Genomic DNA, 57,671 nt, shown 5'->3' with positions numbered 1-57,671 from the left:
CGCGCGTCGCACGCGACGCACGCAGCGAAGATCGCCCGCCGAGTCGGCACCGTGCCCGAAATCGTTCCGCTCTGACCGCCATGATTGTCCACCGCAAAGACGCATTGACGAATCCGTCCGGCATCGTGCTCGCGGCCGACATGCCGCGCCTATCCGGATCGGGCTCCCGGGCGCAATGCCTGACGAGGTGCCGCCCTGCGATCAAAGGTAGGCCACCGCCTGCCCGGCGACAACTGTGCAAGAAGACGCCGCGCGCGCACGATCGTTTGATGCCTTCATACCTAGGTATAGCCGGCCCCCGGAGAAGCAAGTGCAGTAGCGGCGTATGTGCCGTACCCCTCGTGCGGTACGCCTCGCGCGTCCTATAATGACTGCCGATTCCCGCGTTGCGGCGGCGCCTCGTGCGCCTCGTGCGCACCGGGTTCACGGGGGCCGCATGGTATCCGCTCAGCATTCGACATTGACCAAGACAGGCGACGATTCCCCCATCGTCTATGTAGTCGACGACGACGAAGGGATGCGCAACGCGTTACGCAATCTATTGCGTTCGGTAGGATTTGCGGTCGAGACGTTCGGGTCGGTACGCGATTTCCTCGACTTCAAAAGAAAGGCCGTGCCGAGTTGTCTCATTCTCGACGTCAGATTGCCCGGTGAGAGCGGTCTCGCGTTTCAGCAGGATATGAGCCGCACCGGCTTGCACATGCCTGTTCTGTTCATGTCGGGCCATGGCGACATCGAAATGTCCGTCAAGGCGATGAAGGCCGGCGCGCTCAATTTCTTCCCGAAGCCGTTTCGCGAGCAGGATCTGCTCGATGCAGTCAACGAAGCACTAGCGCGCGACGGCGAACGGCTGGCCGCGGAACGCTCGCTCGCATCGCTCGGCGCGGCTTACGAATCGCTGACGCCGCGGGAACGCGAGGTCATGGCGTTCGTGATCGCTGGCCTGATGAACAAGCAGATTGCCGCTCGAATGAATCTGAGCGAGATCACCGTGAAGATTCACCGTGGGCAGATGATGAAGAAGATGGAAGCGCGTTCGTTGCCGGATCTCGTGCGAAAGGCGCAGGCGCTGGGGGTGGAACCGCGGCGTTGAGACGCATGCGGGCCGCGCCCGATCGTGGTGAACAGAGCCCTTAAACGCGCTTGCCCACGGCGCGTGCCAGACATCGCTGCAACTCCTGCGTGTCGATCGGCTTTTTCAGGAGCGCCAGCGCACCGTTTGCCGCTACGCGTGCGCGCAGCGCTTCGGTCGTGAACGCCGTGACGAAGATGGTGGGCGGCGCATCGCCCGAGGCCAGCAGTTGCTCATGTAGTTCGACGCCGCTCATGCCCGGCATCCTGACGTCCGAAATCAGGCATCCGAGTTCGTCGGCGTCCGCCAGCGACCGGCGCGACAAATACGCCTCGGCGGAATCGAACAGCAGCGTCTGCCAGCCGAGCGAGCGCACCAGATTCGCGATCGCGAGGCGCGACGCTTCGTTGTCATCGACGATAGAGACGGTACCGAAAAAGGGCATGAATGAGCTCGTATCGGCGAGCGGCGGTAATCCATGCCGCACGCCATCGTTTATCAGTACCGAGGGTAGTCCGTAACCCGTCGAACCGACATCATACGGAGGTATGCCGTCCGATCGCCGCGGTGGTAGGATGGACTCACCGTTGTCTCGAAAGCGGTACAGGAAGCAGCGAGACAGCGTTGAACGCGGCGCGGCCTGCCGGCGCCCGTTCGGCGTGCCGCAGCGGAGGTGGACGAAATGGCACAGGAGACCCCCAACGCGCCGGCGGACGCCGGCGACCGCGCCGCGGCGCCCGATGCCGACGGGCGTGGAGCGCAGGCAGGTATCGATCGGCCGCTGCGCGAGAGCGAGGCGCACTGGCGTGAGGTGTTCGAGCACAATCCCGTCATGTACTTCATGGTCGATGCCGACGGCGTCGTTCAATCGGTGAACGGATTTGGCGCCGCGCAGCTCGGCTATCGTGTCGACGAACTGGTCGGCCAATCCGTTCTCGCGGTGTTCCGTGAAGAGGATCGGCCCTTCGTCATCGAGCAGATGAGTATTTGTCTGGGCGATCCCGGTCTTTCGCACAGTTGGGAAGTCCGCAAGATCAGGAAAGACGGCTCGTTGCTCTGGGTGCGCGAGAACGCGAAAGCGGTGCGGCGCCCGGACGGCTTTCTGGTTCTCGTGGCCTGCGAGGACATCACCGAGCGCAGGCGAACAGAAGACGCGCTCCGGCAAAGCGAGATGTATCTGGCCGAAGCGCAGCGCATCAGCCATACCGGCAGCTTCGGCTGGCGGATCCCGAGCGGCGAACTGATCTGGTCTGCGGAAACGTACCGTATTTTCGAATGCGATCCGTCCGTCGAGCCCACCGTCGAACTCGCGCTCCAGCGCACACATCCCGACGATCGCGAGTTCGTGCGGCAACTGCTGGAGCGCGTGATGCTCGAGCAGACGGACTGGGACGTGGAGCATCGGCTGCTCATGAGCGACGGGCGGGTCAAGGACGTTCGCGCAGTGGCCCACGCCGTGCGTGACGGTGCGGGCAACCGCGAGTTCATCGGTGTCGTGATGGATGTGACGGCGTCGCGCCAGGCGGCTCAGGAGTTGAGCCGCGCGCGCGCCGAGCTTGCGCATGTGATGCGCGTGACGACGCTCGGCGAGTTGGCCGCCGCGATCGCGCATGAGGTCAATCAGCCTATCGCGGCGATGGTCACTGATGCACAGGCATCGTTGAATTGGCTGGGCCGCGAGCCTGCCGATCTCGGCGAAGTCGATCAGGCGCTGCACCGTATCGTCGAGAACGGCAATCGCGCGGCCGATGTCATCGGCCGCATCCGCGAACTGGTCAAGAAGGCGCCGCCCCGCATGGGGATGGTCGACCTGAACCTGGCCGTGAAGGAAATGATCGCACTGACGCGCGCGGAGATTGCGGGCTCGGGCGTGGCGCTGGAAACCGCGCTCGAGCACGATCTACCTTCGGTGCACGGCGATCGCGTCCAACTGCAGCAGGTACTGCTGAATCTGATCGTGAATGCGCTCCAGGCGATGAGCGCAGTGCCGCCCGGGCAAAGAAAATTGCGCATTTGCACCGCGCGCATCGAGCTCGACCGCGTGCGCGTGTCCGTGCAGGATTCGGGACCTGGTTTGTCGGCGGCGCTCGTCGATCGCATCTTCGCGCCTTTTTATTCGACGAAGCCCGATGGACTCGGGATGGGATTATCGATCTGCCGTTCGATCGTAGAGGCGCATGACGGACGTTTATGGGCAAGCTCGGACGAGCCCGGCGCGACGTTCCATTTCACGATACCGGTCGACGCTGCCCGGTAATGGTCGGAAAAAGCCGCATCAAGCGGTCATGCCGTGTCGCTCGTGCCATTTCCGCCATGCGGCACGCACGATCGCGCGGTCCCGCGGGCGTTCGAGAAACCACAGTGCATCTTCGTAAGTGGCGAGGATCAGGGCCTGCGTTTCCCAACCCGCGTCCCGCACACTGCCGCCGATGCGATCCCCTTCGAAGAACCGGGTATCGTTGCTCGTCGGCGCCCTGAGTTCGGGCGGCGTCGGATCGTATTCGAGGCCGAAATCGCCGACGACACTACGCAGCCGCGCGCGCATCCCGGTCTCCTCGAACAATTCACGCAGGGCGGTAACGGGAAGCAGTTCGCCATCGTCGGCGCCGCCTTGCGGCAATGTGACGCGGCCGCCGTACCCGTTGCTCGGCACGACCAGCCATAGCCTTGGCACGGGCCATCCTTCGAAAATCACGACGCCGGCGGTGGGGCGGCCATTCGATGCGAAACCGAACGGATAGGGCGTGTCTATCGCGATATCTTCCTTGGAATCGGCAAGCCAGGCGCGCGCATCGGCGGGTGGCGTGGCGCTGCGCATCGGAATGCCGTTGAGCGCGGCTGGCGCGGGCGCACCGGGTACGAAGGTCAGCGAGATGTCCTTGCGCGGCCACAACGCCGGGGGCGAAGGCGTGGTGGGCACGTGAATCGCGAACTCGCCTTCGGGCAAAGCGGGGTGCCATGCGTGCAGAGGGCGATCCGTTTCGGGGAGCGCGGCAATCAACGAGGCCAGGGGCGGCTGGCGACGCATGATGTGGTTCGTGATGTTGGCGGCGATCTGCGTTGCATCGATGAGCGGACGGATCGAGGCGCCAGGGCCAGGCAGGACGTTGGTGAGCCAGTTTATTCCCTCGGTGGCCATGCCAACGACGTCGATGGTCGTGACGGGATTGCCGGAGCCGTCGACGACATGGCGTCGAGAATCGATCTCGATCCCGCCCGCGGCGAACTCGCCGTTTCGGTAGCGCTGAATCAGCCCGCTTTCAAGCAGATTGGCATACAGCGAATCCGCTTGCGGTTGATCCGTAATATCGCCGAGCTGCGCATGGATCAGCACGTCGGCCTCCATGCCGTGCGCAACGCCGAGCGAGTTCGATCGCAGGACGAAACGCGCGGCAGCTTCATCGAGTTCGATATCGCTGCCCGGGCCCGGTCCGGCGACGACCACGCCGGCGTCGATCAATGCCAGAAGCTCCTTGTTGCGTCGATCGGGCACGGCGCCGGCAGTGCGGTCCATTCGGGCAGCCAACTCGAGAAAGCGACGGTGGCTGTCGGGCGTGAGTCCACCGAAATCGACGGCGTAGCGCAATACATCGCGGATTTCGCGCAGCACGTGAGCCGCGGCGTTGAACGGATGGTTGACATTGCCTTGATGTGCGCGAGACACGCCGTCCGCCAGGCGCTCCCTGAAGGCGTGCGCGTAGCTCTGATAGTCAGCGAATGCGGGCGGCTCCGGGGCCGTCAGCAGCGAGCGCGCCGCACCCAGCTCCTGCTCGGAGGGCTCGAATCGCGATGGGTCGACCGACGATGCACCTTCGCTGCTGCAATGAATCGCGTACGCGAGCTCCTGCTCCAGACGTGGCAGCACATCGGTTTCGAGGTCGAGCTGCATGCTTCCGGTGCGCGCCATGGCATCCGCGCGAAGCGCGTCGATGACGGTGCGGGTGAGAAAGTGCGGTTCGAACGCTTCATCGTGACCTTTGTGATCGATTGGGCGCGTATCGAGTGCGAAGCCGCTGCGCGAGTAAAGCACGATCCGCGGCTCGCGTCCGCTCGCCCGATAGCTCAGTTGGCCGGCGGCCGAACCGACGAAACGGCCGCCCCGTCCGACGGTCAGCTCCGCTATCACATCGTGGCAGCTGCGGCCCATTCCACGCACCGCCACGACCGCCCCCGGCGCAATGTCCTGCAGCGCCTCGAGCGGGTGAGGCCGGGGAACGAACCGGAGTTGCGCGTTGCGCTCGCGGCAACGCGCCACACGTTCGAGCAATTCGGAGTCTTCCGCGGTGAGCGAGCCCTCGGGAGGCGCTGTCAACACCACATGATCGACGATCAACGGCAGCCCTTGTTCGAGCACGATCTTGACGCGGCTCGGGTGGGCTTGCGTGCCGTCCTCGGACAGATCGGACGGACGCAGTCGCAAATCGACCGCACGCAACGGGTGATGAATCAACCGTAGCCGGGAATCCTCGTCGACAAGTTTTTCCAGCGTTCGATACACGTCGTCGAGGTACCTGCCGAGCAATGCGCGGGGCAGATAATCGTCGTCCCGTACCGCGCGTCCCGCGCGAGTGTTGTTCACGAACTGGCCGTCGACGAACCGATAGCCATGCGCGTTGGCCCACTCCTTCAGGGATGGGCCGACGGCATATTCCTGATCGGCACGGTCCCACATCGTGACGGCCCCGGCACCCGTGTTGAGCAACTGGTGCGATGCTGCATCGGGCGAGTGAACGCCGTGCCCCGGCTCGCCCGGCTCGATCAGATGAATATTGATGCGAGAGTTCAGGCCGATATGAAGCAGGTGCTCTTCGGACAGCATCGCTTGAATGCGCTCGAGCACGCTCAGTCCGCGCGGGCCGGCACCGATGATCGCCACATGAAAGATCGGCGGGCGCTGATGCTTGGACCCCGCCACATGGACGGCCGGCGCGATGGATTCGATGCGGTGATGCGGGGTCGAAGCATGGGCCTTCGCGAGGGAAGCCGCGCCGTTTTCGGTCGCCATTCCGGACTCGCCGGGCTGCCGTTTCGGTCTGGCTCGAAGTGGGTCGAAGATCGATGACACCGGTGGTTTCGTCGCAGCCGGTGGCGCCGATGATTGGGTCGAACCGGTCGCGCCTCGGTTCTGCGCAGCGCGGTGCGCGGGATCGGATGCGGAGATATGCGTCATGCGTAATTGATCTCAAAGCGACTGTCGGCCGCTTCATATGTCTCGTCGAAAGTGCGTCGGATCGACCCGCGCACCGCGACGAAGACGAACTGATCGGCACGGAGGCGGGATTGTCGCGGATCGGCCGATTCATCGCGAGACGCTTCCGAAGCGCGTGCGGTCGTCGCGAAGCGTGGGCATGTTTTTTCTTCATGCGGGGCATATGTCGGAGTGGTTCGTCCTGCCTTTCCGGGCTTCGCGCCATAGCGCAGCGGAGGATCGGATTTCGCGTCAAATGTCGCGACATCGAAAACGGAGGAATCAAGTGTCATTGAAACTTGGAGCCCACGACGGGCGCACGCTGGCTGTTACCGATGCAGCAGTGTCCGGCACGATGACTGCGCCACCTCGCAGCATCTCGCCCACACGCCGCGGAACGACGGACCCGCGGTTCGAGCAGATCGGCCGCACGCCGCTGACTGACGACACGTCGGGGCGCCCGCCGAGCGTGGCTTCGTTCAGGGTATCGACACGATCGCCTTTGCATGTGGTCGTGCAAGGCCCCAGTGCACCGCGCGATACGCTCGAACGCCTGCAGGCTTGCCTGCGTCCCGGTGCGGCGACGGTTCGCTTGCCACCGGGCGCGCTGCACGGCGATGCTTTCCGTCTGCATGACGTATCGTACGATGCGGCCGACTATGCGCGTGCCGAGGAACTGGCGAGCGAGGCCTTGCTCGACATTTCACCGGTACCGGACGATCGTCATATCGACAAGCTGGCGCTCTTCGCAACGGATGTGGACAAAACGTTGATCGACGGTGATTTCCACGCGAAACTGGTTGAACTCAAGGGCGACCCCGAGGCCGATGCCCTGGCCTGGCGCGAAGATATCGTCGAATCGATGCGTGGCCGCGTGGCAACCCTCGCGGGCATCGGCATGGAAGATTTTCACGAGGTGGGCGACATGATGGCTCGTCGTCTCATGCCCGGCGCGCGCGAGTTCATCGGTATGCTTTCGCCGCAGGCTCGCGTGCTGCTCATATCGTCCGGTTTCACCCAGTTCGTGGAAAAGCTGCGAGATGAGCTGGGTGCAAAGCACCTGCACGTGCACGCGCATGCCAACCGGCTCTTGACGACGCTTGCCGAAGCGCAAACGTCCATCGACGACGGGAGATTCGATGATGCTGCCTCGTCATTATCGAGCGAGGCGTCGCGCGTCATGTCGGAGTTGCTGACCGGCAAGATGGACGGTGAGTTCCTGGATGGCAACGTGAAGGAGCGACTGTTCCGCCAATACCACGCCGACCTGCCTGACGACGCGCATTCAGCCGCGATGGGCGATGGCGAAAACGACATTCCGATGTTGGCCGCGGCGGTGGAATTGGGCGGGGTAGGCGCCGCCTTCAGGCCGGGCTACGGCCGGCATCTCCTTCCGCCGGGCGTCGATGTCATCGAACATTCGGGGTATGACGCACTGGGCAATCTCTTCATGGGCATCGAGCACAGACGGCGCGATACCGGACAGTGAAGTGACGTGACGGCGCGCCGCGCGCGGCGCGCAATGCATCGCGCTCAACTCATCAGCAAGAGTCCGAGCCCCACCTGGGTAATCATGCCGGCGCCGATTACGATCTCGGGATCGATTCTGCGCAACAGCCCGCCGTCGGCGACGAGATGCGGCTGTGTGATATCGATGGGCGATGCTTCCGCGCCGCGCACCGGCGGTCTGATCGCAGCAATCGGCCCCCGCCGGACGATCGGGCCGCGACCATGATTCGCGCCATGGGCGTGTTGATGCGCGAGCTGGAATCCGCGCAGGAACACACCGTCGGCTGCAACCATACCCATTTGTACGGAGGCGGACGCAATGTCGCCCCTCATGATCGAATGCGCGGCACCCAATGCATTGGCCGCTGCGAATGGGACCGACGCGATCGTTGCGCCCAGCATCTGGAATTCGGGCAGCCTTTGAAAGAACGGCGGCTTGTAGAGCCGGCCCCCATCGGGCCGTTTTCTGCTGTAAACGAGGAGCTCGCCGAGCGCTTTTCGTACCCACAGCGGACGCTCGTCGTTGCCCGGCAGGAATCGACGCAGCTTGTCGCCGGCCGCCGGCACGGTCGGATCGAAATTGTGCTTGTTACCGATCACTTCGAGCGAGCGGGCGAGCCGTTGCCCCCCGTTGCCGCTCAGATGCACGGGAACGAACATCAGCGTAGCCAGGTTGGCGAGCCAGGTCGCCGTCCCTTCGATCGAATCGAAGCCTGTCAGCATGACTTGCGGTGCGAGCCAGATGCCGGCTGCGGCGATATCGCTCGGCGCATAGCTTGCGCCCCAGAAGACGCGGCGCGCGCGCTCGACGGGGCTTTCGGACGCGAAAAGCCCTTCGTTGGCGAGCGTATCGAGCCGACGGAAGGCATCGACGTCGTCCGGCGTGGTCCGCAATATTTCAGCGAACATCGCAAGCTCGTCGCGATCGTGGCGTCGATATCCGCGCACGAGGCCACGCACCCCCGTCGTCCGCCTTTCCAGCAGATCCAGCGCGGGCATGTCCGCAGGTTCCAGTGACGAGGAGACGCCCTCGACCTCGGCGCCAGCACCCGCGGCGCGTGTCAGCACGCGCTCGCGATCGGAAGCGAGTTCGTCGAGACGCTGCATGACGCGGATCTGGACGATGCGCTTGGCCGCATTGATGCCGGCGCGTGCTCCGAACATCGCGCGCCCCGTTTCGAGCATCGTTTCCATCGTGGTGTCGGCGGGCATGTGCAGGCCGTACCGCATGCCCACGTAGGCGCCGGTAGCCGTCGCGGCGATCTTGCCGAGTGCGAGCGCGCCCGCTCGACGAATCTTGCGCTGGGGCATGCCGGTCACCGGCGGTGCGCCATAGGGCTCGCCCGGCGCCATGCGATATTTCGCGAGCGTATTCGCAACGGTGATCTGGTACAACGTGCCGCCATCGTCGAGCACCATCGCGGCTCGCGCGACGAGTTCCGTCTCGATGCGCCGCTTTCTGAGGCTGGTCTGCAGCTCGCGCGGGGGCCCTTCGATGCGATAGATCGCCACGTCGGCGTCCGGGTTGGATTTGAGTATGCGAATGGCGTGCTCGCGTGCACTGTCGAGGCTCGCGAACGGACGCGTATGCACATCGAGCGTCAAGGCGCTGCCGTCGCTGCCGAGCACATCGACGGGCATCTGTTTCGTCGAAAGGACATAGTGGGCCGAATCCCGTCGCGGCCCGGCGATGAATCGATGACCTTCGCGCCGCTCCTCGGGCGTCAGCGCGCGAATACGCGTGCCGAGCGAGATATGGTCCGAGACATAGGGGGGCGGCGCTTGAAACGCGGCGAGGCCTTCGCGCTGCTTTTCCGTCATCTCGTGCGGCAGAGTGCCGATACCGGCGCGCGCCAGTCGCACTTGCTCGGGCAGCGCGCGCATCGCACTATCCGATTGCGGGCCGAGGTGCGACGTGAACGTGGCGGCAGGCAGCAGCTCGACGCCTTCGGCGCGTTCGTGGCTCGGATCGTCATGCTCGGGAATCTCCGGTGCGAGGACGGTGACGTTGTCGATACCGTCGGTCTCGGCGCCCGTGCTTGCGCTTACGCTTTGCCCATCATGTTCGTCCTCGAGCTTGGCCGCAAGGAGCTCGACTAGCGGAACGGGTAGCGGTTCGTTGAGCAACGCCCGGAAAAATTCGATGACACGTGGGTCGGTCCCGGGTGCCGCTTCGAACGCTTCGAACGGCACCTCGGCGTTCCACTGCAGTTTGTTGCCGGGCGGTTGTTCGAAATCGTTGGGCGGCATGTGGGCCGGCCGTTGTCCGAACCATTTCGCGAGCAGCGCGCGGATCGCAAGTCGTTCTTCGTCCGTGCATCGGCTCAGTATTTCGAGTGCGGCGGGTGTTTCGCGCAAGTGTCGCTGCTCGTACCATCCTGCTTCGATGGCCGATATCCGCATGGGCTCGCGGATATCGTCGCGGCCCGATTCCTTCGCCTTTTCGATGGCTTCGTCGAGCATTCGCGCACTTTCCGAATGACCGGGATGCACGGCGGCCTCCGAGCGCAGACTGAAGGCTACGGCCGGCTTCTCTTCAGCGATGATTCGCGCGATGAATTCGACGATACGCTCGCGGTTCCAATCGGCGATATGACTGTATCGAACGCTGCGTTCTGCGGGCGAGTTGTACGGACTGCGGTCCGGATAGCTGAGCACATGGATTTTCAAAAGAGCTGGATCGGGGCACAAATCGGCGAGAAAGCCGAACGATTGAGCGATGCGCGTCGCGCCGTATTGCTCCGAGTAGAGCGCCTCCTTTCCCGTTGCGGCGAACTTCGGCCGCTGAATGTCCGTTTCGCTCGTGAATGCCGTGCCGCCGTTCGATTGCGTGAGGTAGACGATATTGACCTTCACGCCCATTGCAAACAACGTGCTGATCGTTTTGACCATCATCGTTTCGTCGTCGGGGTGAGCAAGCACGATCAGCGCGCTGTCGAAGTTCCAGCCTGGCGCATGGCGATCGAGCAGCGCCCCCATCGCCGGATGGATCTCGTTGGCTCGCACGGTTTCGTCCGCGTCGGACGACACACTGCCGCCGACTGCATTGACGTCGGTGGGCTTGGACTGTGTATGCGCGTCGTCGCCGCAAGGCCTGGCCGCTTGCGCACTTGCATTGCGACGCGCGCGTTTGTCACCCGGCAAGCCGGCCAGCCGCATTGGCGCATCCGATCGTCGGAGCGGTCCGTCGTGCTGAGCCGAGGATCGACCTTCCGAAGGGCGGGACGCGTGCTCGTGCTCGGTGGCATGTGTTCGGGAAGTGCGCTTCAACACGGCAGGGCTCTCATCGAAGAAACGAAGTGACACGCGTGTACTGCACGTTTCGCGTCGTCACGGGGACGGGGAATAGGTTGGCGATTATTGTGCACAGCCACGACGCTCGTGGCGTGCCGTGCTTCGGCGCACGACGCAGGTCTTCGCGCCAGATCGTGCGCAGCGGTATCGATAGTCGTCGGATGAACAAGGAACGAAAACGACAAACGACCTGCGAACCCCGTGGCGAGCGTCTGCCCGTCGACAATGCGGCCCCAAATCGATGCTCTGTCACTAAAGTCGGAACGGCCTGCGCCGATATTCTCCTAAGAGCGCGCATAGCGACCACGCGCGCAGGCATGCGCGCGTTGCAGCGCAACAAATTGAATCCAGGTTGAAAGACGGCATGCGTGTCGCGATCTCTTGTCGGGCCAAGATGGCAGTTCACAGGTTAATCGGCATTGCGCGCTCCGCCGGCGAGTGGCTTCGCCGTATCGAAACGGGCTCCCGTGCGTTTCGTCCCATGGCACTCCTCCTCTTGAGCGTGGGGACGTTTGCGTGCGGTGCCGCATACACGCTCGCGTCGCACAAGCAGGCGCACGACGTGCGCACGCGAGCAATGCATGTCCGTACCAGCGTCGAAGCGCTGCAATCGCTGCTGCTGCAGGCCAATGCGGAATTTCTGCTGGGCCTGGGCAGTGCGCAGGCGACCGACTATGGTTGGCCGGTCGAACGCGTGGGAGAGGCTGCGCGTTGCTTCGAGCGTCTCGAAGAGCTACTGGCGAACGATCCCGCCAGTGTCCGTCTCGTCGCCGCGCTTCGGCAGGATACGGCGCGCTGGGCATCGCAGCTTGCCGATACGGCCGTTCATGCGAGCGCGAGCCAGCAACGGGCCACCATCGATAGCGACCGGCTGCTGTCGACCAACCGCAATCTGACCGGTATCGTGAGTCGGCTCGCGGTTCTGCGTGCGGTGCAGGTCGAGATTCTGCGTATCGACTCCGACAGGACGGCCAACCGGCTGTTCATCGAACGGACCGTGCTGGCTTCCACCGCGGCGATCGCATTCGGCCTGCTGCTTTATGCGTTCGCGGCACGGCATCGAGTCCAATTGGCCCGGCAACGCGTGCATGTCGTGGCGCAGGAAAGCCAGCGGCGCTTTCGCGAGTATTTCGATCACCATCCCTTGCCGATGTTGATCTTCGATGTGGGGACTCACGCCATACTCGCCGCGAACGATGCGGCGGCGCTGCAATACGGTCGCTCGAAAGAGGAGCTTTGCGCCTGCACGATGACATCGCTTTACGCGCCCGAGGACCTGCCGGCGTTTCGCGACGATTTGCGCCGGTTTCGGCAGGCCGAGGTGCTGAGCGGATCGGCGGGACTGTGCCGGCAGCTCGACAAGAGCGGAGCGCGTATCTTCGTCGAGCTGTCCTATCATTTTCTGGACTATGCGGGGCATGACGCCTGTTTCGTGACGGCAATCAACGTGACGAGGCGAAAGCACGCCGAGCTCGCGTTGCGTCTGCGCAGCAAGGCGCTCGATGCCATCGGCAACGGTGTGTTGATCATGCGGCCGACCGATGCGGGCAACGTCATCGAATACGCGAACCCTGCGTTCGAGAAGATCACGGGATTCGCGCGAGAGCATATCGTTGGATGCGACCTGAGCACCGTCGACAGCCGATTCGGTCATCACGCGGTCGTCGCGGCGATCGGTCGCAGCCTCGTGCAAAAGGCGGATCTCTCGACCCTTTTGCGCAACCGCCGGGAAGATGGCAAGACGTATTGGAATCAGCTGCATGTTTCGACGGTTCATCCCGAAGATGAACCCCATACGCATCACATCGCGGTCATCAACGATGTCAGCGAGCTCATCGAATCGCGCGACCTGCTGCTAAAACAGGCGCGATTCGATGCGCTGACCGCGCTTCCGAACCGTGTCATGCTCGCCGAGCTGCTGGATCAGGCCATTGCGCAAAGCGGCGCGTTTGCGTTGCTGTTCATCGATATCGATCACTTCAAGGACGTCAACGACAGCCTGGGTCACGGTGCGGGCGATGCGCTGCTGCGCGAAGCCGCAATCCGGCTGGCGAGTGCGATCGGCGCCGACGATGCCGTCGCGCGGTATGGCGGCGATGAGTTCGTTGTCCTGATCGATTGCACGAAGCGCGACGATGCGCTCCAAGCGGCACTCGAACGTGTGAAGCGGGCATTCGACGCACCGATCGCGATAGACGACGTCCAATTGCACGTGCAATCTAGCATCGGTGTGACCTGCTATCCGACGGATGGCGCCGATGCGGAATCCCTGCTTCGGAACGCGGATCTCGCGATGTATCGCGCGAAGGCGCTCGGCCGCAACAGCATTCAGCACTTCAGGGCAGAGCTCGCGCACGAGGCCAAGCGCCGGATCCTGCTGTCGCGCCGACTGCGCGAGGCCTTGGCGGCCGATGCGTTCGAGCTCGTCTACCAACCGCAGATCGACACCGGTTCGATGACCGTAACGGGCGTCGAGGCGCTGATCCGGTGGAACGACGAGGAGCTTGGCGCGGTCAGCCCCGCATCGTTCATTCCGCTCGCGGAAGAACTCGGTCTCATTGCATCGATCGACGAGTGGGTCCTCGATGCGGCCTGTGCTCAGGCCAAGCTTTGGGAAAACGTGCTGCCTGGGGTGCGCATGTCGATCAACGTTTCGCCGCGCCAGCTCGCACGGCGGGACTTTCACCATACGGTGCGTCAGGCGCTGGACAAGGCGCGGCTTTCGCCGGAGCGCCTGGAGATCGAAATCACCGAGCGCGCATTGGTTGCGCAAGGCGCGCTGCCGACACTGCGGGCGCTGAGCGAGATCGGCGTAGCGATCGCGATCGACGACTTCGGCTCCGGTTATTCGAGCCTGTCGTATTTGCGCAGCTTTCATGCGGACCGGCTCAAGATCGACATGTCTTTCGTGCACGGCATCGGCAAGAGCCGAGAGGACGAAGCAATCATCAAGGCAATCCTGGCGCTCGCGCACAGCCTGCATTTCGAAGTCGTCGCGGAAGGGGTGGAAACGGCCGATCAGCTGAATTTTTTGGTCGGCGTGCATTGCGATGCAATTCAGGGGTACATTTTTTCGCCTCCCGTTTCGGCAAAGGATGCACCGGAGCGGATCGCATGCCTTGGTTGCACCCCTTCTCGATTAGTGAATCTTGTCTAAATCCGTTTTTTTCGCTTACACCTATTCGCGTTTATTGCTTCACTTCATGTCGCTGGCGGGCGGCAGGCTCCGCGCGCTGCCTGACCCAAATCAGATCATTTCCGATGGACGAATCGGAGGGGGCGACATGACAGGACCGATCAAAAGGGCGGTGTTTTCCGGCGCCATAGTGCTTGCGTCGATCGTTGCGACGTGGCCGGCCGGTGTGGGCGCGGCGCGAGCGTCCCAGACGATCTCGGCGGCTGTGTCAACGGCGGCCACCGTTGCCACCGCTGGCGCGGCCGATTCCTATGCGGCAACGCGCTACCCCATCGTGCTCGTGCACGGTCTCACCGGGACGGACCGGTACGCGAATGTGCTCGACTATTGGTACGGCATTCCGCGCGATCTGCAATCGCATGGCGCGGCGGTTTATGTGGCGAATCTTTCGGGTTTCCAGAGTGACCTCGGTCCCAATGGGCGCGGCGAGCAGTTGCTCGGCTTCGTCAAAGAGGTGCTCGTGGCGACGGGCGCGCAAAAGGTCAACTTGATCGGGCATAGCCAGGGTGGCCTCAGTGCGCGCTACGTGGCGGCCGTGGCGCCGGAGCTCGTGGCGTCGGTGACGACGATCGGCACGCCGCATCACGGCTCAGAGTTCGCCGACTTCGTGCAAGACGCGATGCGCAAGGACCCGACGGGGCTCGCGCAACCGGCCATCGCGCAGCTCGCCAACGTCCTCGGTGTATTGCTGAGCAGCAATCGCAATACGAACCAAAATGCACTCGCGGCGTTGCATGAGCTGACGAGTGCCGGCGTCGCTTCCTTCAATGCGGCGGTGCCGAGCGCGGGCCTGGGCGCCCCCGGCAGTTGCACGACGGGCGCGGCCACCGAGACGGTGGGCGGCTACACGCATTACCTCTATTCGTGGGCAGGCACGGCCATCGAGCCGAAGGGGTCTCTCTTCGGGGTGCGCGGCGCGAAAGACACGAGCGTGTCCGGTGCGCTCGATCCCGCTCTGTTCGCGGATCCGGGCACGCTGGCGCTTTTCGGCACGGGCACGATCATGGCCAACCGCAACGCGGTGCCCAACGACGGACTCGTCTCGCTGTGCAGTGCGCTCTATGGCAACGTGCTCGGCACTCACTATCACTGGAACCATCTGGACGAAATCAATCAACTGTTCGGTCTGATTGGGAGCAACGCGGAAGACCCGGTCGCCGTGATTCGCACGCATGCGAACCGGTTGAAGCTGCAGGGACTGTAGCGCGTGGCCGGCGGTTCGCGCAGCAGCGCAGGCTCACGCTTGCGCTCGTTCCTGTCGTGCAGTGCTTTTCGAGCCGTTGCAGCAACGCTGAGCGCCCTTGCGGCGTTTGCGTTCGTGGTTTGGTGCGTGGATCTCTCCATGGCCGACGGTCTCGCCAATCACGCAACGAAACCTGTCGGACGTTCGACGCTGTCGCGGCACTCGAGCGCCGGCGAGCGCGAGGCAATTTCGCGGTCAGCCGGGCCAAGCGCGGCAACATCGGGCGCGGTCGAACCGCGGTCGCTGTCCGGATCGATGGCGCCGCGCTTGCCGCTCGATGTCCGGGGACATTTGGCCGTCACGCGCGCCGCGCGAGACTTCTTCGACTATTTCCTGACGGCTCGTCACGAAGTGACGCCCGAAGTGCTCGATGCCATGGTCAGGCGAGCGATTGCGGCGCAGCTCGAGGGCAGCATTGCCCAATCGGAAGCGCTCGATCTCTGGCAGCGCTACCGTAGCTACCTCTCCGGGCTGGCCGATCTCGCGCCGCTGCAGGTTCCTGCTATCGAGCGCGTCGCCAGCGCAAATGCGGACGCATTGCAGGCGGCGTTCGATGCGCGGGCGTCGCTCGCGAGCCGCACGATGGGTGCTGCGTGGAGCGAAGCCTTCTTTGGCGAGCAGTGGCGAACGACGGCTTATGCGCTCGCGCGCTTGCGAATCGCCAGCGATCCGACGTTGACGGACGAGCAAAGGGCCGCACGACTCGACGCATGGAGGCAATCGTTACCGGCCGAAGAGCGCGCGTCGCTCGAGCGCGAGGCTAAAGCGCAAGCGAGCGTGGACACGATCGCCGAATTGGCCCGGCAGCAGGGCTCGGCCGACGAATTGCGCGCGCAAGCCACTCAGGCGTTGGGTGCTCAGGTGGCCGAGCGGATCGTGCAAATGCGCAGGCATGACGACGAATGGCGTGCACGATATGCCGATTACTCGGCGCAGCGGGCGCAGATCGATGCGATGGGGCTCTCGGCCGAGGCCTACGAGGGGCGCGTGACACAACTGCGCGAGCGGATGTTTCCGATTGCGGGCGAGCGCGTGCGTGCGGCAGCGCTCGATGCGGGGGCTGCGCGGTAGCGGATTCATCAACGTGTGCGGGGCTACGCGACGAGAGCGCGGTGCAGGCGAGCGCGAGCTCATGCGACCCGCTCGGTGCGGCGCTTGCCGAGCTGGCTTTCAATCGCGCGTGCCAGCGTATCGAAAGTCGGCGCCATTTTATCGTTCGGTACGCAGGCATAGCCGAGCAGCAGGCCGCGCCGCGCAGCGTGTTCGGCGCTGTAGTAGGCCGAGAGCGGCCGCACGATCACGCCGGCTTCGAACGCCGCGGTGGTCACCGCGCGATCGTCGGCCGAGTCGGGCAGCCCCAGCACGAGGTGAAGGCCGGCTTCATCGCCCATCACGGGTAGCGCGTCGCCGAAGCGCGACGCGATCGCATCGATGAGCAATTGACGGCGCTCGCCGTAAAGTGTGCGCATGCGGCGTACATGCGACGTAAGGTATCCATCCATGATGAACTCGGCGAGCACGGCCTGGTGCATGAGCTGGCCTTCCCGATACAGTTCGGCTACGCCGGTACGAAACGTATCGACGAGATCTTCAGGCGCCACCATGTAGCCGATTCGCAGCCCCGGGTACAGAATCTTGCCCAGGCTGCCGACGTAGATGACCCGTCCGGCCTCGTCGAGCCCCTGCAACGACGCGATCGGCCGGCTGCCGTAGCGGAACTCGCTGTCGTAATCGTCCTCGACGATCCACATTCGATGCTGACGCGCGTATTCGAGCAGCGTGCGGCGCCGCGCGAGGCTCATGACCATGCCGAGCGGATATTGATGGGAGGGCGTGACGACGGCGAGCCGCGGCGGTTCTTTCAACGAGGGTTCGCGCGGGTTGAGTCCTTCGTCGTCGACGGGCACAGGCGTGAGCGCGAGCCCGGACGACTGCAACACGCTGCGCGCGCCCCAATAGCAAGGTTCCTCCACCCAGGCGCGATCGCCGACATCGGTCAGAAGCCGCACGGCGAGATCCATGGACTGATGGATGCCCGTCGTGATGATGATCTGATCGGGAGAGCACTTTACGGAGCGCGCGACGCGCAGATAATCGGAGAGCGCTCGCCGCAGCGGCCGGTAGCCGCCGCCCGGCGCATAGGTGAGCAGCTCGGGGTTGGCCTCCTTCCAGAGCCGCGCTTGCAGGCGGCTCCACGTGCGAGCGGGAAATTCCTTGACATCGGGGACGCCCGGCATGAATGCGCCCCATTGCTTCGGCGCCACGCCGGCACGCGCGATCAGCTGCCGGCCGCGGTTCGAGAGGAGGGGTGCCGCGGCGTTGCTCAGGGTTTTCCCTGCGGCGGAGCCGGGAGCCGTGCCTGTTTGCACGTTCGGCGTATTCGCCGCACCGGCGCCCTGATCCGTTCGGGCCGCGGGTTTGACGCGCACGGCTGCCGCGTCCGGGCGGGTATCGGCAACATAAGTGCCGCTGCCCGTGGTGGAAAGCACGTAGCCTTCGGCGGTCAGTTGGTCGTAGACACGGAGCACCGTATTGCGCGCAATATCGAGGTCTTCGGCCAGCGTTCGTGAGCTCGGCAGCTTGGTGCCGGGCGCGAGTTGCCCAGTGAGAATGGCCTGTTGGACCAGCCGCAGCACCTGGCGGTACATCGGTTCGGTCGTACCGCGCTCGAGCCGCGCGCCGAGCCAGTCGGACAAGATGATCGTGTCCAAAGTGGTTCCTCTCGGAATAATGAAATGGCTCCGTTGAGTGGAACCGTAACAGATTATATTGGATCGCACAGGAAGCGCGGTGCGCAACTGTCGATGGAGCCATTCGGGAGGAGACGATGAAATCGGAACAAGTGATCGTTAGCTTTCGCGGCGTACGCAAGACGTACGACGGCGAGACGCTCGTCGTCAAGGGGCTCGACCTCGACATCTACCAGGGCGAATTCCTGACGCTGCTCGGGCCGTCCGGTTCCGGCAAGACCACTTGCCTGATGATGCTTGCCGGCTTCGAGTTTCCGACCGGCGGCGAGATCCGGCTGGACGGACAACTGCTCAACACCGTACCGCCGCATAAGCGCAATATCGGCATGGTGTTCCAGAACTATGCGCTTTTCCCTCATTTGACCGTTGCCCAGAACGTCGAATATCCGCTGACCGTGCGCAAGCTCGGCGCGTCCGAGCGCGCGGCGCGCGTGCATGACGCGCTCAAGATGGTGCGCATGGAAGCGTTCGCGAAACGCTATCCGGCCCAGCTGTCGGGCGGGCAGCAGCAGCGCATTGCGCTTGCGCGCGCGCTCGTATTCGAGCCGCGCCTCGTGCTGATGGACGAGCCGCTCGGTGCGCTCGACAAGCAACTGCGCGAGCACATGCAGCTCGAGCTGAAGGCGCTTCACGAGAAGCTTGGCGTCACGTTCGTCTACGTGACGCACGACCAGGGCGAAGCGCTGACGATGTCGGACCGCGTAGCCGTCTTCGACAAAGGGATCGTCCAGCAGCTCGATACGGTCGACCGGCTCTACGAATCGCCCTGCAACGAGTTCGTCGCGAACTTCATCGGCGACAGCAATACGCTGCACGGCACGATCGCCGGCGTGGACGGCGAATTCTGCCAACTGCGTTTGCGCGACGGCACGCACGTCGTTGGCCGCAATGTCGCCAACGCGATTGCCGGCGCGCCGGCCATTGCCTGCATCCGTCCCGAGCGCTTGCGGCTTGCGCAGGGGGGCAACGGCGCCACGAGCGGCGGCCGCAACGGTCACAATGCGCTGGCGAGCGAAGTGCGCGGCCTGATCTATTTCGGCGACCACGTGCGCATGCGCTGCGCCGTGCCGCAACAGGACGAGTGCTTCGTCAAGGTGCCGCTCGGTACCGAGGCGATCGATGCGTTCGAGCCGGGGGCGCCGATCGCGCTCGAGTTTGCTCCTGAACACCTGCGCGTTTTTGCTTGACCCGCGCGAAGCCACGGTTTCGCGCGCGCTGCACATTACCCGTCGCCGTAGTGGCGGATCCGCCCACGAAGAGGAGAACCCAGATGAAGACCAACATGATTTCGCTGCACCGTAGCGCTGTGACGGTGGCCCTTGCCGCCGCCGCGACGCTTTCGTTCGCGGCGGTAACGCAGGCCGCCGAGCTGACCGTCGTCAACTTCGGCGGCGCGAATGCCGACGCACAGAAGGTGGCTTACTACCAGCCGTTCGAGAAGCAGACCGGCGACAAGGTCACGGCCGTCGAATACAACGGCGAGACCGCCAAGATCAAGGCGATGGTGGAAGCCAAGCACGTCAACTGGGATGTCGTGGAAGTGGAATCGGGCGACCTGGGCCGGGGCTGTGACGAAGGTCTGTACGAGAAGCTCGACTGGTCGAAGATCGCGAAAAAAGACCAGCTCATCCCCGAATCGCCGCGCACTTGCGGTGTCGGCTTTTTCGTTTGGTCGACAGCGCTGGCCTATAACGCCGACAAGCTGAAGACCGCGCCGACCGGCTGGGCCGATTTCTGGGATGTGAAGAAATTCCCGGGCAAACGGGCCCTGCGTAAAGGTGCCCGCGGCAATCTGGAGTTTGCGCTGATGGCCGACGGTGTCGCGCCGAAGGACGTCTACAAGGTGCTCGCCACGAAGGCAGGTCAGGATCGCGCGTTCAAGAAGCTCGACGAACTGAAGCCGAACATTCAGTGGTGGGAAGCCGGTGCGCAGCCGCCGCAGTTTCTCGTTGCGGGCGACGTCGTGATGTCTTCCGCCTTCAATGGCCGGATCAGCGCGGCGCAAAGCGAGGGTAAGAATCTCAAGGTCGTCTGGAACGGCAGCATTTACGATCTCGACTATTGGGTCATTCCGAAGGGCTCGCCCAACAAGGCGCTGGCCGAGAAGTTCATCGCCTACACCGTGTCCACCGATCCGCAGAAGGTCTACGCGCAGCACATCACTTACGGTCCCGCCAACCGCGGCGCGATCAAATCGCTCGACGCTAAAACGCTGGCCAATCTGCCGAATTCGCCGGCCAATGGCAAGAACGCCGTGCTGCAGGATGCGGCGTTCTGGACCGATTACGGCGACGAACTCGAGCAACGCTTCGCGGCGTGGGCCTCGAAGTAAGCGGCGAGACGATCTGAAGCGACACCGCGGCGCCGCCCGCTCGCAAGAGTGGGTGGCACGCAGCGCGAGAGGCACGGTGGGAGATGAGCGTGAACACGATGACGATCACGGGCGAGTTGAATGCGGCGGCGAGCGCTGCGCTCAAGCGTGAACTGAGGGCCGCACAGGCTCGTAAGCGGGCAGTGGCTTTGCTCATGATCGCGCCGCTCGCGGTGTTTTTGCTGCTGATTTTTGTCGTCCCGATCGGAGCGCTGCTTACGCGAGCCGTCGAGAATCCCGAGGTCGCGGGTGCGTTGCCCAAGACGGTTGCGCAACTGCGCCATTGGGATCGCAAGAGTGCTTTGCCCGACACGGCCTATGCCGCGCTGGCGGCCGATTTGACTACGCTCGAGGATGGCGAGTCGCTCGGCGGTCTCGCGCGGCGGCTGAACGTTGAAATCCCGGGGTACCGCTCGCTCGTTGCAAAGACTGCGCGGGCGATGCCGCTCAAGGACGATGCGGGTCAGTTGCTCCCGCCCGAGCAGATTCGCGCGAGGATGATCGAGATCGATGGGCGCTGGGATGACGCGCGTTACTGGCGTGCGATTGCGAAAAATGGGTCGCGTTACTCGCCGTTTTACCTGCTTGCCTCGCTCGACCATCGGCAAGACGCGTTTGGCCATATCGAGGCGACCGATCCCGATCAACGCATCTATCTGACGGTTTTCGGGCGGACGTTCGTCATCAGTGCCGTCGTAACGCTGGCCGCGCTGCTGCTCGGCTATCCGCTCGCGTACTGGATTTCGACGCTCGACGAGCGGCGTGCCAATCTGGCGATGATCCTGGTGCTCATTCCGTTCTGGACGTCGATTCTCGTGCGTGTGGCGGCCTGGATCGTGCTGCTGCAAAGCGAAGGGCTCGTCAATCGCACGTTGCAGTCGCTGGGATTGACTCATGCGCCGCTCGCGCTGTTGTTCAATCGGGCGGGCGTGTACATATCGATGACGCACATTCTGTTGCCTTTCATGATTTTGCCGCTCTATAGCGTCATGAAGGCGATTCCATCGACTTATCAACGTGCGGCCGTTTCGCTGGGCAGCCATCCGTTTGCCGCCTTTTGGCGCGTGTATGTGCCGCAGACTTATCCCGGCATCGGAGCGGGTGCGCTGCTCGTCTTCATTCTGTCGATCGGGTACTACATCACGCCTGCATTGCTGGGTGGGCCCGACGACCAGATGGTCAGTTATTACGTGGCCTACTTTACGAACGTGACGATCAACTGGGGGATGGCATGTGCGTTGGGCGGTCTGTTGCTTGCAGCCACGCTCGTGCTTTATGCGATCTATGGGCGCTTTACGCGTGCCCAGCCGAGCCTTTGATTTGGTTTCCCGTTGACGGGTAACGGGAACGGAGCTGAACATGAGATTCGCCAAACCGATGTTTGCGCCGCATACGTCGCTCATCGAGCGCATTTGGTACTTCGGGCTACGTGGCCTGGCCGCGCTTACATTGCTTTATCTGGTGTTGCCGGTGCTCGCCATCGTGCCGCTTTCATTTTCGTCGAGCACGTTTCTGGTCTATCCGATTCCGAGCTGGTCGATGCGCTGGTACGTCAATCTCGTGACGTCGGGCGAATGGCAGCAGGCGGCCAAGAACAGCTTTATCGTCGCGCCGTCGGCGACGCTCCTCGCAACGGTTCTTGGCACGCTCGCGGCGCTCGGTTTGGCCAAGGCGAATTTTCGCGGCAAGGCCGTGCTGATGGCGATTTTGATTTCGCCGATGATCGTGCCGGTGATCGTGGTCGGTGTCGGCATGTATTTGTTCTTTGCCCCGCTCGGGCTGGCGAACACCTATGCGGGGCTCATCATGGCGCATGCCGCGCTGGGCGTGCCGTTTGTCGTGACGACAGTCGGGGCGACGTTGCAGGGCTTCGACGGGAATCTCGTGCGGGCGAGCCTATCGCTGGGCGCCAATCCGACGCGGACCTTCTTTCGGATTACGCTGCCCGTGATTGCACCTGGGGTGATATCCGGTGCGCTGTTTGCGTTTGCGACTTCGTTCGATGAAGTCGTGGTGACGCTGTTTTTGGCCGGGGCGGATCAGACCACGCTGCCGCGGCAGATGTTTACTGGTATCCGCGAGAACATCACGCCGACGATAGCCGCGCTTGCCACGATTCTGATCGTGTTCTCGACGTGTCTGCTGCTCGTGCTCGAATGGTTGAGGGGGAGGAACGCGGCGCGGGCGGTGGCGTAACCGGAAGAGCATCGAGTCGCCCTATCGACGCGAGCCGCCGTACCTCGATCACGTCATTTCTGGCAGCATTGCGGGAACCTTGCGGCCAAACGAGGGCCTCAGAATCGATCCGATTGCGCCCGAACGGCGCCCGCCCATTCGAACGACATGATCCGCACACCCCGACAAAGACGTATTCCGCGCCGCGCGCCGCTCTGTGCCGCGTTGCTTTTCGCCTGCCTTCCGGCCGGCGCCTTCGCACAAGCCGCGCCCGCTGCGCCGGCCAGGTCGGCCATGCCCGCATCCGCTCCCGAGCAGGCACCCGTAGACCCGGCGGCCTTCGATAACTGGAAGGCGCAGTTCCGCAAGGATGCGATTGCGGCCGGCATTACAGAGCAAACGTTCGACCGTGCGTTCGCCGATGTCGCTCCAGATCCAGCGGTGATCGCACGGGATCAGGCGCAGCCCGAGTTCGTCACGCCCATCTGGGACTATTTGGACAACGTACTATCGGCTCCGCGAGTACAGCGCGGGCGCGACGCGTTGGCGGCCAATATTTCGACGCTGGCGGCAGTGTCTTCGCGTTATGCGCCGCCGCCACGAATTCTTACCGCAATCTGGGGAATCGAAAGCAACTACGGTCAGCAGATGGGAGATCTGCAAGTCATCAGATCGCTCGCCACGCTGGCGTACGACGGACGCCGGCGTGCCTTCGCTCAAACAGAATTGATCTCTGCGCTGAAAATTCTCCAGCACGGGGATGTGACGCCAGGCCAGATGTTGGGCTCGTGGGCTGGCGCAATGGGGCAGACGCAATTCATCCCGTCGACTTACAACCGCTACGCAGTCGATTTCGACGGCAACGGCAAGCGCGATATCTGGACGTCCAGCGGAGATGCATTGGCGTCAACGGCCAATCTCTTGCAATCGCTCGGCTGGCAAGCCGGCGAGCCCATCGCATTGGAAGTCACACTTGGCGACGGCTTCGATTATGCGCAGGCCGACCTCGGCATCAAAAAGACGGTAGGCGAGTGGACTCGTGCGGGCGTGCGCCCCATTGGCAGTTCACCGTCGTCGTTACGCGAAGACGAGCGAGCATCGGTGCTCTTGCCGGCAGGGTATAAAGGCCCGGCATTTCTCGTGTTCGACAGCTTCCGCGCGATTCTCGGCTACAACAACTCGACGTCCTACGCGCTCGCCGTGACGCTGCTTGCTCAGCGTTTCGACGGGCAGGGGCAGGTGCGCGGCACATGGCCGAAGGACGATCCGCCGCTTGACCGTCCCGGTCTGACGCTGCTTCAAACTTTGCTCGGGCAGCAAGGTTACGACGCGGGCACGGTGGACGGTATGCTGGGGCCGGCTACGCGTGCGGCCATTCGCGCCTTTCAGGCAAAGAACGGACTGCCCGCCGATGGGTATGCGAGTGCCTCGCTTCTCGAACGAGTGCGCGGTCATTGATTCGGCGCATGCGGCGCAGGTTTGCACGCGGTACCGAGGCGAAGTTTTGCGGATATGTAAACTTAGAGTTCATCTCGGTGCCCGCGTCAATAGTTTCCGTATGTTCAAAACTATTGACGCACGACCGCCGTCACCGGTGCGATTCGAGGAATCTTCTCAGGCGAGCAATCCCCGCGTCGATCCGCTCTACATCGCACGCGTAGCACCAGCGCACGAATCCTTCGCCTTCGGGCCCGAACGCGCTTCCCGGCGCGAGACCGAGCCCCGCCTCGCGTACCAGTGCTTTGCATAGTGCAAGGCTCTCCTTCGCGCCCGGCATGGAGAAAAAGACATACATGGCGCCGGGCGGCGACGCGGCATCGATACCGGGCAGAGCCCGCAGCGCCGCAACGAGATGATCGCGCGACGCGCGCAACGCGCGTACGAGCGTACGAGGGGTCTGCCCATCGTCGCCCAGGGCAGCGATCCCTGCCTGTTGCACGAACGCCGGCGCGCACGACGTGTTGTACTCGATGAGCTTCGCGAGGTCGTCCATCAGCGATGCCGGGGCGACGAGCCAGCCGAGGCGCCACCCGGTCATCAGATAAGCCTTCGAAAACGAGTTCACGCAGATGACCCGCTCGTCCCGCGACGCCAGATCGAGAAAAGACGGCGCACAGACGTCCTCACGAGCGTCGTCGTAATAGAGACGCTCATAGACTTCATCGGCGACGATCCAGATTCCGTGCCGCCGGCAGTGGTCGAGCACCGCTTGCTGCTGCTCGCGCGGCATCACCCAGCCCGAGGGGTTGTTGGGTGCATTGATGATGACGAGGCGCGTATCGGGCGTCAGTGCTCCGATGAGGCGATCGACGTCGAGCTGCCAACCGTTTGCGCCGTACTCGAGCGACACCGTCTCGACGCAAGCGCCCAGAATTTTCGGCATTTCGACGATGTTCGGCCACAGCGGCGTGACCGCGACGACCTTGTCGCCCGCGCCGACGACGAGTTGCGATGCGAGCATCAGCGCGTTGACGCCGGCGCTCGTGACCGCAACATGGCCAGCATCGGTCGGACCATGCCAGGCCGATACGTGGCGAGCTATTGCCTCGCGCAATGGCGCGATACCGAGGTTGTGCGTGTAAAAGGTATCGCCGGCAGCCAGCGCGGCGCACGCCGCATCGCGGATGAATCGTGGCGTGGCGCGATCCGACTCTCCGAACCAGAACGGCAAGACGTCCGGATTTCCGAAGCCTGCGTTGGCCACCTCGCGGATTTGCGAAGGTCGCAGCGCGCGAACCGCTTCGCGCGCATGGGGTACGCCGAAGAGCGGTGCGCTCGGTGATGAAAGTTTTGTCATGGACACATATCGCCGCGCCCGGACCGGGCGCGGCGCCTGCGGACAACGTTGCGAAGGTTACGCCGCCAGCAACGAGCGCAGCACGTACGGCAGAATCCCGCCGTGCTTGTAGTAGTCGACTTCGATCGGCGTATCGATGCGCAACAACACCGGCACGCGCTGCGTCTTGCCATCCTTGCCATGGATGACGAGCGTGACCTCCTGCTGCGGCTTGAAGTCGGCTCCGAGACCCTCGATATCGTACGTCTCTTCGCCCGTGATGCCGAGCGATTGCACGCTGTCCGATCCCTTGAACTGCAGCGGAAGCACACCCATGCCGACGAGATTCGAGCGATGAATCCGCTCGAAGCTGCGTGCAACGACAGCTTTCACCCCCAGCAGTTGGGTGCCCTTGGCGGCCCAGTCGCGCGACGAGCCCGTGCCGTACTCTTCGCCCGCAAAGACGATAGTCGGCGTGTCCTGGTCGATGTACTTCATCGCCGCATCGTAAATGGAGAGCTGCTCGCCGCTCGGCTGGTGAATCGTCAAGCCGCCTTCCACGCGCGTCCCGTCAGCCTTCGGCGGAATCATGAGGTTCTTGATCCGCACATTCGCGAACGTGCCGCGCATCATGACGTCATGATTGCCGCGGCGCGAGCCGTAGCTGTTGAAGTCGGCCTTTTGCACGCCATTCGCCTTCAGCCACTTGCCGGCCGGCGAGTCTTCCTTGATCGAGCCGGCAGGGCTGATGTGGTCGGTCGTCACCGAATCGCCGAAGACGCCGAGGGCGCGCGCGCCCGTGATGGCCGGAATCGAGTTCGCCGGCTGCATCGAGAACTCGCTGCCGAAGAAGGGCGGCTCCGCAATGTAGGTCGACTTCGGCCAATCGTAAACCTGGCCTTCCTCGCCTTCGATCTTGCTCCAGAGGTCGCCGTCCTTCGTCAATTGCGAGTAATTGGTGCGGAAGGCATCGGCGTCGAGCGCAAACTTGAGCAGCGCGTTGACTTCCTCGCTCGACGGCCAGATATCGCCGAGATAGATGTCCTTGCCGCCCGTGCCCTTGCCGACAGGCTCGGTCATCAGATCGCGCGTGATCGTGCCGGCGATCGCATAAGCGACCACGAGCGGCGGCGATGCCAGGAAGTTCGCGCGGATGTTCGGGTGAATGCGCGCCTCGAAGTTGCGGTTGCCCGACAACACGGCTGCCGCCACGACATCGTTCGTCGTAATCGCTTCGTTGAGCTCCGGCGTCAGATCGCCCGCATTACCAATACACGTTGTGCAGCCGTACGCGGCCAACTCGAAGCCGAGCTTCGACAGGTAGGGCAAGAGCCCGGTCTTCGTCAGATATTCGGTGACGATGCGCGAGCCCGGCGCGAGCGATGTCTTGATGTGCGGAGCAACGGTCAAGCCGGCTTCGACGGCCTTTTTCGCAAGCAGGCCGGCCGCCAGTAGCACGCTCGGGTTCGACGTATTCGTGCACGAGGTGATCGCCGCGATCAGCACGTCGCCGTTCTTCAACGCAATACCGTTCGACGTCTTGTACGCCGCGTCGAGGTCGGCGGGCTTCTTCGCAAAGCCGTTCTCGCCGACAGGCTTCGAGAACAGCTCGGCAAACGTCGATTTCACGTTGCCGATTTCAATGCGGTCCTGCGGACGCTTCGGACCGGCGAGCGACGGCGCAACGGTGGCGAGATCGAGCGTCACGACCTTCGTGTAATCGATCTGGCCAGCCTTTGGAATGCCGAAGAGCTGTTGGGCCTTGAAGTAGTTTTCGAATGCGGCGATTTCGGCCTCGGTGCGGCCCGTGCCCTTGAAATAGGCGATCGTCTTTTCGTCGACGGGGAAAAAGCCCATCGTCGCGCCATACTCCGGCGCCATATTGCCGATCGTCGCGCGATCCGGCAGCGTCAGTGAAGCGGTGCCGTCGCCAAAGAATTCGACGAACTTGCCGACGACCTTCTCCTTGCGCAGCAATTCGGTGATCGTGAGCACGAGGTCCGTGGCGGTCACGCCTTCGCGCAGCTTGCCCTTGAGTTCCACGCCGACAACGTCCGGCGTCAGGAAATACACGGGCTGCCCAAGCATGCCGGCTTCGGCCTCGATCCCGCCGACGCCCCAGCCCACCACGCCGATGCCGTTGATCATCGTGGTGTGGCTGTCCGTACCGACGAGCGTGTCGGGGTAATAGACGGTATCGCCGCCCTCGGCCTTCTTGTGAACGCCGCGCGCGAGATATTCGAGGTTGACCTGGTGCACGATGCCGACGCCCGGAGGCACGACCTTGAACGTATCGAACGCCTGCATGCCCCACTTCATGAACTGATAGCGCTCGTTATTGCGCTGGAATTCCAGTTTCATGTTCAGATCGAGCGCGTCCTTCTGACGGTAATAATCGATCTGAACGGAATGGTCGACGACGAGATCGACCGGCACGAGCGGCTCGATCGCCTTCGGGTCCTTGCCCGTGCGCTTGGCCACGCCACGCATCGCGGCGATATCGGCGAGCAGCGGCACGCCAGTGAAGTCCTGCAACACGACACGCGCGACAACGAACGGGATTTCGTCGACGCGCGCGGCGTTCGGCTTCCAATTGGCGAGTTGCGCGACGTGCTCCTCGGAAACTTTCTTGCCGTCGACATTGCGCAGCACCGATTCGAGCACGATACGGATCGATATCGGCAGACGATCGATCTCGACGTTCAGGGCGCGGCCGAGTTCCGGCAGCGAATAGAACTTGCCTTTGCCGCTTCCGCTATCGAATTCCTTGAGCGTGTTGTGGAGGTTATGGGCCATGGTTTTTCCTAGGTTTGGAGCGAGGAAATGACGTTATGACGTTTCTGAAACCTGATGTTGATACGTTGAAACCATTGCATGCCTGGCGCTAAATCACATAGAGGTCGACGTACTCGTGAACCGGCATGGCTTCGAGCCGTGCCTGATCGAGCGAGACGTCGAGAATCGCTTGCTGCTGTTTGCCGGGAAACCGCCGCGCGAGATTCGTCCTGAACTTCTCGACGAGCAGCGGGATGCCTTCGGCTCGGCGGCGTTTGTGTCCGATCGGGTATTCGACGACGACTTCGTCGAGCGCCGAACCGTCGTCGAAGACGATCGTCAACCCGTTGGGGATCGAACGTTGGTCGGGATCGTGATAATCCTTCGTGAACTGCGGGTCCTCGACGCATTCGATCTTCGCGCGCAACGCATCGATACGGGGATCGGCCGCGAGCGCGTCTTCGTAATCGGCCGCCGTCAGGCGCCCGAAAATGAGCGGTACGGCGACCATGTACTGAATGCAGTGATCGCGATCGGCCGGATTCGCGAGCGGACCTTTTTTGTCGATGATGCGAAGCGCCGCTTCATGTGTGCGGATCGTGATCCTGGCGATGTCGGCAACACGCTTGCCGCTCGAGCGCAGGCGCCCGTGTAACGTCATGGCCGCTTCGACGGCGGTCTGCGCATGGAATTCGGCCGGAAACGCGACCTTGAACAGCACGTTCTCCATCACGTACGAGCCGTACGGACGCTGAAACCGGAATGCGTTGCCTTTGAACAGGACGTCGTAAAAGCCCCAGGTCTTCGCGGTCAGTGCCGATGGGTAACCCATCTCGCCGGTCCTGGCGATGAGCGCGAGCCGCACGGCGCGCGAAGTGGCGTCGCCCGCGGCCCACGACTTGCGCGAGCCCGTATTCGGTGCGTGCCGATAGGTACGCAGCGCGTGACCGTCGACGAACACGAGCGAGACGGCGTTGATCAATTCGTCGCGCGTCAGGCCGAGCATCTGGCCCACCACGGCTGTCGATGCCAGTTTGACGAGCAGCACGTGATCGAGACCGACGCGGTTGAACGCGTTTTCGAGCGCGACGACGCCCTGGATCTCGTGGGCCTTCACCATGGCGACGAGCACGTCGCGCATGACGAGCGGGGCCCGCCCGGCGGCGACGGCGGTACGCGAGAGCCAATCGGCCACGGCCAGAATGCCGCCGAGATTATCGGAGGGATGGCCCCATTCCGCGGCGAGCCAGGTGTCGTTGAAATCCAGCCACCGGATCATCGCGCCGATGTTGAAGGCGGCCTGAACCGGGTCGAGCTGGAACTGCGTGCCGGGCACCTTCGCCCCGTTGGGTACGATCGTGCCCGGCACGATGGGCCCGAGCAATTTGGTGCAGGCCGGATAGGAAAGCGCCTCCAGTCCGCAGCCGAGCGTATCGAGCAGACAATTGCGCGCGGTATCGAGCGCAAGCGCGCTGTCGATCCCGGTGTTCAGGACATAGTCGACGATGTCGACCAGCACCTGATCGGGCTCTGGCCTGACGTTTTCGATCGCGGCGGACATGGAGGAAGGCTGGCGCCCTGGCGCTCAGTTCGACTTCTGGATGGCGGTGCTTTGCGTGGGCGCCGGCTCGCCTTGCGTCATCGACGCGGTCTTGCACTCGTCGGCGAGACGCGCGCTGTCCTTGTCGGAGAACAGCATGGCCTTCGTCGGGATCACGACGAGGTCCATGCCCGTCGCGGCATCGTGGAAGCGATCGGCACCCGTCGTCGTCGTTTCGCGCGGCAGCTTGTAGTTCTTGGTGCCCCAGTGCACGGTGACGATCTGGTCGCGCTTCATGTCGCCCTTGAGCTCGAAGTGCTGGCTTTCAGCGCACGACCATTCGACCGAGCCCTCTTCGATGGGATCGGCTTTCGCGGGCGTGGCGCCCGGCTTGCGTTTGACGATGCGGTGCTTCGGCGCCGGCTTCTTCACCGTGGCCGAATGGGTGCTCGTCTGGGCGGCCGCGTCGGCGCTGACCAGCAGCATCGTGGCGGACAGCGTGCCGATGAGGGAAGCAAGCAGCAATTTCTTCATGGGAATCGAGACCTTTCGAGTAACTTTGAGACGGAAACGGGCCCTGGGTCGATATTCACCGTCAATTGGGACGGGTGCTGACCCCAGGTGGCCGGGTCTTTTGAGACACGGCGGTCGCTATTTTCTCCTATTTGGCCGGCCCCGCGAAAAACGATGCTGTTTCTATTGGTAGCGTTTTGCCCGTCGCTTGCGCGCGGCGCAGTACCGACCAGTAGTAGCGGTAGCTCGCGCGGTCATGCAGCGTGTCGCCGTGACGCGTCGGTCCCCACTGCGCGGCCTGCGCTGCAAGCAGAATCTCGGCGGCGAGCGCGATGGCCTCGTCGCGCGGCGCGAACGCGGCGACGATGACCGGCACTTGCGCGGGATGGATACTCCACATGCGCGTGTAGCCGAATTCGTCGCGTGCCCGCTCCGCATCGGCTGAGACGATTCCCATATCGCGCACCTCGGTGCTCACGTTGTGCGAAGGCACGCGTCCGTGGGCATGGCACGCCGCTGCAATTTCGAGCTTGGCGCGCCGCACGAGCGGATGGTCGAACTGTCCCGGCGAGCGCATGGCCGTATCGGGAATGGCACCGTCATGCGCCGAGACGAAATCCATGAGGCCGAACGACAGCGCCTCGACGGTGGGCAGCGCGGCCAGCTGGAAGACATGCGCGAGTGCACCGTGCGTCTCGATCAGCAGTTGCGTCGGAATCGGCGACGCGATGCCGAGCTCGCGCCGCGTGGCCTCGATGAATGCGCACATCTCGGCCGCATCGGCGACATGGCGAATCTTCGGCAGCGTGATGTAGGCCGGCGCGCGTTTCGCGGCGCGCAGGATGAGCCGCACGTCGTCGCGCCAATGCGGATGATGGAAGTCGTGGATACGTACGCCGACGCGGCCGAACGCATCGTGCTCGCTGCCGATGAGCGACGCCACGAGTTCGGCATGCTCGGCCTCGCGGCCGACTTGCGCGCCATCCTCGCAATCGAGCGTGACATCGAAGACCGGCCCGAGCTCGGCCTGCAGCGCGAGCGATTTGAGCATCAGCTTTTCGCTGCCCGCATAGTGGTCGCAAACGGGCAGGACGCTCGGCGGAGCTTCGCCGTCAAACAACACTTCGGCGGGGGAGAGGGCGCGCATCTTCGGCGTCACAAAGCGTCAGTCGTCGTGAACAAGAGCGGATTCGGGCGGGCTCTGCGGGTACGTGCTCGAACGCAAGGATGAAAGCCAAAGCGCGCGCGAATCCACTGCGAAGTCTTGCGGGCGGCGGCGCGTCTGTCAAAGCATGCTGCCGGCGCGCCGCGCACTGCAAGAACTACCCAGGCACGGCGCACCGGTTTTTGCACGCCCGCTGCTGCGGGCCGGACCGGCGCGCCGGGCATCGACCGCGATCAGCCGAGCAGATGCTGAACGCCGTCGCGCTCTTCGAGCAGTTCGTTGAGCGTGAAGTCCATCTTTTCGCGCGAGAAAGCGTCGATTTCAAGGCCTTCGACGCGCTTGTACTCGCCGTTCTCGCAGGTGACGGGCACGCCGTACACGATGTCTTCGGGGATGCCGTAGGATCCGTCCGACGGGATGCCCATCGTGACCCATTTGCCGTTCGTACCGAGAATCCAGTCACGCACGTGGTCGATCGCCGCATTGGCCGCCGAGGCGGCCGACGACAGGCCGCGCGCCTCGATGATGGCCGCGCCGCGCTTGCCGACGGTCGGGATGAAGACGTTGCGGTTCCACTCGTCGTCGTTGATCAGCTTGGTGAGCGATTGGCCTTCGGCCGTCGCGAAGCGGAAATCGGGGTACATCGTCGGCGAGTGATTGCCCCACACGGCGAGCTTTTCGATCGATGCCACAGGCTTGCCCGACTTGGCGGCCAGTTGCGAGAGCGCACGGTTATGATCGAGGCGCAGCATGGCGGTGAAGTTCTTCTTCGGCAGATCGGGTGCCGACTTCATCGCGATATAGGCGTTGGTGTTGGCCGGGTTGCCGACCACGAGAACCTTCACGTCGCGGCTTGCCGCTTCGTTGAGTGCACGTCCCTGCACCGTGAAGATTTCGGCGTTCGCGGAAAGCAGGTCCTTGCGCTCCATACCCTTCGAGCGCGGGCGGGCGCCGACGAGCAGCGCGACGTCGGCATCCTTGAAGGCGACCTTCGGGTCGTCGGTCACGACCACGCCCGCGAGCAACGGAAACGCGCAGTCTTCCAGTTCCATTACGACGCCTTTGACGGCGGCTTGCGCTTGCGGCAGATCGAGCAGTTGCAGGATGACGGGCTGGTCCTTGCCGAGCAGATCGCCGTTGGCGATGCGAAAGAGCAGCGAGTAACCGATTTGACCTGCGGCGCCGGTGACGGCAACGCGCTTAGCGGACTTAGCCATTGAGAACTCTCCAGGACGATGCGTTGGTGCGTTTTGACTAGGAAAACGCCATTTTATGCGCGTTACGCGAAGCGTGTAGGCCGAGCGGCTCTGGGCGAGCGGTATGCCGATACGCGGCGCGCCTCGCGGTTCGCGCTGGAGTGTAGGAGCGCAGTGGAGCAAAGTCAACCTTATCTTATGTCTTATATAAGACACATGAATCGATACGAAGACCTGGACGCGCGAGCCGCGTTTATGTTGAAATGCGCGGCATGAATGCGAACCAGGCGAGCGCTGCGAATCAGAACGGCCAACCCGAAGACGGGCCGGCCGGGAACGCCACTTCGCCGACGTTCAGCCCGCTTTACCGGCAAATCAAGGCACTTATCACGCAGAGTCTCGAGTCCGGCGAATGGAAGCCCGGCGAGATCATCCCCAGCGAGGTCGAGCTGGCGGTGCGCTACAAGGTGAGCCAGGGGACGGTCCGCAAGGCCATCGACGAACTCGCGGCCGACAATCTGCTCGTGCGCCGTCAGGGCAAGGGCACGTTCGTTGCGACGCACAACGAAGAGCGCGCGCAGTTCCGCTTTCTGCGATTGCTGGCCGATGACGGCGCCGAGCACGCGCACGTGAGCCGGCTGCTCGAATGTCGGCGTTTGCGCGCGCCGGCCGAGATTGCGCGCCAACTCGAATTGAAGCCGTCCGATCCGGTCGTCCAGATCCGGCGCTTGCTCGAGTTCGACGGCGCGACGACGGTTTTCGATGAAATCTGGTTGCCCGGCGGCGTGTTTCGCGGCCTGACGTTCGAGCGGCTGAGCGAATACAAGGGGCCGCTTTACGCCATGTTCGAAGCGGAGTTCGGCACGCGGATGATCCGCGCGTCCGAGAAGATCCGCGCCGTGGCGGCCGAGGCTCCGGTTTCCGAACTGCTCGGCGTGCCGGCAGGATTTCCGTTGTTGTCCGTGGAACGCGTGTCCTATACGTACGGCGATCGCGCGGTCGAAGTGCGCCGCGGTTGGTATGTCACAACCGGGTACTACTATCAGAACGATCTGAGCTGAGGCGCTGCGGTGGCCATGCCAAGAGCGGCCAAGCGCTGCCAAACCCGCGCTGCGCGGGACATGTTCGGCTCGGCGCCGCATCCGCGCGGGCGGCCGCCGCAACAGGGTTCGAGGTTTTTCGCTGCGCCGCGGTATGAAAAGGCGCTAAAATCGCGGGTTAGTGTGACTACATAGTAGGGGTCTAGTATGGCAGAAGCCGTAAAAAAGCCGAGGCCGGAGTTCCGGAACATCGGCATCGGTCAGATATTGACGGCGTATCGTCTTCCTCTGGCGGGGCGTGTATCGATCCTGCACCGCGTGAGCGGTGCGCTATTGTTCGTATTCCTTCCGTTTCTGCTCTACCTGTTCGATCAAAGCCTCACCTCCGAACTGAGCTTCGAAGTCTTCAAGCTCTTTCTCTCCAACATCCTCGTCAAGCTCATCACACTCGTGCTCGCGTGGGCTTTTCTCTTTCATTTCTGCGCCGGTATCCGCCATTTGCTGATGGATACGAACCACGATGCGGTCTCGAAGGAGAGCGGCAAGCGCACTTCCATCGTTGTGTTCGCAGTCTCGTCGGTCCTCACGATCGCCTTCGCGCTCAAACTGTTCGGAGCATTCTGAGAAATGGCAGCCAATAATCGAATCGGCTCGAAGCGCCTTGTCGTAGGCGCGCATTACGGTTTGCGCGATTGGCTCGCGCAACGCATCACCGCCACGATCATGGCGATCTACACCGTCATCCTGCTCGTCTGGTTCTTCGGCGCGCGCGATTTCTCGTACGAGGGCTGGGCATCGATCTTCGCCACGCAGTGGATGAAGCTCGCGACCTTCGTCACGCTGCTCTCGCTCTTCTATCACGCCTGGGTCGGCGTGCGCGACATCTGGATGGATTACGTGAAGCCCACCGGTGTGCGTCTCACGCTGCAAGCGCTGACGATCGTTTGGCTGCTCGCGTGTGCGGGCTACGCTGCGCAGATTCTCTGGAGAGTGTAAAAGAATGGCTGCAATCAAGAATTCTCTGCCGCGTCGCCGCTTTGACGTGGTCATCGTGGGCGCGGGCGGTTCGGGAATGCGCGCTTCGCTGCAACTCGCGCGCGCGGGCCTGTCGGTCTGCGTGCTTTCGAAGGTGTTCCCCACGCGCTCGCATACGGTCGCCGCGCAAGGCGGCATCGGCGCATCGCTCGGTAACATGAGCGAAGACAACTGGCACTACCATTTCTACGACACGATCAAGGGCTCCGACTGGCTCGGCGACCAGGACGCGATCGAATTCATGTGTCGCGAAGCGCCGAATGCCGTCTACGAACTGGAGCACTTCGGCATGCCGTTCGACCGCAATGCGGACGGCACGATCTATCAGCGCCCGTTCGGCGGCCATACCGCGAACTACGGCGAAAAGCCCGTGCAGCGCGCTTGCGCGGCCGCCGACCGCACCGGTCACGCGCTGCTGCATACGCTCTATCAGCAAAACGTCGCCGCGAAGACGCAGTTCTTCGTCGAATGGATGGCGCTCGATCTGATCCGCGACGCCGATGGCGACGTGCTCGGCGTGACGGCGCTCGAGATGGAAACGGGCGACGTCTATATCCTCGAAGGCAAGTGCACGCTGTTCGCCACGGGCGGTGCGGGCCGTATTTTCGCGGCATCGACGAACGCGTTCATCAACACGGGCGACGGTCTCGGCATGGCGGCCCGCTCGGGCATCGCGCTGCAGGACATGGAGTTCTGGCAATTCCATCCTACCGGCGTGGCCGGCGCGGGCGTGCTGATCACGGAAGGCGTGCGCGGCGAAGGCGGTATCTTGCGCAACGCCAACGGCGAGCGCTTCATGGAGCGCTACGCGCCGACGCTCAAGGACCTTGCGCCGCGCGACTTCGTCTCGCGCTCGATGGACCAGGAGATCAAGGAAGGCCGCGGCGTGGGCCCGAACAAGGACTACGTGCTGCTCGATCTCTCGCACATCGGTGCGGAGACGATCATGAAGCGTCTGCCGTCGATCCGCGAGATCGCGCTGAAGTTCGCCAACGTCGATTGCATCAAAGAGCCGATTCCCGTCGTGCCGACCATCCACTATCAGATGGGCGGTATTCCGACGAACATCCACGGTCAGGTCGTCGGTACGTCGCGCGGCCACGAAGATCCGGTCAACGGCTTTTATGCCGTGGGCGAATGTTCGTGCGTCTCTGTCCATGGCGCGAACCGCCTGGGCACGAACTCGCTGCTCGATCTCGTGGTGTTCGGCCGTGCTGCCGGCAACCATATCGTCAAGCACGTCAAGGACATCAAGGAGCACAAGCCGCTGCCGCTCGACGCCGCCGACTTCGCGCTCGCCCGCCTCGACAAGCTCGACAAATCGAGCTCGGGCGAATATACGCAGGCGATTGCCGGCGACATCCGCACCTCGATGCAAACGCACGCGGGTGTGTTCCGCACCTCGAAGCTGCTGGCCGAAGGCGTCGAGAAGATCAAGGAGCTGGCCGAGCGCGTCAATCATGTGCACCTGAAGGACAAGTCGAAGGTGTTCAACACGGCACGCGTCGAAGCACTGGAGCTCGCCAATCTGATCGAAGTGGCACGCGCGACGATAGTCTCGGCCGACGCCCGCAAGGAAAGCCGCGGCGCGCACGCGCAAAGCGATTACGAGCACCGCGACGACGACAACTGGCTGCGGCATACGCTGTGGTTCAGCGAAGGCGATCGCCTCGATTACAAGCCGGTGCACATGAAGCCGCTGACGGTCGAATCGGTGCCGCCGAAGGCGCGGACGTTCTAACGCGGCCCATTCCAAGGACAGCTGAAAATGGCAAAACGAATTTTCGAAATCTACCGCTACGACCCCGATAAGGATGCGGCGCCGCGCATGCAGACGTACGAGCTCGAACTCGAGCATGAGCGGATGCTGCTCGATGCGCTCGTCAAGCTGAAGGCCGTCGACGAAACGCTGTCGTTCCGTCGCTCGTGCCGCGAAGGCGTCTGCGGCTCGGACGCAATGAACATCAACGGCAAGAACGGTCTGGCGTGCTTGACCAACCTGAACGACCTGCCGCAGAAGATCGTGCTGCGCCCGTTGCCCGGCCTGCCCGTGGTGCGCGATCTGATCTGCGATTTCACGCAGTTCTTCAATCAATACCACTCGATCAAGCCGTACCTCATCAACGACACGCCGCCGCCCGAGAAAGAGCGTCTGCAATCGCCTGAGGAACGTGACGAACTCGATGGGCTGTATGAGTGTATCTTGTGTGCGAGTTGCTCCACCTCGTGCCCGAGCTTCTGGTGGAATCCGGACAAGTTCGTCGGCCCGGCGGGGCTCTTGCAGGCGTACCGCTTCATTGCGGACAGCCGCGACGAGGCGACGGGCGAGCGGCTCGACAATCTGGAAGATCCGTACCGTCTGTTCCGTTGCCATACGATCATGAACTGCGTCGACGTGTGCCCGAAGGGCCTCAATCCGACGAAGGCGATCGGCAAGATCAAGGAATTGATGGTCCGTCGTACCGTTTGAGATGGAAGACACCGCGCATCAATCCGACCCGTTGCGCCGCGCGCGCCTGCGCTGGCGCGCGCGGCGGGGTCTGCTGGAAAACGATCTTATCTTCGAGCGTTTTTTCAGCCGTTACGAGCAGAGCCTCAGCGACGACGACGTGGGTGCCTTGACGCGCCTGTTCGAGCTGAGCGACAACGACCTGATGGACTTGCTTCTCGCCCGCAAGGAACCGGAAGGCGAACTTTCCGACCCGGCTGTCGTCCGGGTGCTGGGGCTTTTGCGCGCTGTGTGAGCGTCGCAGCTGTGGGGCGCCGCGCGCGCATGATCGGAAAACCGTTCCAACTTCGATTGAGGATGCCATGACTCCGTCAGATGTTAAAGCCACGCTATCGTTCAGCGATAATTCGCCGAGCGTCGAATTGCCGATTTACAAGGGCACGATGGGCCCCGACGTGATCGACATCCGCAAACTGTACGGTCAGACCGGCAAATTCACGTACGACCCGGGCTTCATGTCGACGGCATCGTGCAATTCGGCCATTACGTACATCGACGGCGACAAGGGCGAACTGCTCTATCGCGGCTATCCGATCGACGAGCTTGCGCAAGTCGCGGATTTCCCCGAGACATGCTATTTGCTGCTGAAAGGCGAGCTGCCGACCAAGGCGCAGAAGGCCGAATTCGTGGGCACCGTCACGCGTCACACGATGGTGCACGAGCAGATGCAGTTCTTCTTCCGCGGGTTCCGTCGCGACTCGCATCCGATGTCGATTCTCGTCGCATCGGTTGGCGCGCTGTCGGCGTTCTACCACGACTCGCTCGACATCACGAATCCGCATCATCGCGACGTATCGGCGATCCGTATGATCGCCAAGCTGCCGACGCTCGTGGCCATGGCCTACAAGTACAGCATCGGTCAGCCGTTCGTCTATCCGAAGAACGACCTCTCGTACAGCGCGAACTTCATGCGGATGATGTTCTCGAACCCGTGCGAGGAGTACAAGATCAACGACGTGCTGGTGCGCGCGCTCGATCGGATCCTGATCCTCCATGCGGATCACGAGCAGAATGCATCGACTTCGACGGTGCGTCTGGCAGGTTCTTCCGGTGCCAACCCGTTCGCATGTATCGCGGCCGGTATCGCTTGTCTGTGGGGCCCGGCGCATGGCGGCGCGAACGAAGCCGCGCTGAACATGCTCGAGCAAATCGGCTCGCCCGACAACATCCCCGAGTTCATCAAGCAGGTGAAGGACAAGAATTCGGGCGTGAAGCTGATGGGCTTCGGCCACCGCGTCTACAAGAACTACGACCCGCGTGCGAAGCTGATGCGCGAGACGTGCCACGAAGTGCTCGAAGAGCTGGGCCTGCATGACGATCCGCTCTTCAAGCTGGCGATGCAGCTCGAGAAGATCGCGCTCGAGGATGAATACTTCGTCTCGCGCAAGCTTTACCCGAACGTCGACTTCTATTCGGGTATCGTGCAGCGCGCGCTCGGCATCCCGACGTCGATGTTCACCTGCATCTTCGCAATGGCCCGTACGGTCGGCTGGATCGCTCAGTGGAACGAAATGATTTCGGAGGCCGAACAGAAGATCGGTCGTCCGCGTCAGCTCTTCATCGGTGAAGGCCCGCGCGAAGCGAAGCCGATCGATAAGCGTTGATCGAGCAATCTTGGCGGAGCCGTTCTTGCGACGGCTCCAGCGGCGCCCCGGCGAGTTCTTCGGCCGGGGCGTTTTGTTTTTGTCAGGCGCTGGCTTCTTCCTGTTGGGCGAGCGCGCTCAAGGCAAGCTCGGACACCCGTTTGATATGCGCGCACGATGCGGCCGAGGCGGCCTTCGCATCGCGGCGTTCGATTGCGTCGAGCAGTGCGTTCATTTCACGATTCGATTCGTCCTTGCGGCCCGGCGTTGCGATGGTCAATGCCCTGAGCCGATTGATCCGCGCATTCAGCGATTTGACGACGCTTAGCGATACGAGCTTGCCGGCGCCTTCGAACATCGCGTCGTAGAACTGCTCGGTGTGTTCGAGCACGCGCGGAACGTCGCCCGAGGCGAATGCGGCTTCGATCATGCGGCGGGTATCGCGCAGCCGCGCGACGAGGGCAGGTGTGGCGCGCTCGGCGCACGCGGCGGCCGCATGCGCCTCGAGCAGGCTCCGCAGTTCGTAGATCTCACCCACTTGGCTCGGATCGAGCCTTGCCACGATCGGCCCGTGCCGCGCAACGATTTCGACCAGGCCTTCGGTTTCGAGGTGTCGAAGCACTTCGCGCACCACGGTCCGGCTCACGCCGAGTTCTTCACAAAGCGTTCGCTCGACCAGGCGCGCGCCAGGCTTGAAGTAGCCTTGGACGATCGCGCCGCGCAGCTTGTCGAGCGTGAGCTCTCTCAGGGTTTTGGTCGTTCGGTCGATTTTCAGATCTGACATGGTGCGTAACGGGTGGACGGTCTTCTGCGCGCTGCGTACCGGATAGCCCGCGGCGGCACGTTGGCATTCCGTATTATTACTTAACTTCCCCGCCCGGCGGCGTTCCACGCCAACCCCTCCGCTCCCGAATCGCGCCTCGATATCATGGTATTCCATGATATCGGTGCTCTCGTTCACGCCATAAGATGGTATACCATAATCTCAGTCAACGACGCCCAGGGCCTTTGCCCCGGCAGGAGAACGCTATGAAGCTCGAAGTGCGCAAGGTGGTCACCACGATCGAAGAAACGCTTATCGAAGGCGGCAAGACGGCGGCTCGACCGCTGAAGTTATTTGGTGTTGCGGCTGTACTGCGCAACCCGTGGGCGGGTCGAGGCTTCGTCGAGGATTTGAAGCCGGAGATTCAAGCGCTCGCGCCGCAACTCGGCGAGCTATTGACGGCGGAGATTTTGCGCATCGCCGGATCTGGCGACGCAGTAGAAGGCTATGGCAAGGCGGCTGTCGTCGGTACTTCCGGCGAGCTCGAACACGCTTCGGCGCTGATCCACACGCTGCGATTCGGCAACCACTACCGGCAGGCAGTCGGAGCGAAGAGCTACCTGAGCTTCACGAACCTGCGCGGCGGCCCCAACTGCCCGATTTCGATTCCGCTGATGCACAAGCATGACGAAGGTATGCGTTCGCACTACCTGACCGTTCAATTCTCGATTTGTGATGCCCCCGCGCACGACGAACTCGTCGTCGCGTTGGGCGCCTCCATTGGCGGACGGCCGCACCATCGCATCGGCGATCGCTATCAGGACTTGAAGGAGCTCGAGTCCAATGAAGATTGAACGTGCGCTCGAGTGCGCCACGACGAGCGGCATCGCAGCGAATACGAGCTACAGCATTTATTCGCCGCAGACCGGCGATGCGTGCGAAACGGTGGTGCTGATTCATGGTGTGGGCATGAACCGCAGCGTATGGGCGCCGCAGATCGACGCGCTGACCGCGCATTATCAGGTCATCGCGTACGACATGCTCGGCCATGGCGACAGCGCGTTGCCGACGGCCGAGCCGACGCTTGACCAGTACGCGTCGCAACTCGAGGCGCTGCTCGACGCACTGCGGATCGAGCGCACGCATATAGTCGGTCACTCGATGGGCGCGCTCGTCGCAATTGAATTCGCGCTCGCGCATCCGTTGCGTACACGCAGCGTCGCCGCCCTGAACGCTGTCTACGATCGCTCGCCCGGGCAACGCGAAGCGGTCATGAGCCGCGCAGCAAATCTCGGCGATGCGCCGCAGGATGCGGGTATCGATGCCACACTCGCTCGCTGGTTCGGCGATCCGGTGCCGGCTCATCTGACGAAAGCGGCGCAGGCCGTGCGGGCGTTATTGCTGTCGGTCGACCCGGTCGGCTATGCGCGCACCTATCGTCTATTCGCGCGGTCGGACGACGCGCACGTCGGGCGGCTCGCCGGCCTTGCCGTGCCCGCGCTTTTCCTGACCGGGGAATGCGACGCGAATTCGAATCCGGCGATGTCGCTGGCGATGGCAGCTGCGGCGCCGTTCGGCCGCGCCCAGATCATCGCGAATGAACGTCATATGATGAACGTGACCGATCCGGCGCAAGTGAACGAACGGTTGCTCGAATTCCTGCGGGACGCTTCCGAAGCAAGCGCGACCGCCGATCGGCGCAATGGGCCGGGGAGGGTGCAATGACTGAGTCGATCAACGCCCAGGCGATCGATATCGCCGAATTTCGCCGCGCACTCGGTGCGTTCGTGACGGGTGTCACCGTCGTGACGACGGTTCAGCCGGACGGCTCTCCGCGCGGGTTCACCGCCAACTCGTTCACGTCGGTGTCGCTCGATCCCCCGCTGATTCTCGTTTGTATCGCGAAAACGGCATCGAGCTACGCGGTGTTTTCGCAGACGCGCCATTTTGCGGTGAGCGTTCTCGCCGAGGACCAGAAGGCCGTATCCGGAGTGTTCGCCTCGAAGGCGCCGGACAAGTTCGCGCAAGTGGTATGGCACGCCCGTGTCACGGGTGCGCCCGTGATGGACGGCGCGGCGGCGAGCTTCGATTGCGCGACGCACGATGTCGTCGACGCGGGCGATCACATCATTCTGATTGGTCGCGTCGTCGACTTCCTTCACACGGCGTCGTCGCCGCTCGGTTACTGCCGCGGTGCCTATGTGAACTTCAGTCTGTCGCTCGACGCTCTGGCCGCCGCGGGGCCGAGCGCACGAGTCGGAGCGATTCTCGAGCACCGGGACGGTTTGGTGTTGCTCGATACGCCGGAAGGTTTGCGTTTGCCGACGGGCGTCAAGCTCGAACCGGAAAGCGATCCTCGCAGTCTGCAGGGCGTATTGGCAAAGCTCGGTCTAAAAGCCCATCTGGACTTCCTTTTCGCGGTGTTCGAGGCAAAAGGCGGCCCGACCCCAGGTGTGCAGATCTACTACCGTGGCCGCGTGAAAAACGACATCGTGCCGCAATCGGGCGGTGCCATGCGCATCGTGCCGTTGACGCAGATACCGTGGGACGCTTTTCGCGACGATGCCGTGCGTTCGATGCTCGAGCGCTACGTGCGCGAGCGTAGCGAGGATGCGTTCGGCATCTACGTTGGCGATACGGAAGCGGGTACGGTGCAACCGCTCGCGCCGACGCACTGAATCGGCTTACAGATAAGGATCGCTGCGAGGCGATAGGAGACAAGTCATGAAGTTTTCGTTGTTCCTGCATATGGAGCGGTACGACACGAAGACGTCGCATCGCGAACTGTTCGACCAGCTGACCGAGCTCGTGCAGATCGCCGAGCGCGGCGGGTTCGAGACAGCGTGGATCGGTGAGCACCATGCGATGGAGTTCACGATCGCGCCGAATCCGTTCGTCAATCTGTCGTATCTCGCCGCGAAAACCGAGCACATCCGTTTGGGCACCGGCACCGTGATCGCGCCGTTCTGGCATCCGATTGCGCTGGCGGGTGAAGCGGGCATGGTCGATGTCGCGAGCAACGGCCGGCTCGACCTCGGCATTGCGCGTGGGGCATATTCGTTCGAATACGAGCGCCTTTTGCCGGGGCTCGATGCGATGAGCGCCGGCGCGAGAATGCGTGAGCTCGTGCCGGCCTTGCGCAAGCTTTTCCAGGGCGACTGCGCGCATCGCGGCGAATTCTGGTCGTGGCCCGCGACAACGCCGGTTCCGCGCCCCATTCAGCAGCCGCATCCGCCGATGTGGCTCGCCGCACGCGATCCGAACTCGCATGCATTCGCTGTGGCGAACGGCTGCAACGTGCAGGTGACATCGCTGGCGGCGGGCGACGCCGAAGTCGCGAGCCTGATGGAGCGTTTCAATGCGGCGTGCGCCGCGCATCCGGAGGTGCCGCGCCCGAAGGTCATGATGCTGATGCATACGTTCGTCGGGGCGAACGCTGCCGAAGTCGATGCAGCAGTGGAGGACCTGGCGCGCTTTTATCGGTACTTCAGCAAGTGGTTCAAGAACGAACGCCCGATCGAGCAAGGATTCATCGAGCCGCTCACGGAGGCCGACGTCGAGATGTTCCCGCAGTACTCGCCCGAAGCGATACGGAAGAATCTCGTCATTGGGCAGCCGAGTCAGGTGATCGATCGGTTGAAGCGCTACGAGGAACTGGGCTACGACCAATACAGCTTCTGGCTCGATAGCCATATGAGCTTCGAGCGCAAGCGCAAGTCGCTGGAGCTGTTCATTTCCGAAGTCATGCCCGCGTTCGGCGGCGTGCGCTGATTGAATGACTGACGCTTTCAGCCCACTTCATTGAAGGAGCGGATCGACATGTCTCAACGGTTTCAGCAGTACATCGACGGCGCGTTCGAGGATGCCGCCGAGCATTTCGACAGCATCGATCCGTCGTCCGGCCGCGTCTGGGCGCAGATGCCGGCGGCGAGCGCGCAGGACGTGGACCGTGCGGTGCATGCCGCGCATCGTGCGCTCAATGATCCGGCATGGGCCAATCTCACGGCGAGCGCGCGCGGCAAGCTTTTGTACCGGCTCGCCGAGCTGATCGAACAGCACGCGCCGCGCCTTGCAGAACTCGAAACGCGCGACACCGGCAAAATCATCCGCGAAACGCGAAGCCAGATCGGTTACGTCGCCGAGTACTACCGTTACTACGCCGGCGTGGCCGACAAGATTCAGGGCGCCTGGCTCCCCGTCGATAAACCCGATATGGAAGTGACGCTGCGGCGCGAGCCCGTCGGCGTCGTCGCGGCGATCGTTCCGTGGAATTCGCAACTGTTCCTCTCGGCTGTCAAGGTCGGGCCCGCGCTCGCCGCCGGCTGCACGGTCGTACTCAAGGCGTCCGAAGACGGCCCGGCGCCGTTGCTCGAATTTGCGCGGCTCGTGCATGAAGCCGGCTTTCCAAATGGCGTCGTCAACGTCGTGACCGGCTTCGGCAATGAATGTGGGCGCACGCTGACGAGCCATCCGCTCGTCTCGCGCATCGCATTCACGGGTGGACCGGAAACCGCGCGCCACGTCGTGCGCAATTCGGCCGACAACCTCGCGGCCATGTCGCTCGAACTGGGCGGCAAGTCGCCCGTGCTGGTGTTCGACGATGCCGATCTCGACAGCACCTGCAATGCCGTCGTCGCAGGCATTTTCGCGGCGACGGGGCAAAGCTGCGTGGCCGGTTCGCGCCTCGTCGTGCAACGCGGCATTCACGATGCGCTCGTCGAGCGCTTGATCGCTCGCGCACGCGCGATCCGGATCGGCGACCCGCTGGATACGGCAACCGAGATGGGACCGCTCGCGACGCGTCGGCAACTGGACCACATCGAGCAAGTATTGCTCGCGAGCGTCGAGGCCGGCGGCCGCGTCGTAGTCGGGGGCTCGCGGCCGGTGGGTTTCGACGATGGCCACTACTTTCTGCCGACGATCGTCGATTGTCCGCATGCGCAGGTGCCCAGCGTCATGGAAGAACTCTTCGGCCCGGTGCTCAGCGTCGTGACGTTCGATACCGAAGCCGAAGCCATTGCGCTCGCGAACGATACGCGCTATGGGCTCGCATCGGGTGTGTTCACGCGGGACCTCACGCGCGCGCATCGGCTGACCCGCGCGTTGCGCGCGGGCATCGTATGGGTCAATACATACCGCGCGGTGTCACCGATCGTGCCGTTCGGCGGATATGGCCTCAGCGGTCTCGGACGCGAGGGCGGCCTCGAAGCCGTGCTCGAGTACACGCGTACGAAGTCGGTCTGGATTCGCACGTCGGACGAGCCGATCGCCGATCCGTTCGTGATGCGTTGAGAGAAAGGGGGAGAAACGCATGTTTTATGAAGTTCGCACGTATCGCATCAAGACGGGAGCCGTGCCTGCTTATCTGAAGCTCGTCGAGGAGGAGGGCATCGAACTGCAGAGGCGCTATCTAGGCCAATTGGTCGGCTATTTCTACTCGGAGATCGGACCGCTGAATCAGATCGTTCACATCTGGGCGTACCCGAGCCTGGACGAACGTGAACGCCGGCGGGCTGCGCTCGCGGAGGACGCGGCCTGGCGCGCCTTCGCGCCGAAGATTCAGGCGCTGATGGAAGAGATGGAAAGCAAGATCATGAAGCCGGCGTCTTTCTCGCCGCTTCAATGAGCGTCGATGGGATTTGGCGGTATCGCGGTTAGACGATTCAAAAACTATGGGATCGGAGTCAGTGCTCCAGCACTCGCTCCATTCGACAGGAGACAAGCATGAGCAGCAGGAGCGTTTTTTTCACGGCAGCGACGATCGCATGCGCGGCGACCCTCATGACGGCCAGCGTGCGTGCGGCCGACCCGATCGTATTCACGAGCTGGGGCGGCACGACGCAGTCCTCCCAGGAAAAGGACTGGGCGCAGCCGTTCACGAAGGCCACGGGCATCAACGTGCTGATGGACGGTCCCACCGACTATGGCAAGCTCAAGGCAATGGTCGATAGCGGCAACGTGAACTGGGACGTTGTCGACGTGGAAGGCGATTTCGCCTATGCCGCGCAAAAAGCGGGGCTCATCGAGCCGATCGACTTTTCCGTCGTCAAGAAAGACGATCTCGATCCGCGCTTTACCTCCCCGGACGCCGTCGGGAGTTTCTACTATTCGTTCGTGCTCGGCTACAACAAGTCGAAGTTCACGGGGGTCCAACCGTCCACGTGGGCCGATCTGTTCGATACGAAGCGCTTCCCCGGCAAGCGCACGCTTTATAAATGGTCCGCTCCGGGCGTGCTCGAAATTGCGTTGCTTGCCGATGGCGTGCCGCCGAACAAGCTCTATCCGCTCGATCTCGACCGCGCGTTCAAGAAGCTCGACACGATCAAGAGCAGCATCGTCTGGTGGAGCGGCGGCGCGCAGTCGCAGCAGTTGCTCGCATCCGGGGAGGCGCCCATCGGCATGTTCTGGAACGGTCGCCTGCATGCGCTCGAACAGACGGGCGTACCCGTCGGCATCTCGTGGAATCAGAACCTGACGGCTGCCGACATGCTCGTGATCCCGAAAGGCGCCAAGCATCGTGCCGAGGCGATGAAGTACCTCGCCGCCGCGACGAGCGCTCAGGCGCAGGCCAAGTTCGCGGCGGATACGGGCTACGCGCCGATCAACGTGAAAGCGCCCGCGTTGATGCCCGCCGCCGTCGCCAAGACGCTGCCGGACCAGTACAAGTCCTCGCAGATCGATCTCGATATGAAGTACTGGGCCGAGAACCGCGACGCCATTGCCAAGCGATGGTACGCATGGCAATCGAAGTAAGCCTGCGCGAGCGCTTGGAAGTCTCGATTGGGAGTCAACATGCCTGACGTTTTGAGTACCGTTGCGCATCCGGCGACGACGCCCACGCGTCGGCGGCGCGATTGGCGCAGCCTCCGTCTGCTGATGCCTGCGCTGCTGCTGCTCGTGATTTTCTTTTTGCTGCCGGTGCTGTCTCTGCTGTTGCGCAGCGTGCTCGAACCGACTCCCGGTCTGCACAACTACGCGCAGCTCCTCGGTTCGACGACGTACCTGCGCGTATTCGGCAATACGTTCCTCGTTGCGACGGTGGTGACCGTGGTGACTGTCGCGATCGGATTCCCGACTGCGTGGTTGCTGGCCATCGCGCCGCGCAGGGTGAGCTCGGTGCTGTTCGCCATTTTGCTGCTCTCGATGTGGACCAATCTGCTTGCGCGCACGTTCGCATGGATGGTGCTGCTGCAAGCGACGGGGCCGATCAACCGGGTGCTGATGGCACTCGGGTTGATCAGCGAGCCGCTTGCGCTGGTCAACAACCTGATCGGCGTGACGATCGGCATGACCTACATCATGCTGCCGTTCCTCGTCATGCCGCTGCATGCCACGTTGCGCAGTATCGATGCGTCGACGCTGCGCGCGGCGGCGATCTGCGGTGCGAGCCGCTGGCAGGCGTTCTGGCGCGTACTGGTGCCGCTCGCGATGCCGGGCGTTGCATCGGGGGCTCTGATGGTGTTCGTCATGGCGCTCGGCTATTTCGTCACGCCGGCGCTACTGGGCGGACCCTCGTACATGATGCTGGCGGAGCTCATCGCGCAACTCGTGCAGGAACTGCTGAACTGGGGGCTTGCCGGTGCTGCGGCACTGGTGCTGCTTGCGGTGACGCTCGGGCTTTACGGGCTGCAACTGCGCTTTACAGGCGGTGCACGCGCGGGACTGGGAGAATGACATGCTTCTAGATTTCGACCGCCTGGGCGCACTGCGCTGGGTATTGACGGCCATCGGCGGAGCAGTCGCCATCTTTTTGCTGCTGCCCATCGCGTTCATCGTCGCGTTGTCGTTCGGCGATTCTCAATGGCTGATCTTTCCACCGCCAGGCTGGACCTTGCAGTGGTATCGCCAGCTCTTCACCGACGCAGGGTGGCTCAGTTCGCTGCTGACGAGCGCGGAGCTGGCAGTCATCGTGACGGCGCTGTCCGTTGCCATCGGTTTGCTCGCCTCGCTTGCGCTGGTACGCGGCAAGTTTCGTGGGCGGGGTGCACTGCAGGCGTTCTTTCTCACGCCGATGGTGCTGCCCGTCGTCGTCCTCGCAGTGGCGTTGTACGCATTCACGTTGCGCATCGGGCTGAACGGCACGATGACGGGTTTCGTGATCGGTCATTTGATCATCGCGCTGCCGTTCTCGATCATTTCGATCGGCAATTCGCTCGCGAGCTTCGATACGGCGCTCGAAGATGCCGCACTGATCTGCGGCGCATCGCCGCTCGAAGTGAAGCTGCGCGTGACGTTGCCGGCGATCAAACTCGGTCTTTTCGCCGCCGCGATCTTCTCGTTCCTCGCATCGTGGGATGAGGTGGTCGTTTCGATCTTCATGGCGAGCCCCACGTTGCAGACGCTGCCGGTGCGAATCTGGACCACGTTGCGACAGGACCTGACACCGGTCGTGGCAGCGGCGTCTTCGCTGCTCGTCGGTCTGACGACGGTATTGATGTTGGCGGGCGCGGTAGTGCGCCGCGCCCGATAAAGAGGTGGATGAGCCATGACTGCTGCATTCTTGCAAATCCAGCGCCTGCGTAAAACGTACGACGATGTCGTCGCCATCGATCAAGTCTCGCTCGATGTGCGCAAGGGCGAATTCATGACGTTTCTCGGGCCCTCGGGCTCGGGCAAGAGCACGACGCTCTACATCGTCGCGGGCTTCCAGGAGCCGAGCGAGGGCCGCGTGCTGCTCGACGGCAAGCCGTTGCTGTCCGTTGCGCCGAACAAGCGCAATATCGGCATGGTGTTTCAGCGCTATACGCTGTTTCCGCATTTGAGCGTGGGCGAGAACGTCGCGTTCCCGTTGCGCGTACGCGGCCGCCCCGAGCGCGAGGTGAAAGCGAAGATCGATCAGATGCTCCAGCTCGTGCATCTGTCGGAGTGTCGCGACCGCATGCCTGCGCAACTGTCCGGCGGTCAACAGCAACGCGTCGCGATTGCGCGGGCGCTGGCGTACGACCCGCCCGTGCTGCTGATGGACGAGCCGCTCTCCGCACTGGACAAGAAGCTGCGCGAGGAGATTCAACTCGAACTGCGCCGCATCCACCAGGAGACGGGCGTCACGATTCTTTACGTGACGCACGACCAGGAGGAGGCGCTGCGTCTTTCCGACCGTATCGCGGTATTCGACAAAGGGCGAATCGAGCAGGTCGGTACCGGCGAGGAGCTGTATGCCAACCCCGCATCGCGTTTCGTCGCAGGTTTCATCGGCAACTCGAATTTCCTGCCGGTGCGCGTAACGTCGACAGGCGACAGCAGTGCAAGCGGCGTATTCCCGAACGGCCATGCGGTGACGGCCGGCAGCGTCGGGCACCGGCTAGCGGCGGGCGAGGAAGGTACGTTGATGATCCGCCCCGAGCAAATGCGCATTCGCGCGCTGCAAAGCCCTGACGCAGCGGCGGGGTTGCCGGTAACGGTACGCGACATCACCTATCTCGGCGATGCGATGCACTACGCGGTGGCGACGCCGTGGCAGCAGGAGATATCCATTCGGATGCCCGCGAGCCACCGTCATGAGCTTGGATTGTCGATCGGCAATCGAGCGCTCGTCGATTGGGAGGCGCGCGATGTTCGGCTGTTTGCGCAGGCGTGAATGGAATGAGTGACGCGCTTCCTTCGCTGAAAGTCGAGCGGCGGACCACGACGCTGCGCGAACTCGCGCTGAAAAAGATACGCACCGCGATCCTCGATGCGCACTTCGTGCCTGGCGAGCGGCTCGTCGAGCGCTCGCTGTGCGAGGAGCTCGGTGTGAGCCGCACGGTGGTGCGAGAGGTGCTGCGGCATCTGGAGGCCGAGGGGCTCGTCGACTCGATTCCGAATCAAGGACCGATCGTTGCCATGCTCGATTCGGACACGGCGGCGCAAATCTACGAGATTCGCGCGCTGCTGGAAGGCGACGCCGCGATGGAATGCGCACGGCATGCCGATGAGGGCGTGACATCGCGGCTCGCGCAGTGCATCGCGAACATCGGGCGGGCGTTCGAGAGCCATGACTATGCGGCGGTGCGCGAATTCACCACGACGTTCTACGAAGAAATGTTTCATGGCGGCGACCGAACGGTCGCGTGGGAAATCGTGCAGACGTTGAATGCGCGGATCAACCGCTTGCGTGCGATGACGATCGCCTCCGACGACCGCGGCCGGCAGGCCGTGGAGGAAATGAATCGGATACTCGAAGCGATCCGCTCACGCGACCCGCAGCGCGCTCGCGATGCGGCGATGGCCCATGTGGCGCGTGTGGCCGCCATCGCCGAGCAGCTGTTGCGGCAGGGCCACGAACAACTCTTGTGCGAAGGATAGGAACCATTCATGGAACTGAAGGAAGCGTTGAAGGATGTCTCGCTGCTGCGGCATCAGGCCTACGTGGCGGGCGAATGGCGGGCGGCCGATTCGGGCGGGGCATTGGAGGTGTTCGATCCCGCAACGGGCGGCTCGCTGGGTACGGTTCCGAACATGGGTGCGGCAGAAACGGCACGCGCGATCGACGCCGCTCAGGCGGCATGGGACGGCTGGCGAAAGAAAACGGCCAAAGAGCGTGCGGTCGTGCTGCGCCGCTGGTACGAACTCATGATCGAGCACAGCGACGACCTCGCGCTGATTCTGACGACAGAACAGGGCAAGCCGCTGGCCGAGGCCAAAGGCGAGATTGCCTATGCGGCTTCGTTTCTCGAATGGTTTGCGGAAGAGGGCAAGCGCGTGGCCGGCGACACGCTGGCTACGCCTGCTGCCGACAAGCGTCTCGTCGTCGTGAAGGAGCCCATCGGTGTGTGTGCCGCCATTACGCCCTGGAACTTCCCTGCCGCGATGATCACGCGCAAGGTCGGGCCCGCGCTCGCGGCGGGGTGTCCGATCGTCGTCAAGCCGGCGGAGGCGACGCCTTTTTCGGCGCTCGCCATGGCGGTACTCGCCGAGCGCGCCGGCCTGCCCAAGGGCGTGCTGAGCGTCGTCACCGGCGAGCCGAAGGCGATTGGCGCCGAGATGACGCGCAACCCCATCGTTCGGAAGCTGTCGTTCACCGGTTCCACGGCCGTGGGGCGGTTGCTGATGGCACAGAGCGCGCCGACCGTGAAGAAAGTCACGCTCGAACTTGGCGGGAACGCACCGTTCATCGTATTCGACGACGCCGATCTCGACGCCGCCGTCGAGGGTGCAATCGCGTCGAAATACCGCAACAACGGACAGACCTGCGTCTGCACCAATCGCTTTTATGTGCATGAGCGTGTCTACGACGCATTCACGGACAAGCTCGCAACCGCGGTCAACAACCTGAAGGTCGGACGCGGGACGGAAAGCGGCGTCGCGCTCGGTCCGTTGATCAACGAGGCAGCGCTCGAGAAGGTGGAGTCCCATATCGCGGACGCGCTCGCCAAGGGCGCGCGCCTTGTTACCGGCGGCAAACGGCACTCGCTCGGTCATGGCTTCTTCGAGCCGACGGTGTTGACCGATGTGGCTGCAGGGATGGCCGTGGCGAAAGAGGAGACGTTCGGGCCGCTCGCGCCGCTCTTCCGGTTTTCATCCGATGACGAAGTCGTACGCCTGGCCAACGATACGGAGTTCGGTCTTGCCGCCTATTTCTACAGCCGCGATATCGGCCGAGTCTGGCGCGTGGCCGAGGCGCTCGAATACGGGATGGTCGGTATCAACACGGGCCTGATTTCGAACGAAGTCGCGCCGTTCGGCGGCGTGAAGCAATCGGGGCTCGGCCGTGAGGGGTCGCACTACGGCATCGACGACTACATCGTCATCAAATATCTGTGCATGGCTGTTTGATCGGGACGCCGGGACGCGGGGCGCGTCGATCGGCGTCGGCAAAAAGAGAAGTGGCGGTATCTGTAGTGTCGTAGAGGTTCAGCAAAAAAATGGTGGAGAACTTGGAGACTTCGATGAAATCGATTCGTATGAATAAATTAGTAGTCCTAAGTAGTATCTGCGCGGGATTGGGGTGTTTGCCGGGCATGGCCGCCGCGCAATCCTCGGTGACGCTTTACGGTGTCATCGATGAGGGCATCGACTATGTGAACAACAGCGGGGGTCATTCGCTCTGGCGCATGCGCGATGGGACTTTCGACGGCATGTACGGCAGCCGCTGGGGCCTGAAAGGAAGCGAAGATCTGGGCAATGGCTTGAGTGCGATCTTCAAGCTCGAAGCGGGGTTCAGCCTGGAGAACGGGCAGATGCGACAGGGCGGCCGCGAGTTCGGGCGGCAAGCCTATGTCGGGCTTTCCAAGCAGGGGCTCGGTACGGTGACGCTCGGCCGCCAGTACGACTCGGTCGTCGACTACGTTCAGCCGGTGACGGCGGTGGGCCAATTCGGTGGTCCTTTCGTACGGGGCGGCGATATCGACAATACGGATAACTCGTTCCGCGTCGACAACGCGATCAAGTATGCGAGCCCCTCGATCGCGGGCTTTACTTTCGGCGGCATGTATTCGTTCACCAACTCGAACGCCCCGGGCGTGGGGACGACGGGCATGTGGAGCGTGGGTGCGAGCTATGCGCACGCCGGCTTCAACGCGGGCGCGGCGTACTTCTACGCGAAGAATCCGGCGAGCCTCTTCACGGACGGCGATTTCATCGGCAACACGACGGGCGCCGCGATCGGCGCCAGCGGTCCGTTCAGCTACGTCGGTCACCCGCACAACGAGCGGATCATCGGCGTGGGTGCGAACTACACGCTGGGCCCGGCAACGGCGGGCATCGACTATACCAACACGAAATTCGAGGATGCGAACGGCACGACGAGCTCCGTGACGTTCAGCAACTACGAGGTATGGGGCAAGTACAGCTTCACGCCGAGCACGACGTTGGGCGCGGCATACGCCTATACCGATGGCAGGGTGAATTACAACGGCAGCAAGCCCAAATACCATCAATTTTCGTTGATGGGCAGCTATGCGCTCTCCAAGCGCACCACCTTGTACGCGATGGGGGCATTGCAGCAGGCCGCCGGCGATGCTCAGCATGCCGATATCTTCGATTTCTCGATTGCAGATGCCTCGACCACCAAGCGACAACTGATGCTCCGCCTCGGAATGCTGCATCAATTCTGACCGGGTAGCTGCGCCGCCGGGCCCGCCTTCGGGCGGGTCGGGACGGCTCTGGGTTGGGCCCGGACGCCAAGAACGCTCGACGCAACCGGGCGGTATGCTCGTAAATTATCGTATAGGAAAAATACCAGTACGAAAGGCAAAACATTTTCTGTATAGTTCTCGCTAAACCTGCAGTCCCGAGGGCGGATGCGATGGAACATCAGAAGACCGTAATAGTGATTGGGGGCGGGATCGTCGGCCTCAGCTGTGCTTTTTTCGCGAGGCGCGCCGGCTATCGCGTCAAGGTCATCGATCCGGACATCGCCTCGCGGCGCGCCAGCTTCGGCAATGCCGGCATCCTGGCGGTCTGCGAAACGCTTCCGCTCGCCACGCCGGCTTTGCTGCGGCAGTTGCCCTCGTTGCTGCTTTCGCGAGACAGCCCGTTGCAGATTCGCTGGCGCTACCTTCCCGTGGTGATTCCGTGGCTGATTCGCTTCGCGCGGTCCAGCGCGCGCGAGCCGTTCCTTCGCTCGGCAACGGCGCTCAACTCCGTTTTGCAAACAGCGCTCGATGCACATGCCGAATTGGCCGCGGCGTGTTCAGCCACTGAATTGCTGGCACCGACGGGATGGATCAAGGCCTATCAGTCCGACGACGCTTATCGAAGCCAAGGGGACGAGCGTGCTGAACTCGCGGACTGGGGCGTCACGATGCAACCGCTGGACGCTTCGGACATCGACGCGCTCGCCCCAGGGTTCGCGGGCGTATTCGCGAAGGCGACGCTCTTCACCGATTGTCAGCAAGTGAAAAGCCCGGGCGAATATATCGCTCGCATCGCGGATGGCTGTGCGAGGCAAGGCGTGGAGTTCATTCACGATAGCGCCCGCGAGGTCGTTTTCAAGGATGGGCGGTTATCGGCGGTTTGCGTATCCGACGGGCCGATAGAGGGAGACACTTTCATACTCGCCTGCGGCGCATGGTCGAAGGCCCTTGCCGCTGAACTCGGCGATCACGTGCCGCTCGATACCGAGCGCGGTTATCACGTCATGCTCGACACGGGGCACAGCACCTTGCTTCGGTCCCCGCTCTTCTGGCATGAGAAGTCCGTGGTCTTCTCCCAGCTCGACCGCGGTTTGCGGATGACCAGCAGCGTTGAATTTGCGGGACTCGATGCGCCGCCGGCGTATGGAAACATCGACCGCACATTGAATGCCATTCGGAGCATCGTGCCGGCGCTGGCGGAACTACCGGTGGAAGACCGGTGGCTGGGTTTTCGCCCGTCAATGCCGGACTCGGTGCCGGTGATCGGGCCTTCCGCGCATCACCCCAATTGCTTTTTCGCATTCGGGCACGGGCACCTCGGCCTGACACTAGGGCCGCAGACGGGCCGTCTCGTCGCCCAAGCTATTCAAGGCAGAAAGACCGACATCGATCTCGCGCCGTTCTCCCCCTCGAGATTCACATCACGATAATCGAGCGGCGAATCCGTAGCGTCACATCAATCGATCTCATTGGAATTTTTCGACGTGCTCATACTCGACTCTTCGCAAACCGCCAGCCGTCTTCCGTTCGATCGCCTGATCGATGCAATCGACGCCATGTTCGTCGACGGCTGTATCGTGCCTCTTCGCCACAATCACACGATCGATTGCGGGCCGGACGATCCTCCCGGCACACTGCTGCTCATGCCCGCGTGGCAAACGGGCGGGCGCATCGGCATCAAGACGGTATCGGTGTTTCCGTCCAATAGTCGCCGCTCGCTGCCCGGGCTTCACTCCACGTTCATCTTGCTCGACGCGACGACGGGCGTGCCTTTGTCGATGTTGGACGGCGACGTGATTACGTCCCGACGGACGGCGGCGGCTTCCGCGCTCGCCGCGCGTTGGCTCAGCCGGCGCGATTCGGCCCGGCTGCTCGTGGTCGGCTCGGGACGGGTGGGCTCGCTGATTCCGGAGGCTTATACCGCGGTGCGCCCAATCACGGAAGTGATGGTGTGGGACATCAATAGGAAAAGCGCGGAAGCGCTCGCTGGCAGTTTGAACGAACGAGGTTTTTGCGCCCAAGTGGCCGACGATCTCGAAACCGCCGTCCGGCGTGCCGACATCGTCTCTTGTGCGACGCTGTCCACGGAGCCGCTCATCAAAGGCTCGTGGTTGCGCGCGGGAACGCACCTCGACCTCATCGGAGGCTTTACGCCGGCGATGCGCGAATCGGACGACGATTGTTTTGTCGACACATCGGTATTCGTCGATACCGACGAGGCATTGATGAAAGCGGGAGACCTGCTGTCGCCAATGCAGTCGGGAGCGTTCGATAGAGCGTCGATCCGGGCCACGCTTGCACAACTTTGCCGTCGCGAGCATGCGGGACGGCAAAGCCCGGACGAAATCACGGTTTTCAAGGCCGTCGGAACGGCGCTCGAAGACCTTGCCGCTGCATCGCTCGCGTATGACGCATCCGTCGGTGCGTGAGCAGCGCACTCTCGACCCGGCCGACCCGATGAATCCGCAGGGGCTCGGCCAGTCACTTACTTCCAACAAAGTCCAATGGAGACACCTATGTCGGTTCTAAAAAACAGCCGGATCTATGCAATTTTGGTGGCGGTGGGACTCGTCATGACAGGCCCCGCGCATGCTGACGATGTCACGCGTATCGGTGTTGCCGCGCCACTGACCGGAAACAATGCGGCATACGGCAAAGACATCGAAAACGCCGTGAAATTGGCCGTTGCCGAAGCCAACGCCTCGAATATCATCGTTGCGGGCAAGCCGCTCAAGCTCGCCGTTGAGGCGGGGGACGATCAGGCCGATCCGCGAACGGGCGTGCAAGTCGCACAGCAATTGGCGGACAAGGGCGTATCTGTCGTCATTGGGCATTTCAATTCGGGGACGACGATTCCCGCATCGAAGATCTATACGAACGCACACGTTCCGATGATCACGCCTGCCGCCACGAACCCGACGATTACCGAGCAGGGCAGCCAATACGTGTTCAGCATCATTGCGACCGACGCGCAAAACGCTGGCGCCGCGGGCCGCTACGCGGTCGATGTCACGAAGGCCAAACGCATCGCCATCATCGACGACCGGACCGCGTTCGGGCAGGGCGAGGCGGACGAGTTCGTCAAGGCCGTGACGGCTGCGCATGGCAACATCGTCGATCGTCAATACACGAACGACAAGGCAGTCGACTTCAGCGCCCAGCTTACGCACATCAAAGGCCAGAATGCGGACCTGGTGTTTTTTGCGGGGCTCAACCCGCAGGCCGGGATGGTGAAGAAAAAGATGAAGCAGCTCGGAATGCGCGCGCAGTTCGTGGGGGGCGGCGGCGTCGTTGAGCCGACGTTCCTCGAGGTTGCCGGCGCCGATGCACAAGGTGCGATGGCGTGGGAATACGGCACGCCGATCGCAGCGCTTGCACGCGGCAAGGAATTCGAGGCGAAGTACCAGCGGAAATTCGGTACGCCCATGCTCTCGTACGCTCCGTTCGCCTACGATGCAACCTGGGCCGCCGTCAAGGCAATGCAGGCGGCCAATTCGACAAAGCCGGCCGATTTTCTGCCGAAATTGCGCGAGCAGGTCTATGCGGGTATCACCGGCGATATTCAATTCACCGCATCGGGCGCGCTGACCCACCCGTCTACGACGCTGTATGAGGTCGTCGACGGAAAATGGACCTCAGTGAAGACCATCAAATGACTTGGGCGCCACCGGCTTCACGGAGTGGGTGGTGCCGGAGCATTGCTGCCGCGGGCCTCGCGCCCTCGGCGGATTCTCGTTGCGCAGGAACCAGTACTAGTCCAGTGTGACATGCGAACAGACCCAAAGGACTTTCGCGTCCTCGTCGCTTCCCGATATGCAAGCGTGCCCCATCGTGCTGTCGAAATACATGGCATCCCCCTTGTTCAACGTACTGGGCGCATAAAACTCGGTGTTCACGATGACCGTTCCTTCCAGTACATAGAGGAATTCTTCGCCGTCGTGCCGCAGCAGGCTTCGGAATTCTCCGATGCTATGTGCTTTAATCGTCGTAAAAAGTGGCACGAAACGCTTGTCGGCCAAATCTGCGTTGAGCACCTCGTACACGTACTGATTCGTTTCGTGCACGATCCCGCCACCGGCTTTGGTGATGCTTCGTCGTCCTAACGGAACCGGTTTGGGTGTTTGATTGAACAGGTCGCTTACGTCGACGCCGAGCCCGGTCGCGAGCGCCGCGATTTTTTCGTAAGTCGGGGAGAGCTGCCCGTTTTCGATCTTGGACAGCGTCGAAACGGAAATCGACGATCGTTCGCTCAATTGTTGCAGGGTCAAATGCGCATGAGTCCGCAAACGCCGTAGCGTTTGCGCAAGCGTGCCAGTTTGCCTGTTGCGCGCAACTGAAGGCTGCGCCGCTTTATCGCTCGTATCGTTCACTGGTTACGCAGCCCGTCGAAGGCCGATTCGTTTGCCTTCGAAATTGTAGCAAAGCGAAAGATGTTTTCCGATCCGATAAATCATTTGCCCGTCAGATCGCCGCTACCACGCCGCGATAAGCGCACTGACCCCCCGCAGATTGCCGCGTTGATTCCAGCTCAACCGGTCCAGATCAGGTAGTCGAAGATTCGGTAGCCGCTCGAGCAATGCGCCGAGCGCGGACTCGAGTTCGATCAGCGCCAGGCGATATCCGAGGCAATGGTGGATGCCGGCGCCGAATGTTTGCGGGCGCCCCTGCTGCCGATCGAGATCGAGACGATCGGGTTCATCGAACCGGGCCGGATCGCGGTTGGCGGCCCCGAGCATCAGGAACACCATGGTCCCACGCTGCACAATCTCGCCATCGATTTCGACATCCTCCATGGCAGTACGCATGGTCATCTGGACGGAGCCGTCATAACGCGTGCATTCGAGCACGGCATTCGGCATTTTCTCCGGATGCCGCTTAAGCAAATCGAGCTGCTGCGGATTGCGATGCAGCGCGATCAACGCG

At 62.9% G+C, this 57,671-nt stretch carries 48 protein-coding genes; 34 read left to right on the top strand and 14 right to left on the bottom strand.

Annotated elements, in window-relative coordinates:
* Window positions 1-436 precede the first annotated feature (436 nt).
* On the top strand, window positions 437-1,093 hold the full coding sequence (locus ACO1XS_RS24710) for a response regulator transcription factor (RefSeq protein WP_331573687.1): 657 nt from the start codon (window positions 437-439) through the stop codon (window positions 1,091-1,093).
* A gap of 40 nt (window positions 1,094-1,133) precedes the next feature.
* Here the strand turns inward: ACO1XS_RS24710 and ACO1XS_RS24705 are convergent, their stop codons facing one another.
* A complete protein-coding gene (locus tag ACO1XS_RS24705; protein WP_486391930.1) occupies window positions 1,134-1,517 on the bottom strand; it encodes a response regulator transcription factor in 384 nt (127 codons plus the stop codon).
* A 237-nt stretch (window positions 1,518-1,754) separates the two neighbouring features.
* Between ACO1XS_RS24705 and ACO1XS_RS24700 the strand changes: the two genes are divergently transcribed.
* Window positions 1,755-3,329: a PAS domain-containing sensor histidine kinase gene (locus ACO1XS_RS24700; protein ID WP_486391929.1), complete on the top strand. Its 1,575-nt coding sequence runs from the start codon at window positions 1,755-1,757 to the stop codon at window positions 3,327-3,329.
* A gap of 18 nt (window positions 3,330-3,347) precedes the next feature.
* Here the strand turns inward: ACO1XS_RS24700 and ACO1XS_RS24695 are convergent, their stop codons facing one another.
* A complete protein-coding gene (locus ACO1XS_RS24695; protein WP_486391928.1) occupies window positions 3,348-6,077 on the bottom strand; it encodes an FAD/NAD(P)-binding protein in 2,730 nt (909 codons plus the stop codon).
* 161 nt (window positions 6,078-6,238) lie between these two features.
* Entirely contained in the window at window positions 6,239-6,553 is a 315-nt protein-coding gene (locus tag ACO1XS_RS24690; protein ID WP_486391927.1) for a hypothetical protein, read from the bottom strand.
* On the opposite strand from ACO1XS_RS24690, the gene ACO1XS_RS24685 reads away from it, so the two are divergent.
* A complete protein-coding gene (locus ACO1XS_RS24685) occupies window positions 6,547-7,749 on the top strand; it encodes an HAD family hydrolase (protein WP_486391926.1) in 1,203 nt (400 codons plus the stop codon). The two genes, ACO1XS_RS24690 and ACO1XS_RS24685, sit on opposite strands and share 7 nt — an antisense overlap.
* A 44-nt stretch (window positions 7,750-7,793) precedes the next feature.
* Here the strand turns inward: ACO1XS_RS24685 and ACO1XS_RS24680 are convergent, their stop codons facing one another.
* Window positions 7,794-10,928: a PIG-L family deacetylase gene (locus ACO1XS_RS24680; protein WP_486391925.1), complete on the bottom strand. Its 3,135-nt coding sequence runs from the start codon at window positions 10,926-10,928 to the stop codon at window positions 7,794-7,796.
* 616 nt (window positions 10,929-11,544) lie between these two features.
* Between ACO1XS_RS24680 and ACO1XS_RS24675 the strand changes: the two genes are divergently transcribed.
* The 3 genes from ACO1XS_RS24675 (at window position 11,545) to ACO1XS_RS24665 (ending at window position 16,573) form a co-directional block, all read left to right on the top strand.
* Window positions 11,545-14,220 carry a putative bifunctional diguanylate cyclase/phosphodiesterase gene (locus tag ACO1XS_RS24675; protein WP_486391924.1) on the top strand — a complete coding sequence of 892 codons (2,676 nt, stop codon included), beginning with the start codon at window positions 11,545-11,547 and terminating at the stop codon, window positions 14,218-14,220.
* 127 nt (window positions 14,221-14,347) lie between these two features.
* Window positions 14,348-15,463 carry an esterase/lipase family protein gene (locus ACO1XS_RS24670; RefSeq protein ID WP_414720209.1) on the top strand — a complete coding sequence of 372 codons (1,116 nt, stop codon included), beginning with the start codon at window positions 14,348-14,350 and terminating at the stop codon, window positions 15,461-15,463.
* Window positions 15,464-15,601: 138 nt separating this feature from the next.
* Window positions 15,602-16,573, top strand: a complete 972-nt coding sequence (locus ACO1XS_RS24665) for a lipase secretion chaperone (RefSeq protein ID WP_331568602.1) — start codon at window positions 15,602-15,604, stop codon at window positions 16,571-16,573.
* A gap of 59 nt (window positions 16,574-16,632) precedes the next feature.
* Here ACO1XS_RS24665 and pdxR read toward each other — a convergent pair whose 3' ends face one another.
* Window positions 16,633-18,213, bottom strand: coding sequence for a MocR-like pyridoxine biosynthesis transcription factor PdxR (gene pdxR, locus ACO1XS_RS24660; RefSeq protein ID WP_331568604.1), 1,581 nt, complete (start codon window positions 18,211-18,213; stop codon window positions 16,633-16,635).
* A 116-nt stretch (window positions 18,214-18,329) separates the two neighbouring features.
* Here pdxR and ACO1XS_RS24655 point away from each other — a divergent pair, with 116 nt between their 5' ends.
* From ACO1XS_RS24655 to ACO1XS_RS24635, 5 genes are all read left to right on the top strand, one after another.
* Window positions 18,330-19,439, top strand: coding sequence for an ABC transporter ATP-binding protein (locus ACO1XS_RS24655; RefSeq protein WP_331568606.1), 1,110 nt, complete (start codon window positions 18,330-18,332; stop codon window positions 19,437-19,439).
* 83 nt (window positions 19,440-19,522) lie between these two features.
* Window positions 19,523-20,584 (top strand): ABC transporter substrate-binding protein, encoded by a 1,062-nt coding sequence (locus ACO1XS_RS24650; RefSeq protein WP_414720210.1) that lies wholly within the window; start codon window positions 19,523-19,525, stop codon window positions 20,582-20,584.
* 98 nt (window positions 20,585-20,682) lie between these two features.
* Entirely contained in the window at window positions 20,683-21,942 is a 1,260-nt protein-coding gene (locus tag ACO1XS_RS24645; protein WP_331568665.1) for an ABC transporter permease, read from the top strand.
* Between the two features lie 40 nt (window positions 21,943-21,982).
* The gene (locus ACO1XS_RS24640; protein WP_331568608.1) at window positions 21,983-22,819 is read left to right on the top strand and encodes an ABC transporter permease; all 837 of its coding nucleotides are present in this window, start codon (window positions 21,983-21,985) and stop codon (window positions 22,817-22,819) included.
* A gap of 273 nt (window positions 22,820-23,092) precedes the next feature.
* Window positions 23,093-24,256 (top strand): lytic murein transglycosylase, encoded by a 1,164-nt coding sequence (locus ACO1XS_RS24635; RefSeq protein WP_331568610.1) that lies wholly within the window; start codon window positions 23,093-23,095, stop codon window positions 24,254-24,256.
* 130 nt (window positions 24,257-24,386) lie between these two features.
* Here the strand turns inward: ACO1XS_RS24635 and ACO1XS_RS24630 are convergent, their stop codons facing one another.
* From ACO1XS_RS24630 to ACO1XS_RS24605, 6 genes are all read right to left on the bottom strand, one after another.
* Window positions 24,387-25,595, bottom strand: a complete 1,209-nt coding sequence (locus ACO1XS_RS24630; protein WP_486391923.1) for a pyridoxal phosphate-dependent aminotransferase — start codon at window positions 25,593-25,595, stop codon at window positions 24,387-24,389.
* A 57-nt stretch (window positions 25,596-25,652) separates the two neighbouring features.
* Window positions 25,653-28,370, bottom strand: a complete 2,718-nt coding sequence (gene acnA, locus ACO1XS_RS24625; protein WP_486391922.1) for an aconitate hydratase AcnA — start codon at window positions 28,368-28,370, stop codon at window positions 25,653-25,655.
* Window positions 28,371-28,458: 88 nt separating this feature from the next.
* Window positions 28,459-29,910 (bottom strand): bifunctional 2-methylcitrate dehydratase/aconitate hydratase, encoded by a 1,452-nt coding sequence (locus ACO1XS_RS24620; RefSeq protein WP_331568616.1) that lies wholly within the window; start codon window positions 29,908-29,910, stop codon window positions 28,459-28,461.
* Window positions 29,911-29,934: 24 nt separating this feature from the next.
* Window positions 29,935-30,423, bottom strand: a complete 489-nt coding sequence (locus ACO1XS_RS24615; protein ID WP_331568618.1) for a hypothetical protein — start codon at window positions 30,421-30,423, stop codon at window positions 29,935-29,937.
* 127 nt (window positions 30,424-30,550) lie between these two features.
* Window positions 30,551-31,549, bottom strand: a complete 999-nt coding sequence (locus ACO1XS_RS24610) for an HpcH/HpaI aldolase/citrate lyase family protein (protein WP_331568620.1) — start codon at window positions 31,547-31,549, stop codon at window positions 30,551-30,553.
* A 251-nt stretch (window positions 31,550-31,800) separates the two neighbouring features.
* Window positions 31,801-32,784, bottom strand: coding sequence for a malate dehydrogenase (locus ACO1XS_RS24605; RefSeq protein WP_331568622.1), 984 nt, complete (start codon window positions 32,782-32,784; stop codon window positions 31,801-31,803).
* A gap of 242 nt (window positions 32,785-33,026) precedes the next feature.
* Between ACO1XS_RS24605 and ACO1XS_RS24600 the strand changes: the two genes are divergently transcribed.
* The 7 genes from ACO1XS_RS24600 (at window position 33,027) to gltA (ending at window position 38,951) form a co-directional block, all read left to right on the top strand.
* The gene (locus ACO1XS_RS24600; RefSeq protein WP_331568624.1) at window positions 33,027-33,824 is read left to right on the top strand and encodes a GntR family transcriptional regulator; all 798 of its coding nucleotides are present in this window, start codon (window positions 33,027-33,029) and stop codon (window positions 33,822-33,824) included.
* 186 nt (window positions 33,825-34,010) lie between these two features.
* On the top strand, window positions 34,011-34,427 hold the full coding sequence (gene sdhC, locus ACO1XS_RS24595; RefSeq protein WP_331568626.1) for a succinate dehydrogenase, cytochrome b556 subunit: 417 nt from the start codon (window positions 34,011-34,013) through the stop codon (window positions 34,425-34,427).
* Between the two features lie 3 nt (window positions 34,428-34,430).
* Complete coding sequence (sdhD, locus tag ACO1XS_RS24590; RefSeq protein WP_173256621.1) at window positions 34,431-34,799, top strand: succinate dehydrogenase, hydrophobic membrane anchor protein; 369 nt, start codon at window positions 34,431-34,433, stop codon at window positions 34,797-34,799.
* 4 nt (window positions 34,800-34,803) lie between these two features.
* Window positions 34,804-36,579 carry a succinate dehydrogenase flavoprotein subunit gene (gene sdhA / locus ACO1XS_RS24585; RefSeq protein ID WP_486391921.1) on the top strand — a complete coding sequence of 592 codons (1,776 nt, stop codon included), beginning with the start codon at window positions 34,804-34,806 and terminating at the stop codon, window positions 36,577-36,579.
* 27 nt (window positions 36,580-36,606) lie between these two features.
* Window positions 36,607-37,308 carry a succinate dehydrogenase iron-sulfur subunit gene (locus ACO1XS_RS24580; RefSeq protein ID WP_331568630.1) on the top strand — a complete coding sequence of 234 codons (702 nt, stop codon included), beginning with the start codon at window positions 36,607-36,609 and terminating at the stop codon, window positions 37,306-37,308.
* Between the two features lies 1 nt (window position 37,309).
* Window positions 37,310-37,582, top strand: coding sequence for an FAD assembly factor SdhE (locus tag ACO1XS_RS24575; protein WP_173256624.1), 273 nt, complete (start codon window positions 37,310-37,312; stop codon window positions 37,580-37,582).
* A gap of 67 nt (window positions 37,583-37,649) precedes the next feature.
* Complete coding sequence (gltA, locus tag ACO1XS_RS24570; protein ID WP_331568632.1) at window positions 37,650-38,951, top strand: citrate synthase; 1,302 nt, start codon at window positions 37,650-37,652, stop codon at window positions 38,949-38,951.
* Between the two features lie 82 nt (window positions 38,952-39,033).
* Here gltA and ACO1XS_RS24565 read toward each other — a convergent pair whose 3' ends face one another.
* On the bottom strand, window positions 39,034-39,714 hold the full coding sequence (locus ACO1XS_RS24565) for a GntR family transcriptional regulator (protein ID WP_440563865.1): 681 nt from the start codon (window positions 39,712-39,714) through the stop codon (window positions 39,034-39,036).
* Window positions 39,715-39,959: 245 nt separating this feature from the next.
* Here ACO1XS_RS24565 and ACO1XS_RS24560 point away from each other — a divergent pair, with 245 nt between their 5' ends.
* The 16 genes from ACO1XS_RS24560 to ACO1XS_RS24485 all read left to right on the top strand — a co-directional run bounded on the left by ACO1XS_RS24560 (window position 39,960) and on the right by ACO1XS_RS24485 (window position 56,404).
* Complete coding sequence (locus ACO1XS_RS24560) at window positions 39,960-40,547, top strand: amino acid synthesis family protein (protein WP_481578699.1); 588 nt, start codon at window positions 39,960-39,962, stop codon at window positions 40,545-40,547.
* Window positions 40,537-41,418 (top strand): alpha/beta fold hydrolase, encoded by an 882-nt coding sequence (locus ACO1XS_RS24555; protein WP_331568638.1) that lies wholly within the window; start codon window positions 40,537-40,539, stop codon window positions 41,416-41,418. The genes ACO1XS_RS24560 and ACO1XS_RS24555 overlap by 11 nt, the downstream gene beginning before the upstream one ends.
* Window positions 41,415-42,371: a flavin reductase family protein gene (locus tag ACO1XS_RS24550; RefSeq protein ID WP_331568640.1), complete on the top strand. Its 957-nt coding sequence runs from the start codon at window positions 41,415-41,417 to the stop codon at window positions 42,369-42,371. The genes ACO1XS_RS24555 and ACO1XS_RS24550 overlap by 4 nt, the downstream gene beginning before the upstream one ends.
* Window positions 42,372-42,417: 46 nt before the next feature.
* Window positions 42,418-43,464 carry an LLM class flavin-dependent oxidoreductase gene (locus ACO1XS_RS24545; RefSeq protein ID WP_486391920.1) on the top strand — a complete coding sequence of 349 codons (1,047 nt, stop codon included), beginning with the start codon at window positions 42,418-42,420 and terminating at the stop codon, window positions 43,462-43,464.
* Window positions 43,465-43,512: 48 nt separating this feature from the next.
* Window positions 43,513-44,985 (top strand): aldehyde dehydrogenase, encoded by a 1,473-nt coding sequence (locus ACO1XS_RS24540; protein ID WP_486391919.1) that lies wholly within the window; start codon window positions 43,513-43,515, stop codon window positions 44,983-44,985.
* A gap of 19 nt (window positions 44,986-45,004) precedes the next feature.
* Window positions 45,005-45,319, top strand: a complete 315-nt coding sequence (locus ACO1XS_RS24535; RefSeq protein WP_331568646.1) for an NIPSNAP family protein — start codon at window positions 45,005-45,007, stop codon at window positions 45,317-45,319.
* A gap of 98 nt (window positions 45,320-45,417) precedes the next feature.
* Entirely contained in the window at window positions 45,418-46,446 is a 1,029-nt protein-coding gene (locus ACO1XS_RS24530; protein ID WP_486391918.1) for an ABC transporter substrate-binding protein, read from the top strand.
* Window positions 46,447-46,485: 39 nt separating this feature from the next.
* Window positions 46,486-47,367, top strand: coding sequence for an ABC transporter permease (locus ACO1XS_RS24525; protein ID WP_486391917.1), 882 nt, complete (start codon window positions 46,486-46,488; stop codon window positions 47,365-47,367).
* Window position 47,368: 1 nt separating this feature from the next.
* Complete coding sequence (locus tag ACO1XS_RS24520; protein ID WP_486391916.1) at window positions 47,369-48,163, top strand: ABC transporter permease; 795 nt, start codon at window positions 47,369-47,371, stop codon at window positions 48,161-48,163.
* 15 nt (window positions 48,164-48,178) lie between these two features.
* Window positions 48,179-49,270 carry an ABC transporter ATP-binding protein gene (locus ACO1XS_RS24515; protein WP_486391915.1) on the top strand — a complete coding sequence of 364 codons (1,092 nt, stop codon included), beginning with the start codon at window positions 48,179-48,181 and terminating at the stop codon, window positions 49,268-49,270.
* A gap of 5 nt (window positions 49,271-49,275) precedes the next feature.
* On the top strand, window positions 49,276-49,977 hold the full coding sequence (locus tag ACO1XS_RS24510) for a GntR family transcriptional regulator (protein ID WP_331568656.1): 702 nt from the start codon (window positions 49,276-49,278) through the stop codon (window positions 49,975-49,977).
* Between the two features lie 9 nt (window positions 49,978-49,986).
* Window positions 49,987-51,447 carry an NAD-dependent succinate-semialdehyde dehydrogenase gene (locus tag ACO1XS_RS24505; protein ID WP_331568658.1) on the top strand — a complete coding sequence of 487 codons (1,461 nt, stop codon included), beginning with the start codon at window positions 49,987-49,989 and terminating at the stop codon, window positions 51,445-51,447.
* A gap of 113 nt (window positions 51,448-51,560) precedes the next feature.
* Window positions 51,561-52,727, top strand: coding sequence for a porin (locus tag ACO1XS_RS24500; RefSeq protein WP_486391914.1), 1,167 nt, complete (start codon window positions 51,561-51,563; stop codon window positions 52,725-52,727).
* Window positions 52,728-52,918: 191 nt separating this feature from the next.
* Complete coding sequence (locus ACO1XS_RS24495; protein ID WP_486391913.1) at window positions 52,919-54,178, top strand: NAD(P)/FAD-dependent oxidoreductase; 1,260 nt, start codon at window positions 52,919-52,921, stop codon at window positions 54,176-54,178.
* Window positions 54,179-54,232: 54 nt separating this feature from the next.
* Window positions 54,233-55,177, top strand: coding sequence for a bifunctional Delta(1)-pyrroline-2-carboxylate/Delta(1)-piperideine-2-carboxylate reductase (gene lhpI / locus ACO1XS_RS24490; protein WP_486391912.1), 945 nt, complete (start codon window positions 54,233-54,235; stop codon window positions 55,175-55,177).
* A gap of 87 nt (window positions 55,178-55,264) precedes the next feature.
* Window positions 55,265-56,404, top strand: a complete 1,140-nt coding sequence (locus ACO1XS_RS24485) for a branched-chain amino acid ABC transporter substrate-binding protein (RefSeq protein ID WP_486391911.1) — start codon at window positions 55,265-55,267, stop codon at window positions 56,402-56,404.
* Between the two features lie 96 nt (window positions 56,405-56,500).
* Here ACO1XS_RS24485 and ACO1XS_RS24480 read toward each other — a convergent pair whose 3' ends face one another.
* Complete coding sequence (locus ACO1XS_RS24480) at window positions 56,501-57,118, bottom strand: helix-turn-helix domain-containing protein (RefSeq protein ID WP_331571130.1); 618 nt, start codon at window positions 57,116-57,118, stop codon at window positions 56,501-56,503.
* A 102-nt stretch (window positions 57,119-57,220) separates the two neighbouring features.
* A partial coding sequence (locus ACO1XS_RS24475; RefSeq protein WP_486391910.1) for a cytochrome P450 occupies window positions 57,221-57,671 on the bottom strand: 451 nt, incomplete at its 5' end.

This window comes from Trinickia sp. (assembly GCF_057351765.1).
Note: the sequence above shows the minus strand (reverse complement) of the source record. Positions and strands in the feature narration are given on the sequence as shown.

Bases quoted from the DNA above. Each gene is read 5' to 3' on its own strand.
- ACO1XS_RS24710 (WP_331573687.1), top strand. From the start codon at position 437: ATGGTATCCGCTCAGCATTCGACATTGACCAAGACAGGCGACGATTCC.
- ACO1XS_RS24705 (WP_486391930.1), bottom strand. From the start codon at position 1,517: ATGCCCTTTTTCGGTACCGTCTCTATCGTCGATGACAACGAAGCGTCG.
- ACO1XS_RS24700 (WP_486391929.1), top strand. From the start codon at position 1,755: ATGGCACAGGAGACCCCCAACGCGCCGGCGGACGCCGGCGACCGCGCC.
- ACO1XS_RS24695 (WP_486391928.1), bottom strand. From the start codon at position 6,077: ATGGCGACCGAAAACGGCGCGGCTTCCCTCGCGAAGGCCCATGCTTCG.
- ACO1XS_RS24690 (WP_486391927.1), bottom strand. From the start codon at position 6,553: ATGACACTTGATTCCTCCGTTTTCGATGTCGCGACATTTGACGCGAAA.
- ACO1XS_RS24680 (WP_486391925.1), bottom strand. From the start codon at position 10,928: ATGCGGCTGGCCGGCTTGCCGGGTGACAAACGCGCGCGTCGCAATGCA.
- ACO1XS_RS24675 (WP_486391924.1), top strand. From the start codon at position 11,545: ATGGCACTCCTCCTCTTGAGCGTGGGGACGTTTGCGTGCGGTGCCGCA.
- ACO1XS_RS24670 (WP_414720209.1), top strand. From the start codon at position 14,348: ATGACAGGACCGATCAAAAGGGCGGTGTTTTCCGGCGCCATAGTGCTT.
- ACO1XS_RS24665 (WP_331568602.1), top strand. From the start codon at position 15,602: ATGGCCGACGGTCTCGCCAATCACGCAACGAAACCTGTCGGACGTTCG.
- ACO1XS_RS24655 (WP_331568606.1), top strand. From the start codon at position 18,330: ATGAAATCGGAACAAGTGATCGTTAGCTTTCGCGGCGTACGCAAGACG.
- ACO1XS_RS24650 (WP_414720210.1), top strand. From the start codon at position 19,523: ATGAAGACCAACATGATTTCGCTGCACCGTAGCGCTGTGACGGTGGCC.
- ACO1XS_RS24645 (WP_331568665.1), top strand. From the start codon at position 20,683: ATGACGATCACGGGCGAGTTGAATGCGGCGGCGAGCGCTGCGCTCAAG.
- ACO1XS_RS24640 (WP_331568608.1), top strand. From the start codon at position 21,983: ATGAGATTCGCCAAACCGATGTTTGCGCCGCATACGTCGCTCATCGAG.
- ACO1XS_RS24635 (WP_331568610.1), top strand. From the start codon at position 23,093: ATGCCCGCATCCGCTCCCGAGCAGGCACCCGTAGACCCGGCGGCCTTC.
- ACO1XS_RS24630 (WP_486391923.1), bottom strand. From the start codon at position 25,595: ATGACAAAACTTTCATCACCGAGCGCACCGCTCTTCGGCGTACCCCAT.
- acnA (WP_486391922.1), bottom strand. From the start codon at position 28,370: ATGGCCCATAACCTCCACAACACGCTCAAGGAATTCGATAGCGGAAGC.
- ACO1XS_RS24620 (WP_331568616.1), bottom strand. From the start codon at position 29,910: ATGTCCGCCGCGATCGAAAACGTCAGGCCAGAGCCCGATCAGGTGCTG.
- ACO1XS_RS24615 (WP_331568618.1), bottom strand. From the start codon at position 30,423: ATGAAGAAATTGCTGCTTGCTTCCCTCATCGGCACGCTGTCCGCCACG.
- ACO1XS_RS24610 (WP_331568620.1), bottom strand. From the start codon at position 31,549: ATGCGCGCCCTCTCCCCCGCCGAAGTGTTGTTTGACGGCGAAGCTCCG.
- ACO1XS_RS24605 (WP_331568622.1), bottom strand. From the start codon at position 32,784: ATGGCTAAGTCCGCTAAGCGCGTTGCCGTCACCGGCGCCGCAGGTCAA.
- ACO1XS_RS24600 (WP_331568624.1), top strand. From the start codon at position 33,027: ATGCGCGGCATGAATGCGAACCAGGCGAGCGCTGCGAATCAGAACGGC.
- sdhC (WP_331568626.1), top strand. From the start codon at position 34,011: ATGGCAGAAGCCGTAAAAAAGCCGAGGCCGGAGTTCCGGAACATCGGC.
- sdhD (WP_173256621.1), top strand. From the start codon at position 34,431: ATGGCAGCCAATAATCGAATCGGCTCGAAGCGCCTTGTCGTAGGCGCG.
- sdhA (WP_486391921.1), top strand. From the start codon at position 34,804: ATGGCTGCAATCAAGAATTCTCTGCCGCGTCGCCGCTTTGACGTGGTC.
- ACO1XS_RS24580 (WP_331568630.1), top strand. From the start codon at position 36,607: ATGGCAAAACGAATTTTCGAAATCTACCGCTACGACCCCGATAAGGAT.
- ACO1XS_RS24575 (WP_173256624.1), top strand. From the start codon at position 37,310: ATGGAAGACACCGCGCATCAATCCGACCCGTTGCGCCGCGCGCGCCTG.
- gltA (WP_331568632.1), top strand. From the start codon at position 37,650: ATGACTCCGTCAGATGTTAAAGCCACGCTATCGTTCAGCGATAATTCG.
- ACO1XS_RS24565 (WP_440563865.1), bottom strand. From the start codon at position 39,714: ATGTCAGATCTGAAAATCGACCGAACGACCAAAACCCTGAGAGAGCTC.
- ACO1XS_RS24560 (WP_481578699.1), top strand. From the start codon at position 39,960: ATGAAGCTCGAAGTGCGCAAGGTGGTCACCACGATCGAAGAAACGCTT.
- ACO1XS_RS24555 (WP_331568638.1), top strand. From the start codon at position 40,537: ATGAAGATTGAACGTGCGCTCGAGTGCGCCACGACGAGCGGCATCGCA.
- ACO1XS_RS24550 (WP_331568640.1), top strand. From the start codon at position 41,415: ATGACTGAGTCGATCAACGCCCAGGCGATCGATATCGCCGAATTTCGC.
- ACO1XS_RS24545 (WP_486391920.1), top strand. From the start codon at position 42,418: ATGAAGTTTTCGTTGTTCCTGCATATGGAGCGGTACGACACGAAGACG.
- ACO1XS_RS24540 (WP_486391919.1), top strand. From the start codon at position 43,513: ATGTCTCAACGGTTTCAGCAGTACATCGACGGCGCGTTCGAGGATGCC.
- ACO1XS_RS24535 (WP_331568646.1), top strand. From the start codon at position 45,005: ATGTTTTATGAAGTTCGCACGTATCGCATCAAGACGGGAGCCGTGCCT.
- ACO1XS_RS24530 (WP_486391918.1), top strand. From the start codon at position 45,418: ATGAGCAGCAGGAGCGTTTTTTTCACGGCAGCGACGATCGCATGCGCG.
- ACO1XS_RS24525 (WP_486391917.1), top strand. From the start codon at position 46,486: ATGCCTGACGTTTTGAGTACCGTTGCGCATCCGGCGACGACGCCCACG.
- ACO1XS_RS24520 (WP_486391916.1), top strand. From the start codon at position 47,369: ATGCTTCTAGATTTCGACCGCCTGGGCGCACTGCGCTGGGTATTGACG.
- ACO1XS_RS24515 (WP_486391915.1), top strand. From the start codon at position 48,179: ATGACTGCTGCATTCTTGCAAATCCAGCGCCTGCGTAAAACGTACGAC.
- ACO1XS_RS24510 (WP_331568656.1), top strand. From the start codon at position 49,276: ATGAGTGACGCGCTTCCTTCGCTGAAAGTCGAGCGGCGGACCACGACG.
- ACO1XS_RS24505 (WP_331568658.1), top strand. From the start codon at position 49,987: ATGGAACTGAAGGAAGCGTTGAAGGATGTCTCGCTGCTGCGGCATCAG.
- ACO1XS_RS24500 (WP_486391914.1), top strand. From the start codon at position 51,561: ATGAAATCGATTCGTATGAATAAATTAGTAGTCCTAAGTAGTATCTGC.
- ACO1XS_RS24495 (WP_486391913.1), top strand. From the start codon at position 52,919: ATGGAACATCAGAAGACCGTAATAGTGATTGGGGGCGGGATCGTCGGC.
- ACO1XS_RS24485 (WP_486391911.1), top strand. From the start codon at position 55,265: ATGTCGGTTCTAAAAAACAGCCGGATCTATGCAATTTTGGTGGCGGTG.